This is a genomic window from Sphingomonas trueperi (genome assembly GCF_011927635.1).
GTDB classification, from domain to species: Bacteria; Pseudomonadota; Alphaproteobacteria; order Sphingomonadales; family Sphingomonadaceae; genus Sphingomonas; species Sphingomonas trueperi.
In genome coordinates this window covers 1-56,556 of the sequence record NZ_JAATJB010000004.1, presented here as the reverse complement: position 1 = coordinate 56,556, position 56,556 = coordinate 1, and the positions used below count along the sequence as shown (strand labels likewise).

Below are 56,556 nucleotides of genomic sequence, written 5' to 3'. Positions count from 1 at the left end.
AGTACCGCCAGCGCACGATCGGTCTCGCGCGACCAGATCGTGTCGACGATCTCGCTCACCGGCCGGCCGAGCTCGCCCGCGCCCTCGGCATTGGGGCTCAGCATCTCGGCGGCGATGACGCGGGCGATTCGCTCGATCGGCGAGGTGTTGGAAACGCTGGTCATGGCTCAGGCGGCCAGCGGCGGATCGGCGGGGCGGGCGTGGAGCGCGCTGCCGCCGACCGCGCCATGGTGGAGCGGCAGCGCAGTGCCGCAAAAGGCGCATTCGGCCGTCGTCCGACCGACCATCCAGTGCGACTGGCCGCAGCCGGGGCAGGGATTGGTCTCGTGCGGGCGGTAGGCCATGCGATAGCCGGTCAGCGCGCGGCGGATGCCGAAATCGTACATGCGGAAGGTTCCCTCCAATAGGCCGAAAGAACGTTTCCCAGGTGTCATGGTTCCGCGCGCCTGTGGAGCGTGGGCCGTCCCGTTCCGGGCCAATGGATTAGCTGAACATGACCTAACCAGCGCATTCAGGATGCGAACAGCGTGTTTGTGCGAATCAGGCTTCAGACGGCGGCACAGGCTGCCGCCGCGAGGAGATACGAGATGAAGAAGTTTCTGGTCGGCGCCACCATGGCTGCCACGCTGATGACCGGTTCGATCGCCGCGACCCCGGCGGCCGCTCAGGACTGGGGCTATCGCGACGGCTACAACCATTATGACCGCGACTATCGCGACGGCTACCGCGATGCACGGGACTATCGTGACTACCGCGACTATCGCGACGATCGTCCCCGCTACGCCTATCGCGGCCGCAACTATCGCCGCTGCAGCGACGGCACCGCCGGCACCATCCTCGGCGCGATCGCCGGTGGCCTGCTGGGCGGCGAGATCGGCCGCGGCAGCTCCTATCGCCGCAGCGGCACCGGCATGATCATCGGTGCGGGCGCCGGCGCGCTGGCCGGCCGCGCGGTCGACGGTGGCGACTGCCGCAACGGCCGCTGATCCCGGCCGACAAGAACGAAAGGGCGTCCGCTGCACGGGGCAGCGGGCGCCCTTTGCGTATGTGGAAGATGGAGAAGGGCGCGCCTGGCGCCGGTGGAGGCCCGAGCCGGAATCGAACCGGCATATACGGATTTGCAGTCCGCTGCGTCACCATTCCGCCATCGGGCCATCCGGAGGTGAGGCGCGGCAAATGCCCTCGGGGCGGGGGTGATGTCAACAGAGTTTCAAAATAACGTCGCACTCGCTTGGCGAGCCCCGCACTCCGCGATAGAAGCCTCGGGACAGCAACAAGTGTATTGCACAACTAATACGGTTGTGCGACAAGCGGAGTGATGATGGCCCTTATGGTCGACCCTGCGCCCCTCGAAGCGCCCCGTTTCGAAGCGATGCGCCACGCCATGGTGGCGAGCCAGCTGCGTACCAACGCAGTGAACGATCCTCGCGTGGTGACGGCGATGTCGCAAGTCCCGCGCGAAGTGTTCCTGCCGCCGGAGCAGCGCGCGCTCGCCTATCGCGACACGCTGCTGCCGCTCGGCAATGGCCGCCGCCACGATTCGCCGCTGGCGACGGGCCGGCTGCTGACCGAGGCGGAGCTGCAGTCCAGCGATCATGTCCTGCTGGTCGGCGCCGCCGGTGGCTATGCCGCGGCTCTGCTTTCGCCGCTGGTCGCGTCGGTCGTCGCGCTCGAGGAAGAACCGGCGCTGGTCGCGATCGCACGCGGCGGGCTGGCCGGTGCGGCCAATGTCGAGCTGGTCCAGGGCCCGCTCAACGCCGGCTGGGCCGCGCGCGGGCCGTACGACCTGATCGTGATCGACGGTGCCGTCGAGGAACTGCCGCAGGCGATCGTCGACCAGGTCAAGGTCGGCGGCCGCATCGTGACGGGCGTGATCGACCGCGGCGTGACGCGGCTGGCGCTCGGTCGCCGTACCGAGGGGGGCTTCGGTCTGGCGGATTTCCTGGACATCGAAGTGGCGACACTGCCGGGCTTTGAAAAACCGAGAAAATTTACCTTTTAACCTTAAAAGCGGGGCTCATGCGACTGAACATTTTGCTCATTGGTGTGAGCCTCGTTTCCCTCGGGGCGCCGGCGTTCGCCCAGACCGCGCCCAGCGGCCGCAAGGACGTGCCCGCGCCCGGCGCCAAGACCGCGGCGCCGACGACGACGCTGCAGGACGCGCTGGCCCAGGCCTATGCGACCAACCCGGACATTCAGACCCAGCGCGCCAACCAGCGCGCCAATGACGAGAATGTGCCGATCGCGCGCTCGCAGGGGCTGCCCGGCCTCAACGCCACCGGCAGCGCCAATGACAGCCTGTACAACACCAATGCCACCGCGCTGACGCCGTCGCGCCAGGCGCAGCTGGGCATCAACCTGTCGCAGCCTATCTACAGCGGCGGCAGCATCCGCAATTCGGTGCGCGCTGCCGAGGTGCGGGTGAATGCCGGCCGCGCCAATCTGCGCGGGGCCGAGGCGGACATCTTCACCCAGACGGTGACCGCCTATCTCAACGTCATCCGCGACGAATCGATCGTCCGCCTCAACCAGGAAAACGTCCACGTCCTGGAGGTGAACCTCCAGGCGACCCGCGACCGCTTCCAGGTCGGCGATCTTACCCGCACCGACGTCGCCCAGTCCGAAGCACGTCTGGCGCTCGCCCAAGCCCAGCTGCGCAGCGCCGAGGCACAGCTGATCGGCAGCCGCGAGACCTATATCCAGGTCGTCGGCACGCCGCCGGGCGTGCTCGCGCCGCCGCCGCCGCTGCCCAATCTGCCGGAGGACGTGCAGACCGCCGAGCAGGTGGCGCTCGCCAACAACCCGTTCCTCGAAGCCGCGCAGCTCGCCCGCGATGCGTCGCGCTACGATACCCGCGTGGCAAAGGCGGGGCGGCTGCCGCAGGTGAGCATCGGCGCCGGCGGCACCTATCTCAACTATCTCGGCTCGGTCGGCGATATCGGCCGGCGCGCGGGGCTGACCCCCACCGCCACCACCGCGACCGTCGGCCTGCAGGTCTCCCTTCCGCTGTTCCAGGGCGGCCGTCCGGCGGCACAGGTCCGCCAGGCGCAGGCGCGCGAGGGCGCCGCGATCGAGACGGTGACGCTCACCGAACGCGGCGTGATCGCGCAGGCGCGCTCGGCCTATGCCAGCTATCAGGCGGCGCTCCGCGTGATCGAATCGTCGCGCACCGCGGTGCAGGCAAACCAGCTCAGCCTCGAGGGCGTGCGCGCGGAAAACAGCGTCGGCACGCGTACTATCCTTGACATCCTCAACGCCGAGCAGGAACTACTCAACTCGCAGGTGCAATATGTCACCGCCGAGCGCGACGCCTATGTCGCCGGGTTCAGCCTGCTCGCCGCGATGGGGCGCGCCCAGGCCAAGGACCTGAATTTCGACAGCCGGCTGCTCTACGATCCGGCGGTGAACTACACCCGCGTCCGCAACCGCATCAACGACTGGCGCGACGACAAGGCGCCGCAGCCGGTGGCGACCAGCACGCGCGCCACGCCCGCGCAGGGGGCGGAGGTGATCGGCGTGCCGCTCGACCCCACGCTCCAGCGTTCGGTTGACAGCGACCGGCCAAATCCCTGATTGAGGGGGTTCGTACTCGAACGCCAGGATGGACGCGATGGGGACTGCCAGCAGCGAGCCGTCGATGGAGGAGATCCTCGCATCGATCAAACGGATCATCGCCGATGACGAACCCGGCGCGTTCGCTCGCGGCCGCCCGCTGCGCGCGGTGCCCGAAGCCGCGGTCGAGGACGCGCCCGAGGAAGCCTTGGCCGAGCCCCCGCACGAGGACGTGCTGGAGCTGCACGAGCCGATCGCGGAAGCGCCTGCGCTTGAGCCTCAGCCTGCGGTAGCCCCGGTCGACCCGATCCTCTCCGACCGCGTCGCCGAGGCCAGCCGCGAGAAGCTCGAGGCGCTGTCGCGGCTGATCGTCAAGCCGCAGGTGCCGGGGTCGGACACGCTGGAGGGCTTGGTCCGCGAGATGCTCAAGCCGATGCTCCGCGACTGGCTGGACCAGAACCTGCCCCAGCTCGTCGAGCAGATCGTCGCGCGCGAGATCGCCCGGATCACCGGCACCCGCTGAACCGCAAATCCTGCGATTGTATCGGGCGTTACCTTCCGGCTATCGTCGCCGGCATGAAGCAGTTCCTCGTCGCGAGCGTCGCGCTCGCTGCCATCGCTGCGCCGGCTTCGGCGCGAGACCTCACCATCCAGGACGTTGTCGGCCTCTCCCGTGTGGGGGCGCCTGCGGTGTCGCCCGACGGCCATTGGCTCGTCTGGCAGCAGCGCGAGACCGATCTGGCCGCCAACAAGGGCCGCTATGATCTGTGGCGGCTCGACCTGACCGCCAAGGGTGCCAAGCCCGAGAAGCTGGTCGCCGAGCCGCTGGTCAACGAGACCGCGCCCCAGATTTCCGCCGACGGCAAGACCGTGTGGTTCCAGTCCGACAAGGGCGGCGAGGATGCGGTCTGGTCGGTTGCGATCACGGGCGGCACGCCCACCCAGTTGACCCATATCCAGGGCGGCTTCAGCGGCTTCAAGGTCTCGCCGGACGGCGCGAAGCTGCTCGTCTGGGCCGATCGCAAGCCGGGCGCGCCGACCGTCACCCCGGCGATGGAGAAGAAGGATCCCAATGCCGGCTCGGGACGCGTCTACCAGCAGTTGTTCGTGCGCCACTGGGACAGCTGGGCCGACGGCACCCGCTCGCAGCTGTTCGTCCTGCCCTTCGGCCCCCAGGGGGCGACCGGTGACGGCGTCGCGATCGAGGGCGGGCTGGTCGGCGACGCCCCCTCCAAGCCCTATGGCGGCGGCGAGGAAGTCGCCTGGAGTGCGGACGGCAAGACCGTCTACTTCGCGCTGCGCGAGGCGGGGCGGATCGAGTCGCTCTCGACCAATCTCGACATCTTCGCCGCGCCTGCGGATGGGTCGTCGGCGCCGGTGAACCTCACCAAGGGCAATGGCGGCATGGACAATCTGCCGACGCCGTCGCCCGACGGGAAGTGGCTCGCCTGGTTCGCCATGGCGCGCCCGGGCTATGAGGCCGATCGCCAGGTGCTGATGCTCCGCAACCTCGCCACCGGCGACGTGCGTGCGTTGACCGCCCATTGGGACCGCTCGGTCGCCTCGATCGCCTGGGGATCGGACTCCAAGACGATCTACGTCACCGCGCAGGACGTGCAGGAAGAGCCGGTCTTCGCCGTGTCGCTGGCGGGCAAGGTCGAGCGGCTGACCGAGAAGGGCAGCGTCTCCGCCGTGGTGCCGACCAAAGGCGGGCTCGTCTATGCGATGAACAGCCTCACCGCACCCGACGATTTCTACCGGCTCAAGGGCAAGAAGAGCACGCGGCTCACCGCGGTGAACGCCGAGAAGCTTGCCGGCATCGCGATGCCCGAGGTGACCCGCTACAGCTTCAACGGCGCCAATGGCGACACCGTCTGGGGCTATGTCGCCAAACCGGCGGGGCTGGCGACGGGCGCCAAGGCGCCGATCGCCTTCATCGTCCATGGCGGGCCGCAGGGCAGCATGGGCAATAGCTGGTCCTATCGTTGGAACCCGGCGGTGTTCGCCGGTGCCGGCTATGCGGTGGTCGCGGTCGATTTCCACGGCTCGACCGGCTATGGCCAGGCCTTCACCGATGCGATCCGCAACAATTGGGGCGGCGCGCCGCTCGAGGACCTCAAGAAGGGCCTGCGCGCCGCGACCGATCGCTTCGCCTTCCTCGATAGCGACAGGGCCTGCGCGCTCGGCGCCTCCTATGGCGGCTATATGATGAACTGGATCGAGGGCCAGTGGCCCGATCGCTTCAAGTGCATCGTCCAGCATGACGGCGTGTTCGACGCGCGCGCCATGGCATACGAGACCGAGGAGCTGTGGTTCGACGAGTGGGAACATGGCGGCAAGGCCTATTTCGAGGACCCTGCGGCGTTCGAGCGCTGGAACCCGGTCAACCATGTCAGCGCGTGGAAGACCCCGCAGCTGGTGATCACCAGCGAGAAGGACTTCCGCATCCCCTACACCCAGGGGCTGGCCGCCTTCACCGCGCTCCAGCGCCGCGAGATCCCGTCCAAGCTGCTCGTCTTCCCGGACGAGAACCACTGGGTGCTCAAGCCGAAGAACTCGCTGCAATGGTATGGCGAGGTGCTCGGCTGGATGGACCAGTGGACCGGCAAGGCGGCGAAGTAACGGATGGGGGAGGGGGGCGCCGGCCGCCTCTCCCCGTTCGTCATTCCGGCGAAAGCCGGAATCCATTGGCGCCTCCGTTGCGGCCCTTGCCGAACTCGAGTGGCGTCTGGATCCCGGCTTCCGCCGGGATGACGGCCTGAAATTCTATCCAACTACCCGCACCGGGTCGCCGACGCGGATCAGTCCGGGTCGTGCCGGTGCCGAATACAGCCCGTAACAGGCTGAAAAGCGCTGGGCGACGGTGCGCAGGATCGTCGGGTCCTTGGCGCCGGTATCCGGGTCGATGGTGATCAGCACGCAGCGCTGGATCGGATCGGCGCATTGCACGATTGCGCCGTCCTCGCTCGGGTCCCCGAAGGCGAGGCGAAGGCCCTGCCATTGCTCGGGCAGCAGCTCGCTTTCGATCGTCACGTTGATGCGGAAGCGGCGCGGGTCGATCCGGCCGCCATGTGCGGCCTCCAGCGCGCGGTGGCCGGCGCTGGTCTGGAGCGAGACCGGCATGGAGTCGTAGACGCCGCGCGCCACCTGGATCAGCGACACCGGCTCGCGCGCCGCTTCCGCCAGGTGCGCATGCAGGCCAGCGTCATGGAGGGAGCGGCTGCCGCCGTCGGGCGTGTCGATAGCAATTGCGCAGGTCTTGGGAGCCGACGGATCGGCGAAGCGTGCCCGGTGGAGTACCATGCCCGGCACTTCGCGTGCGGTAAGCCACGGAAATCGCGTGCCATTTTGCGCGCGGACGAAAGCGTACTGGCGGTCGCCCTCGATGCCCTGCCAGTCCAGCTCGGCGATCGGCAGCGCCTCGCCCGCCATGGACTTCACCGGAAAGCGGGCAAGGGCGGAAACATGGCCGACGATCAAGGTCACGGCACCGCAGCTAGCGCGCGTACCGCATGTGCGCAACCTTCGCGAAGTTCACCTCTTGTTCTCACGGAACAAATGCGATACAAGCACTGCAACACGGTTGAACGCAGTGCGTAAACCCTCTAGCGACGGGGCTTCCCAATGGCAGCATCTCTCAAGGTGATCGACGGCAATATGGCCAATCCCACGGACAAGCAGAAGGCGCTCGACGCCGCCCTCGCGCAGATCGACCGCGCCTTCGGCAAGGGCTCGGCCATGCGGCTGGGCTCGAAGGAGACGATGCAGGTCGAGGCGATCTCCACGGGTTCGCTGGGGCTTGACATCGCGCTCGGCGTCGGCGGTCTGCCGCGCGGCCGCGTGATCGAAGTCTATGGTCCGGAAAGCTCGGGCAAGACGACGCTGGCGCTGCACGTGATCGCCGAGGCGCAGAAGAATGGCGGTGTGGCGGCGTTCGTCGACGCCGAGCACGCGCTCGACCCGGTTTATGCCAAGAAGCTGGGCGTCAATATCGACGAGCTGATCGTCTCGCAGCCCGATACCGGCGAGCAGGCGCTGGAAATCACCGACACTTTGGTCCGTTCGAACGCGATCGACGTGCTGGTGGTCGACTCGGTCGCCGCGCTGGTGCCGCGCGCCGAAATCGAGGGCGAGATGGGCGACAGCCATGTCGGCCTCCAGGCACGCCTGATGTCGCAGAGCCTGCGCAAGCTGACCGGCTCGATCAGCCGCTCGCGCTGCATGGTGATCTTCATCAACCAGCTGCGCATGAAGATCGGCGTGATGTACGGCAACCCGGAGACGACGACGGGCGGCAACGCGCTCAAGTTCTACGCCTCGGTCCGCCTCGACATTCGCCGCACCGGCCAGATCAAGGATCGCGACGAAATCATCGGCAACGCCACGCGCGTCAAGGTGGTGAAGAACAAGGTCGCGCCGCCGTTCAAGCAGGTCGAATTCGACATCATGTACGGCGAGGGCATCTCCAAGATCGGCGAGATCCTCGATCTCGGCGTGAAGGCGGGGCTCGTCGAGAAGTCGGGTGCCTGGTTCAGCTATGACAGCATCCGCATCGGCCAGGGACGCGAGAATTCGAAGAACTTCCTGCGCGAGAACCCCGAGGTCTGCAACCGGCTGGAAGCCGCGATCCGCGGCCGTACGGAGCAGGTCGCCGAGGGCCTGATGGCGGGTCCGGAGCCCGACGACGATATCTGATCGGACGACCTCCGCGGTGGCGGGGCCTGACGGGACGTGCGATGCCGCGTCCTCGGCAGATCTCGCCATCAGCCTCGCCGCTGCCCGGGCCTTGCTGCAATCGGCATGGCCCGAGGCGGTGGAGCGGGAAGCGGCACGCGAGCCGGGGCGGACGCTCCTCTACACATCGTCGGGTGGCGGCGCAGCGGTACTGCGGCTGGTCGTCGATCCGCCCAACCTGCTGCTCCATTTCGCCGAAGGCGCCGGGTTGCCCGACCCCGCGGGATTGCTGCGGGGCGAGGGGCGGCGCGGTCGCTTTGTTTGCCTGGGCGCAGTCGCTTCCGGCGACGAACGGGCGCTGCGGGCGCTGATCGCCGTTGCGGCGGCTGGCGCCTCCGCCACGACCGAAATCGACATAGATCACAAACCTGGCGCAACTGCCTGACCCACGGTTCGTTGGACCTTCGCACGCATTGCGAGGACTCCCCATGACCGACCATATCGAACGCAACGCCCCAGCCGGTGGCGAAACCCACCAGGTGACCGATGCCGAGCACCCGGTGCTCACCACCAATCACGGCACGCCGATCAGCGACAACCAGAACCAGCTGAAGGCGGGCGCGCGCGGCCCGGTACTGATCGAGGACGAAGTCTTCCGCGAGAAGATGAACCATTTCGATCACGAGCGCATCCCAGAGCGCATCGTCCACGCCCGCGGTTCGGCCGCCCACGGCTATTTCGAGGTGACCGACAGCCTCTCCGACGTGACGATCGCGGATCTGTTCCAGAAGAAGGGCCAGCGCACCGAGGTGTTCGTCCGCTTCTCCACCGTTGCCGGCGGCGCGGGTTCGATCGATACCCCGCGCGATGTCCGCGGCTTCGCGGTCAAGTTCTACACCCGCGAGGGCAATTGGGATCTGGTTGGTAACAACATCCCGGTCTTCTTCATCCAGGACGCGATCAAGTTCCCCGACCTGATCCACGCCGCCAAGATGGAAGCCGATCGCGGCTATCCTCAGGCGGCGACCGCGCACGACACCTTCTGGGACTTCATCAGCCTGATGCCCGAATCGACGCACATGATCATGTGGGCGATGTCCGACCGCACGCTGCCGCGCAGCTTCGCGACGATGGAGGGTTTCGGGGTTCATACGTTCCGGTTCATCAATGCCGAGGGCAAGAGCACCTTCGTCAAGTTCCACTGGAAGCCCAAGGCGGGCCTCGCCTCGACGATCTGGGACGAGACGGTGAAGATCGCCGGTGCCGATCCCGATTTCCAGCGCCGCGACCTGTTCGAGCGGATCGCGCGCGGCGATTATCCGGAATGGGAACTCGGCGTGCAGCTGTTCGACGAGGACTTCGCCAACGCCCAGCCCTATGACGTGCTCGACGCGACCAAGCTGATCCCCGAGGAAGTCCTGCCGGTGCGCATCGTCGGGCGAATGGTGCTCGATCGCTATCCCGACAATTTCTTCGCCGAGACCGAGCAGGCGGCGTTCGTGCCCAGCCATGTCGTCCCCGGCATCGGCTTCAGCAACGACCCGCTGCTCCAGGGCCGGCTGTTCAGCTATACCGACACCCAGTTGTCGCGGCTCGGTTCGGTCAATTTCCACCAGCTCCCGATCAACGCCGCAAAGGGCCGCGCGGCGGCAGCGGGCTGCCCGTTCCTGAACCAGCAGCGCGACGGGCACATGCAGATGGCGGTGCCCAAGGGCCGCGCCAATTACGAGCCCAACAGCCTTGCCAAGGCGGGCGAGGAAGGTGGCGCGCGCGAGGATCCGGAGAAGGGCTACAAGACCTTCCCGTCCGAGGAGCAGGGCCAGAAGCTCCGTATCCGTCCGGAAAGCTTCGCCGATCACTATAGCCAGGCGCGGCTGTTCTTCCGCTCGATGGACCCGGCCGAGCAGGCGCATATCGCCTCGGCGCTGGTGTTCGAGCTGTCCAAGGTCAGCCTCGAGCATATCCGCGTGCAGGTGATGGCCAATCTGCGCAATGTCGACGAGACGCTGGCCGAGCGCGTCGCCGACGGCCTGGCGATGGACCTGCCCGAGGCCGCGCCCACGGCAGCGCCGGTGCTCGACATGGACCCGTCGCCTGCGCTCCGCATCATCCGCGGGCCCCGCGAACTCCACACGCTGGAAGGCAAGACCGTCGGCATCCTGATCGCCGACGGCACCGATGCGGGCGAGCTCGCGACGCTCAAGGATGCGATCAAGGCAGCCGGCGGCAACGCGATGACGATCGCCCCTAAGGTCGGCGCGGTGCCACTCTCCGACGGGTCGAAGATCGCCGCCGACGCCCAGCTGTTCGGCCAGCCGTCGGTGACGGTCGATGCGTGCGCGGTGATCCTGTCGGATCAAGCAGCCGCCAAGCTCGTCAAGGAAGGTGCCGCCGTCCAGTGGGTGATGGACGCGTTCGGCCACCTCAAGGCGATCGGCGCCAATGCCGCCGCCCAGCCGCTGCTCGACAAGGCGGGCGTCGAACCCGACGAAGGCGTCACCGATCTGGCCGGCTTCGTCGAAGCGGCCAAGCAGCGCTATTGGGATCGCGAACCCAAGGTGCGCACGCTCGCCTGACCGGCGCCACTGCGGCTTGCGCGGCGCTTCGGCGTCGCGCAAGCTGCAGGCCTGTGCAGACAGCGGCGGCGAACGCCGCGCCAACCGGAGGGGCCGACTTGACGATCATCGTCCACCATCTCGAAAATTCCCGCTCGCAGCGCGTGCTGTGGCTGCTGGAGGAGCTCGCGCTTCCCTATCAGGTGAAGCGCTACGAGCGGAACAAGGCGACAATGCTCGCCCCGCCCGAGCTCCGCCAAGTCCACCCGCTCGGCAAGTCGCCGGTGATCGAGGATGGCGGCACGGTGGTCGCCGAAACCGGCGCGATCCTGCAATATCTGGTCGACAAGGCCGACGGGAAGCTCGGCGCGCCCGCGAACCGCGAGGATGCGCTGCGCTATCGCCACTTCCTGCATTATGCGGAGGGCTCGCTGATGCCGCCGCTCCTGGTGATGCTGGTGCTCGCTCGGGTGCCCTTCTTCGGCAAGATGGGCCTCAAGAAGTTCCGCCCGATGGCCGAGGTGCATTTCGATTATGTCGAAGGCGAACTGGCGAAGCGTCCCTGGTTTGCCGGCGATACCTTTACCGCAGCGGACGTGATGATGAGCTTCCCCATCGAGGCAGCGGTCAAGCGCGCAGGCATCCTCGAAGGGCGCCGGCATATCGCGGCGTTCCTGGAGAAGATTCATACCCGCCCGGCCTATCAGCGGGCGCTGAAGGCAGGCGGACCCTATGCCTATGCGTGATGCGACCGGGAGCGCTCAGCTCCCGGCATAGTCCTCGAACCTGTCAGCATCGTGCGGCCCGCCAGTCGGGAGCGGCCGCACCGCTGGCTCGGCCTCGTCCGGCTCGTCCAGCTTGCCTTCCCAGCGCGCAACCACGGCTGCGGCCACGGCATTGCCGACAACGTTGGTCGCGGTGCGGCCCATATCGAGGAAGTGGTCGACCGCGAGGATCAGCAATATGCCCGCCTCGGGAATGTTGAAATGCGCCAGCGTGCCGGTGATCACCACCAGGCTGGCGCGCGGCACCCCGGCGATCCCCTTGCTGGTGACCATCAGGATCAGCAGCATCTGGATCATCGTCGCCCAGTCGAGATGAATGCCGTAGGCCTGGGCGATGAAGATCGACGCGAAGGTCATGTACATCATCGAGCCGTCGAGGTTGAACGAATAGCCGAGCGGCAGCACGAAGCTGGCGATGCGCGGCGGCACGCCGAACCGGTCCAGCGCATCGAGCGTGCGCGGATAGGCCGCTTCCGACGACGCAGTCGAGAAGCCGAGCAGGATCGGATCGCGCAGATAGCGGAACAGCAGGCCGGTGCGCGGCCCGATCACCAGGAAGCAGGCGCCGAGCAGCACTGCCCACAGCGCGGCGAGACCGACATAGAAGCTGCCCATGAAGAAGGCGAGGTCGCCGACCACGCCCAGCCCCTTGGTGGCGAGCGTCCGCGCCACGGCGCAGAACACCGCGACCGGCGCGAACAGCATCACATAGCCGGTGACGGTCAGCATCACCGAGACCAGCGCCTCCAGCCCGCGCAGCAGCGGCTTGGCCTTGTCGCCCACCGCCGCCATGCCGACGCCGAAGAACAGCGAGAAGATCACCAGCTGGAGGATGTCGTTGCTCGCCATCGCCTCGATCGCGCTGGTCGGCACAATATGGGTGAAGAACTTGGCCGCATCGAAGGACGAGCGGTCGACCCCGCTAGAGGCGTTTGCCGGCGGGAGCGGCAGATGCAGGCCGGTGCCCGGCTGGAGCAGGTTGACCAGCAGCAGCCCGAGGGTGAGCGAGACGAGGCTTGCGCAGACGAACCAGAAGAACGCCTTCAGCCCAACGCGCCCGATCGCTCCGCCGCCGCCCATATGCGCGATGCCGACGACCAGCGTGGAGACGACCAGCGGCGCGATGATCATCTTGATGAGATGGAGGAACATCTGGGTGGGGATGTCGAGGCCATAGGCGATCGATTCGAGCGTCGCCTTGCCCGCCGCGGTCCCCCCATAGCCGAGGTTCAGCCCCCAGCCGATCAGCCCGCCCAGCAGCAGCGCCGCCAGGATGAACCAGGTTAGTCGTTTACCCACACATGCTCCCCGTAGAATCGTCGCGGGAGGGAAGGGGATTGTTGCGCCCGGGTCAAGCCCGGGGGCGCAGGACCGGTCTCACCGAGGCACTGTCCGGCGGGGCCGGGGAGGCGCATCGGGCGAGGATTCGGTCGCAAATCGCGGGTCGCACCAGGCGGGGCCGGGCACCACCGGCGGCCGCGGCGCTGCCGCCGGGAGCCCCAGCAGCAGCAAGAGCGGCACGATGGCAGCGATGCGTCTGATACCCATATCCTCGATCCCGGCGCGAAATCCTTGCCGTCCCGACCCGCTTCGTTCTACGCGAGCGACGATACAAGAGCGAGGGCGTGAGATGACGGCTTGGGCAACGACGCGACGGAACCTGATCGGGGGCATGGTAGCGCTGCCGTTGCTCGGGCTGCCGGCAATCGTCCGCGCGGCCGAGCCCGATCTTGCCCAGCTGCAGGACATGACCGGCAATGCCCGCCCGATCGGCCCCGAAGAGCGGCGCGCGCGGCTTGCCAAGGCACAAGCGCTGATGAAGGCGAACGGCATTGGGGCGGTGCTGATCGAGCCCGGTGCAAGCCTGGTCTATTTCACCGGAATCCGCTGGGGCCGCAGCGAGCGGCTCACCGCCGCCATCCTGCCGGCCGAGGGCGAGCCCTGCATCGTCACGCCGTTCTTCGAGGAACCGCGCACCCGCGAGACGCTTGCGATTTCGGCCGAGGTGCGCGTCTGGCCGGAGGACGAGGATCCGCTCAAGATCGTCGCCGGCTTTCTCAAGGATCGCAAGCTGGCGGGACTGCCGGTCGGGATCGAGGAGACGGTGCGCTTCTTCGCGATCGATGGGCTGCAGAAGAACGGACTGCGGGTCACCTCGGCCAACCCGGTCGTGCGTGGCTGCCGGATGATCAAGAGCCCGGCCGAACTGGCGCTGATGCAGCTCGCAACCAATATCACCATTGCCGCCTATCGCTTTGTATATGCGCGGGTCGAGAAGGGCATGCGCCAGCGCGACGTCTCGGCGCTGATGGATGCGGCGACGCGCAAGCTGGGCGGCGATCCCGAGTTCAGCATGGTGCTGGTTGGCGAGGGTGCCGCCTATCCGCACGGCACCAAGACGCCCTCGCCGGTAAGCGACGGCGCGATCGTGCTGATGGACTGCGGCTGCAACGTGATGGGCTACCAGTCCGACGTCTCGCGCACATTCGTCCATGGCAGCGCGAGTGTGGAGCAACGCAAGGTGTGGGACGCGGTGGCGAAGGGCCAGCAAATGGCGTTCGCCGCGGCCAAGCTCGGTGCGCCGGCCGGCAGCGTCGACGACGCGGTGCGGGGCTATTATGCCTCGCTCGGCTATGGGCCGGACTATAAGCTGCCGGGCCTGTCGCACCGCACCGGGCACGGCATCGGGCTCGACGGGCACGAGCCGGTCAACCTCGTCCGCGGCGAGAAGACGCCGCTGGCGCCGGGCATGTGCTTCTCGAACGAGCCGGGCATCTATATCCCCGGCAGCTTCGGCGTGCGGCTGGAGGATTGCTTTCACATGACCGAAGCGGGCCCGAAGTGGTTCTCGACCCCGCCGGTCTCGATCGACCAGCCGATGGGCTGATCCGCACCGGGCGCAGGCCTGGCCGATGCGAATGCGGAACGATCATGCTGATCGACGTGTTTCGCTTGAGCGAAAGCCGCTCCGCCCCTAAGTCGGCCTCATGACGTCGACCAATGATATCCGCCGCTCGTTTCTCGACTATTTCGAGGGCCAGGGCCATGCCCGCGTCCCCAGCGCGCCGCTGGTGCCGCACAACGATCCCACGCTGATGTTCGTGAATGCGGGCATGGTGCCGTTCAAGAACGTGTTCACCGGCCTGGAATCGCGTCCCTACAGCACCGCGACCAGCAGTCAGAAGTGCGTGCGGGCGGGCGGCAAGCATAATGATCTCGACAATGTCGGCTATACCGCCCGGCACCACACTTTCTTCGAGATGCTCGGCAATTTCTCGTTCGGCGACTATTTCAAGGAGCAGGCGATCACCCATGCCTGGACGCTCCTCACCAGGGAATGGGGCATCCCGGCCGAGAAGCTGACCGTGACGGTGTACCACACCGACGACCAGGCGTTCGACCTGTGGAAGAAGATCGCCGGGCTGCCCGACCACAAGATCATCCGCATCCCGACCAAGGACAATTTCTGGGCGATGGGCTCGGATGGACCGTGCGGCCCCTGCTCGGAGATCTTCTACGACCACGGCGAGCATATCTATGGCGGCCCCCCGGGCTCGCCCGAGGAAGATGGCGACCGCTTCGTCGAGATCTGGAACCTCGTCTTCATGCAGTTCGTGCAGGAAAATGACGCGATCGTCGGCGACCTGCCGCGGCCGAGCATCGATACCGGCATGGGGCTGGAGCGCATCGCCGCCGTGCTGCAGGGCGTCCATAACAATTACGACATCGACACGTTCAAGGCGCTGATCGACCAGTCGGCGGCGCTGACCGGCACCTCGGCTACGGGCGAGCAGGTCGCCAGCCACCGCGTGATCGCCGATCACCTGCGCTCGTCGGGCTTCCTCGTCGCGGACGGCGTGCTGCCTGCCAATGAAGGCCGCGGATATGTGCTCCGCCGCATCATGCGCCGCGCGATGCGCCATGCCCATCTGCTCGGGGCCAAGGATCCGCTGATGCACCGGCTGGTGCCGTCGCTGGTCGCCGAGATGGGCGCCGCCTATCCGGAGCTGGTCCGCGCGCAGCCGCTGATCGAGGCGACGCTGCTCCAGGAGGAAACCCGCTTCCGCCAGACGCTCGCCAACGGCCTGCGCCTCCTCGACGAGGCGACGCAGGGGCTGAAGGCCGGCGATACGCTGCCGGGTGCGACCGCGTTCAAGCTCTACGACACGTTCGGCTTCCCCTATGACCTGACCGAGGACGCGCTGCGCGTGCAGGAGATCGGCGTCGACCGCGCCGGCTTCGACGCGGCAATGGCCGAGCAGAAGCGCGCCGCCCGCGCCGCCTGGAAGGGCTCGGGCGAGAAGGCGTCGGAAGAGCTGTGGTACGACCTCGCCGACGAGCTCGGCGGTACCGAGTTCACCGGCTATGTCAGCACCGAGGGCGAAGGCCAGGTGGTGGCGCTGGTCAAGGATGGCGCGCGGGTCGAGAAGGCGGCTGCTGGCGACACGGTGACCATCCTCACCAACCAGACGCCCTTCTATGGTGAGAGCGGTGGCCAGATGGGCGATGTCGGCATGATCGGCAACGACAAGCTGCGCGCGCTCGTCGATGACACGTCGAAGCCGCTCGGCCGCCTGCATGCCCACCATGCCAAGATCGAGAGCGGCGAAGTCGCGGTCGGCGACGCGGTCCACCTGTCGGTCGACGTCGAGCATCGCGACCAGGTCCGCGCCAACCACTCGGCGACCCACCTGCTGCACGCGGCGCTGCGCAAACGGCTCGGCACCCATGTCAGCCAGAAGGGCAGCCTGGTGGCGCCCGAGCGACTGCGCTTCGACTTCTCGCACCCCTCCGCGCTGACCCCCGAGCAGATCGCCCAGGTCGAGGCCGATGTGAATGCGCAGATCCGCCACAACGGCACGGTCGAGACGCGGCTGATGACCCCGGACGATGCGATCGCCGCGGGCGCGATGGCGCTGTTCGGCGAGAAATATGGCGACGAGGTTCGCGTGCTGTCGATGGGTCTGGGCGAGGATGCGTCCTACTCGGTCGAACTGTGCGGCGGTACGCACGTCAATGCGACGGGCGACATCGCGATCTTCAAGATCGTCTCGGAAAGCGCCGTCTCCTCGGGCGTGCGTCGTATCGAGGCGCTGACCGGCGAAGGCGCGCGACTTTGGCTGAACGCCCGCGACGAGCGGCTGCGCGAGGCAGCGGCGGCCCTCAAGACCGCACCCGACGACGTGCCGGCGCGCGTCGCCGCGCTGGTCGAGGAACGCCGAAAGCTCGAGCGCGAGCTCGCCGAGGCCAAGAAGGCGCTGGCGCTCGGCGGCGGTGCCGGCGCGGCGCCGGCGGGTCCGGAGCAGGTGAACGGCATCAATTTCGTCGGCCAGGTGCTCGACGGGCTCGAGGCCAAGGCCCTGCGCGGTGCGGTCGACGAGGCCAAGGCGCGGATCGGCAATGGCGTGGTCGCGCTGGTCGCGGTGAACGAGGGCCGTGCATCGGTCGCGGTCGGCGTCACCGACGGCATCGGCGTCAGCGCGGTGGACCTGGTGAAGGTCGCCGTCGCGGTGCTCGGCGGCCAGGGTGGCGGCGGCCGCCCGGACATGGCGCAGGGCGGCGGTCCGGACGGGACCAAGGGCGCCGAGGCGCTTGCGGCCGTGAAGGCGGCGCTGGCAGAGGCTGTCGTCGCCGCCTGATCAAAAGGGTCAGCGCCCGGGGGCGTAGCCGTCCTCGGGCAGCACCCAGATCGCCGTTTGGCTCATCTCCGGACGCAGCAGGCCGTCGATGGTGACATTGACGGTCAGTTCGCCGGCGCCGGCATCACGATAGCAGCGCTCATGCCCGGCGAGCGGTTGGAGCGCTTCCATCAGCTTGAGGCGGGTGTTGGCCTCCAGCGCAGGGCTCAGCGCGGTGCCGTTGCTGGTGAGCTTGCCGCTGTTGAAGTCCGCGGGGCGGATGCGGCTGCACACCATGCCGTCGCGCACCTGGCCGAACGTGGCATATTCGAGCACGATCAGCGGGTCGCGGTTGACCACGCCGGTAACCAGCGCGTCGAACGCGCCGTCGCCGCGCAGCGTGTAGTGGACGATAGTGCCGCAGGTACGCGCGCTGCGGTCGGGATCGATGCAGCGGATACGCCCGGCCTTGGCCGGGGCTAGCGGATCGGGAACGGCTTCGGCCTGCAGGGGGGTGAGCAGGGCGAGGGCGAGGGGAAGCAGCATCTTGGTTAGACCTTGTCGGGTTCGGCGGTGGCGTTCAGCCGCGAGCGCGTCAGCCGCGGGTCGCGTTGCAGACCGGCGGCCTCCTTGATCGAGCGGCGCATCTCGTCGCGCTTTTCGTGGATCGATGCAATCACCGGCCCGACGCCGAGGCCGAGATCGACCAGCAGCGCCTCCGAAAGTTGCAGCGAACTCTCCAGCGTCTCCGGCACCGCATCGGTGGCGCCGGCGCGATAAAGCTCGGCGGCATGGCCGGCATCGCGGGCGCGAGCGATGATCGGCAGCGTCGGCACCCAGCCGCGCACGCGCTTGGTGAGCCGCACGGTGAGCACCGGATCGTCCATGGTCAGCACCAGCGCACGCGCGCGGCCGAGCTGGAGTTGGTCGACCAGCTCGCTGCGGGTGACGTCGCCGAACAGCACATGGAAGCCGGCACGGCGCGCGCGGACCACCGTGTCGATATCGGCATCGACCGCGACATAGGGCTTGTCATGTCGGCGCAGCATCTCGGCGACGGTGCGGCCGACGCGGCCGAAGCCGATCACCACGGTGCCGCCCTCGATTTGGGCAAGATCCTCGTCGGCAATCTGCGCGCCATTCTTGCCCTCGATCTTGCGCGCGATGCTGCGCCCCGCCTTGGCGAGCAGCGGCGTGGCGGTGAGGCCGATCGCGGTCACCGCGCTCCAGAACGCGGCGGTGCCCGGCGCGATCAGTCCGGCGGCACCGGCGACGCCGAGCACGATCAGCGTGGTCTCCGATGGGCTCGCCATCAGCACGCCGGTCTCGGCGGCCGTACCCATGCGCGCACCGGACCAGCGCAGCAGCACGGTCGTCACCGCGACTTTGACCACCATCACCAGCACGCTCGCCCCGAACAGCGCGACCCAGTTGGCGGCGACGAAGCCGAGATCGAGCTGCATGCCGACGGTGAGCAGGAACACGCCGAGCGCGAGGCCCTTGAACGGCGCAGTGATCGCTTCGACTTCGCCGTGATATTCGGTCTCGGCGATCAGCAGGCCCGCGATCAGCGCGCCGACGATCGGCGAGAGGCCCGCGGCCGTGGTAGCGAGGCTGGCAACGATCACCACCAGCAGGCTGGCGGCGAGGAACAGCTCGGGGCTCTTGGTCCGCGCGGCCTGGGCGAACATGCGGGGCAGCACGATGCGCCCGCCGACGAACAGCGCGGCGACGGTCGCCGCGCCGATGCCCAGTGTCATCAGCAATTTGGTGACGCCGGCACCATCGGGGTTGGGTGCCATTGCGCCGAGACCGAAAATGATCGGCACCAGCGCCAGATCCTCGAACAGCAGCATCGCAAAGGCGGCGCGGCCGACCGGGCTGGTCGTGCCCGCAATAGGGATCACCAGCGCGGTGGAGGAGAGGGCGAGTGCGAGGCCGAGCCCGATCGCGCCACCGGTACTCAGGCCGGTCAGGTACAGCAGTGCCGCGAGGATCAGCCCCGACCCGAACAGCTCGGCCGCACCGGTGCCGAACACGAGCGCGCGCATCGCCCAGAGCCGCTTGAACGAGAGTTCCAGCCCGATCGAGAACAGCAGCAGGATGATGCCGAACTCGGCGAAGGGCTCGATCGAGTGCGCGTCGGAGATGGTCAGGTAATAGAGCCAGGGCGCCCGGCCGACCAGGCTGCCGAGCCCGAACGGCCCGACCAGCAGGCCAGCGAGGATGAACCCGATCACTGGGCTGATGCGAAAGCGCGCAAAGGCGGGAATGACGAGGCCCGCAGCGCCGAGGATTACCAGCGTATCGCTGAAGCCGTGGTTGGACAGGCTCAGCATGCGATGTCCCGGTGGCGAGGTGCAGGCGCGGGGCGGGGAAGGGAGGAACAGAAAGGCCGATGGCCGGTGGCGGATTTTGCTCGCTCGGTCATGCCCCTTAGAGACGATGCGAGGCCCGGCATTGCAAGTAGAAAAGCCCGCCAGTGGCGGGCTTTTCCGTAGCTTTACGTAGAGGGAGGCGGCTTACTGCCAACTGCCCATCGCAGTCTCGAGGTTGACGCGGATCGCCTCGAAGAACTGCTCGGTGGTCATCCAGGCCTGGTCCGGGCCGATCAGCAGCGCGAGGTCCTTGGTCATCTTGCCGCTCTCGACGGTCTCGATGCAGACCTTCTCCAGCGTCTCGGCGAAGCGGGTCACCTCCGGGGTGCCGTCGAACTTGCCGCGATACTTGAGGCCGCCGGTCCAGGCGAAGATCGATGCGATCGGGTTGGTCGAGGTCGACTTGCCCTGCTGGTGCTGGCGATAGTGGCGGGTGACGGTACCGTGCGCCGCTTCCGCCTCGATCGTCTTGCCATCTGGGGTCATCAGCACCGACGTCATCAGGCCCAGCGAGCCGAAGCCCTGCGCGACCTGGTCCGACTGGACGTCGCCGTCATAGTTCTTGCAGGCCCAGACGAATTCACCGTGCCACTTGAGCGCCGAGGCGACCATGTCGTCGATCAGGCGGTGCTCGTAGACGATACCGGCGCTCTGGAACTGGTCCTTGAACTCGGTCTCGAACACCTCGGCGAAGATGTCCTTGAAGCGGCCGTCATAGGCCTTGAGGATCGTGTTCTTGGTCGACAGGTACAGCGGCCAGTTGCGGCCGAGCGCATAGTTCATCGAGGCGCGCGCGAAATCGCGGATCGACTCGTCGAGATTGTACATGCCCATGGCGACGCCGGCCTGCGGGAAATCGAACACCTCGTGCTCGATCGTCTCGCCATTCTCGCCTTCCCACTTCATGGTCAGCTTGCCCTTGCCGGGCACCTTGAAGTCGGTCGCCTTGTACTGGTCGCCGAAGGCATGACGGCCGACGACGATCGGCTTGGTCCAGCCTGGGATCAGGCGCGGGACGTTCGAGATCACGATCGGCTCGCGGAAGATCACGCCGCCCAGGATGTTGCGGATCGTGCCGTTGGGCGACTTCCACATCTTCTTGAGGCTGAATTCCTCGACGCGCTGCTCGTCCGGGGTGATCGTCGCGCACTTCACGCCGACGCCGTACTGCTTGATCGCATTGGCCGAATCGATGGTGATCTGGTCGTTGGTCTCGTCGCGCTTCTGCACCGAGAGATCGTAATACTTCAGATCGATGTCGAGGTACGGAAGGATCAGGCGCTCGCGGATCCATTCCCAGATGATCCGCGTCATTTCGTCGCCGTCGATCTCCACGACGGGCGTTGCTACCTTGATCTTCGCCATAAGCTCGCTTTCCTGAGACAGGTTGGTTCCCGGCAGCGTCTAGGGGCAAGGGCAGGGGGGATCAAGCGCCTCGAACAGCGCCCGATCCCGCCCATGGCGTCAAAGCGGCGCCTCAGCCGCTGGTGGTGCCGATCACATTGTCGTCGGAGTTGCGATCGATCCGCACATTGTACGGATCCGCACCTGCAAACGCCGGCTTCGCCTTGGTATGCAGCGTGATGGTCTGCACGCCGGTGCGGATCGGCAGGCGCTGGAGCAACAGCACGTCCTTGGCGGCGAAGCTGCCGCGGCCGGGCATCGCCAGGAACGCGCCGAACTCGGCGTGCTCGGCCATCGGCGCCTCGGTCTCCTTGCCCCTGCCGTCGGCGTAGAGCTTGTGCGCCTCGATCGTCAGCGTGGTGCGCCAGCGGCCGTCGGGCATCTTCTTCACCACCGCCGAGCGGGTCTTGATGTCGTACAGCGTGATGCGCTCGAACAGATCGGTGATCAGCGCATTCTCGGCCGGCGTCGCGCCGACGCGGAATTCGGCGATCAGGTCGAGGCTGCGCGGATAGGGCGGGCCCTGGAAGCGCCACCTGGCGTCATAGCGCTTGAGCGCCGCGTTGACCCGCGCCTCGCCCAGCTCGTCCTTGAGCCGGTACATGGCGAGACTGCCCTTGCGATAATGGATATAGGGCTGGTTCTCGACGCGCGCGAGCGGCAGTTCCTCGATCACCTCGCCGCCGCGGCTGCGTAGATAGCGGTCGAGCTCGTACTTGAGGAAGCGGCGGATCTGGTCGCGGCCGTAGAGGTGCTCCATCATCATCAGCGACGAATATTGCGCCAGCGTCTCGACGCCCATGGTCGCGCCCTGGTTGTCCGAGGTGACGACCTGGTGCGCCCACCATTGGTGGCCGAGCTCGTGGGCCGCGACATAGGTGACGTAATCGATCTTCTCGGGGTCCGACAGGTCGGCGATGAAGCCGATGCCTTCCGAATAGGGCATGGTGCCGGCGAACGCCTGGGCGAACTGGGCATAGTCCGGGAACTCGATGATCCGCGCCTGGCGGAACTGATAGGGCCCGAATGCCGGCTGGTAATAGTCCAGCCCGTGGCGGAAGGCGGCGAGCATCCGGTCGACATTGGCGCCGTGCTGGGCGTCGTAATAGACCGCCAGATCGATGCCGTTGTGCTGGAGATGCTTTTCCCGGTAGCGGGCCGACTGCACCGAATAGAAGTTGAGGATCGGCACCGTGGTGACGAACCGCGCGGTGCGGCGGCCACCCTGGGTGCGATCGGCCACCTTGTCGCCCGGCGCGATCGGCGTCTGGTCGGCATCGGTCGAAACGGTGATGTCGGTCTTGATCCAGTCGGTGTGGAAGGCGCTGAACCGGGTGCCGGCCAGGTCCTCGAGCTTGGGCGGGCGGAGTTCGGAGGGAAGGCTGTATTTGCGGCGCTTGGCGCGGTCCTGCAGCATGCCGGAGCGATCGATGCCCAGCACCGGCACGAATTCCGCATTGTTGACGAAGGTGCCGTTGGTGACGACGCGGGTGTCGTTGCCGCCATTGGCGAAGCCACGCTGGCGCCGCTCGGTGCGGAAGTCGAGCGTGGTCGTCCCGCCCGGCGCCAGCGGCGTAGCGAGACGGTAGATGCGGTACTGGAAGCGGGGAAAGTCCTTGGCGACGGTGCCGCCCGGGATCGTCACCGATATCAGCCTGGTCATCCGATCGCCCATGCGGACATGGATGGCATCGAGCGGCTTGCCGGTGCGATTGACCAACGTCAGCCGGCCGGCGGCGGTCAGGCCCGGTTGCTGCGGACGAATATCCACCGCGACGCGTACCGCCGCGATCGAAGGCTGGGGCACGCGCTCGAACGGCAGCAGCGTCTTTTCATATTCGGCGAGTTCGCGCTCGTCGCTGACCGGCGTCCGGTAGATGTTCCAGACATGGGTGTTGATATAGACCCACACGCCCGTCGCCACGAACACCGCCAGCGCCGCGCCGCCAAGCAGGCCTGCGCCACTCGCGAGCTTGCGCGGCAGGCGGCGGAGGCGCGGCAGCAGCCGCGTCTCGGTACCGCGCCGCCACACACCGTGGGCGAGCACCAGCAGCAGCACCGCGAAGGCCGACCAGTAGAGCCGCAGCCACCAGGCGCCGATCCAGAAGGTCCCCTGGCCGTTCATGTCGGACAGCGGCACGCGTGGGCCCTGGGCGTAGTTGTACAGCACGTCGCCGAAGCCGAGATTGCCCAGCGTCATCCGGCCGATGATGTAGACCACCATCAGTCCCCAGCCGACGAACTTGTGCGGGCTGAGCGCCTGGAGGAACACCGCCAGCACCGCGAGCAGGGCATAGTCGACCGTCTCGGGCAGCACGTACCAGAGCAGATATTTGCCCAGCTCGAAATGGCTGTAGCTATGCACCAGTTGCATGATCATGCCGCCGAGCACGCTGACGACCAGCGTCGAGAACAGCACCAGCGTCACCGCCAGCGCCTTGGGTAGCACGAACGCCCAGTCGGGGATCGCGCTCGCGTCGACGATCTCGTGCATCTTCCGGTCGCGCTCGCGCCAGACGAGTTCGCCGGCATAATAGATGGCGATGATCAGCGGGATCAGCCCGAAGGCGCCCTTGAGCAGATCGATCACGACGCGCGTCGCCGGCACCACCGGCGTGCCCACGATCTCGCCGAGATCTGTCAGCGACGCCATCGCATTGAACAGCCCGAGCGCGAGCAGCACGAAATAGGCCGGGCTCTTGAACACCTGCGCCATTTCCAGCCGGGTCCGCACGGCGAGCTGGGCCCAGGCAGTGGCGCGGTCGTGGCGCGGCATCGGCAGCGGGCCTACGGGGCGGGGGGCGTCCATGGTCTCGGATACGGCTGCCGCGGCCTTGGCCGCCTTGCGCGCCTGCTTGGACGGGCGGGTCGAGAAGCCGAACCGGGCATAGGCGAGCGCCAGTGCGGCCGCAGCGACGCCGAGGACGATCAGCCGGTTCCACAGGACCAGCCCGGCGAGCGGGATGGTGAGCGTGTTGCGATCGGCTGCGGTCCAGTATTTGGTCAGGTAGCTGGTCGCGCCGACGCCGAACGGCTCGCCATAGGCGCCGGCCAGTTCATAGGCGGGGTTGCGATCGAGCACGAGGCTGGCGACGAAGAACAGGATCAGGAAGGCGACCACGCCGACATAGGTGGCCATCATCGATCGGGTGATCGTCGCCAGCGCGAAGAACATCGCCGAGGTCAGCAGGATGTTGGGCAGCGCCAGCACCACATAGGCGGAGAGATAATAGCCGAGCTGGTTCGGCCCGAGCGTTTCGGGGTCCACCCAGGGCATGTGGCTGCCGATCCACACCGCAAACGGCACCGCGAGGAAGCCGAGCGCCGCCGCCAGGAAAGCGCCGGCGAAGCGGCCGAACAGATAGGCGCTCTTGGTGACGCGGGTGGCGCGGACGATCGGACCGAAGCCGGTTTCGTCGTCGCGGACCACCACGTTCGCGACGAATGCGGTTGCCACGAACATGTAGAACAGCGTCAGGATCTGCATCATCTGCGCGATCGCGAACGGCGCGTTCTTGTGGACGTTGCCGCCCGAGCCGATCCGGATCTGGTCCACCGTGGTCGCGCCGAAGGCGAGCAGGAAGAAGATCACGATCGCGACCCAGAAGACCGGGTTGCGGCGCTGGTAGCGCCACTCGAAGCCGAGGATGCCGGCGAACATGGCCACCTCCCTCAGGCAGCGCGACGCGAGGCGTCGAGCGTCGAGAAATACACGTCTTCCAGCCCGCCCTGCACCGGCGTGAAGCCGTCGCCCGGCACGCCGTCGGCGACGACATGGATGATCGTGCGGCCGGCGAACAGCCGGGTGGAGATCACCCGGTAGCGCTCGCGGTGAGCCTCCAGTTCGTCGCGCGCGATCGTCTTCTGCCACACCCGGCCGCGCGTCTCGTCGATCAGCGCGAGCGGCGCGCCTTCGAGCAGCACCCGCCCGCCGGCGAGCACCGCCATGCGCGGGCAGAGGTCGGCCACGTCCTCGACGATATGGGTGGAGAGGATCACCACGACAGTGTCGCCGATCTCGGCGAGCAGGTTGAGGAAGCGGTTGCGCTCCTCGGGGTCGAGCCCCGCGGTCGGCTCGTCGACGATGATCAGCTGGGGGTTGCCGATCAGCGCCTGCGCGATGCCGAAGCGCTGGCGCATGCCGCCGGAGAAGCCGGCCAGCGCCTTCTTGCGCACCGCCCAGAGGTTGACCTGGTGGAGCAGCGCCTCGACCGTCTCCTTGCGCTCGCCGCGCCTCGCAATGCCTTTCAGCACCGCCATATGGTCGAGCATGTCATAGGCCGAAACGCGCGGGTAGACGCCGAAATCCTGGGGGAGATAGCCGAGCGTCCGGCGGAGCAGCTCGGGGGTGGCGATCACGTCGAGGTCGCCGAACCGGATGCTGCCCGAGGTCGGGGTCTGCAACGTGGCGATGGTCCGCATCAGCGTCGACTTGCCGGCGCCGTTGGGGCCGAGCAGCCCGAACATGCCCGGCGGAATCGCCAGCGTCACCCCGTCCAGCGCCCGGGTGCCGTTGCCGTAGACATGCGTGAGATTGTCGATCTGCAGCATAGGATACTCCCCCGTCGGAATCACGCAGAAAAGCTAGCAGCTGTATTGCCGATGTAAAGCAGTCCTGCGCGGCATGGTTCGCCGTGCTTGGCCCTGCGGAGCCTTCGCCGCATCGCCTCGTTGAGAGCGACGCACCGGCCGCGATTTCCGCTGTCGCCGGCGCTTACCGGGAGCGAAGGAGGAACGATGGCAGACATCGCCGGCTGGCTGGCCCTTGCCGCCACGTGCATCGCCGCCCTGATGACGGCTTCCAATCTCGGCGCGCGCGTCACCGGCTGGGGCTTCGTCGTGTTCACCGTGGGCGCCGGCGCGTGGATCGTCGTCGGCATCGCCACGCACCAGACGCAGTTGCTGTGGAGCAACATCTTCCTCGGATTGGTCGACCTGTTCGGCATCTGGCGTTGGCTGGGCCGCCGCGCCCGCTTCGGCGACGCCGCCGAGGTCGAGCAGGAACGCAGCCGGGAGCGCCCCGGTGAAAACCTCTTCGCCGCCTCCGGCCTCGACGGCATGCCGGTGAAGGGCCGCGACGGCGAGGTACTTGCCTATGCGGTGGATGCCATGCTGGCGTGCGCCGGCGGCGGCCTGTCCCACCTCGTCATCCGCGAGGGGGGCGTGGGCGGCGTCGGCGAAACCCTGCGGCGACTGCCCTGGGCCGAGGTGCGCGTAAAGGACAATGCGCTGGTGAGTACGCTCGACGCCGCCGCGCTGGCGCGGCTGCCCGTGGTCGAATCGCCGTAGAGGAGTGTCCGGTGGCGAAGGGGGTGGCCGTCGACTGCATCGTCTATTATCCTGTTATACCGTTTATGTTCTGAGAGCCTTTCAGTCCGTGCCCCCGCGAATGCCCCCATTTCGCGCGCCCGATTTGAGAGCCGGCTAGGTGCCTGCCTTAGGCGTGCACGCCCGCTTCCAGGCTTCGATGTCGCTCTCCCACCATCCGACGCGCCCAAGGCCGATTCGCACCTGTTTGGGAAGGTGCCGGCCTGCATCTGGCGGTAGATGGTGGCCGGGTGCAGCGAGGTTTCGCGACGGACCTCGGTCATCTTCAGCAGGCGGCCGCTATGGGTCGTGGGTGCGGTGAAGGGCATCAGTTCCGACATGGTTCAGCTCTTTCGGATTGGGGGCGAGCAGCGGTCGCCCATGGTTGGAAATGGCGTGCAACGTGGGTGCGGCTGGCGCCCGCGCGCCTCGCGCCGATCAGCGCCGCGCCGCCTGGGCGCGGGTGAGCAGCAGGACCAGGTGGAGCGGCACGCTGCACAGCGCGGCGCAGACGAGCAGCGTGACGAGCAGCACGCGGGCGGCCCTGGCGATCAGGCGCATGTCCGGCCTCCCCGGCTGCAGGCGGAGCAGCGATCCTGCTCGACCCAGCGGCAGGCGCCGCCTTCGCCGTCCCCGCAGCGATCATGCGCCGAGCAGCCGCAGCCCCGGCAGATGCGCGGGTGGCGGTGAGGCGGCTCCTCGGCGAGCTGCCAATAGACGTCGGGATCGAACGGGAAGGCCCGCAGCAGATGCGCGATCGTGGAGCGATAGAGCGCAGTGCGGCCCGGCGTCTCCAGCCGGCGGAGAAACGCCACGGCGCGCCGGTGATCGGCGCGGCTGTCGACCAGCCGATCGGCGGCTTCCGCGATCGAGAGGCGCGCGGCAACCCGCCGGAGGCGCAGATAGTCCGAAGGGGTGAGGCGCGGTGCCTCCACCAGTTCCGGCCACAGGCTGGGTTGCAGCACCAAGGCGGCGGACACGCGGCGGCGCAACGGCGCGGGGCCGGGCAGGGGCGCGATCATTGCAGCGCCTCCCACAGCAGAACCGCCGCCCAGCCCGCGCCGATGCCGGCGAGCAGGCGCAGGCAGGCGCGATCGAGCGGGCGGAGGATCCAGCGCGTCCGCCGGCACGCCGGGCAGGCGCAGGCGCCCATCCGCAGCGGGCGGGGCGAGGGGGGAGCATAGGCTTGCATCGCGATGGCTTCCTTTCAGGCAAGCGGGGGCGTTGCCCGGCGCGCGGTTGCGCCGGGGGCGGGCATTCAGGCTGGGGTGGGGCGGCGGCCGATCAGGTGCCGACGGTGTCGGCTACCTCCGGCGGCGCTTCGTCATCATTGGCCGGCGGGCGCGGTGCATCGTCGTTGGCAGGCTCGCGCCATCGGCCGACGGGCAGGTGCACCGCCGGGTTCGGCTTCATGCCCCGCACCACCAAGCGCACGGCGACGATCTGGACGACGAAGGCACAGCCGCAATCGTCACTGTCGCACAGCAGCCGCGCCTCGCGGACGGTGGGCGTCACCTGCTCGCTCGTGCGGCACGTCACGCCCGCGCCGCATTCCGGGCAGCGGAAAAATCGACGTCGACTGGTCATAGGCTCCCCCGCATGGATGATCGCAGCTCCGCACCGCGGCGGAAGATCGAGCTGAGGCGGCGCGAGAGCGACCTGACGGCCTGGATCGACTCGTGCGTCTCGTGCATCGCGCGGAGCATGGCGGCGCGGCTGGCGTCCGACTGGCTCGCGACGAGGCTGAACGAAACGGCCTCGCCCGCTTCCCTGGCCACGTCCGCGATCTCGATCACCAGCGCGTGCGGGCAGGCGGCAAGTTCGACGGTCGCCGGATCGACCATGCGGGCATAGCATTCGAGCAGCGGCATCGAAGCGCCGCCCGCGGCGACATAGGCGCGGTCGAGCGCGGCGGCCTGCGCCAGGGTAGGCGTGGTCGCCATATCGGATCAGACCATTTGTAGATCGTCCGATCGCCCACGCCGGCGGCGCGCGCGGCATGGCGAACGCCCAGATGCTCGGCGATCTGCGTAACGGCGGCAGACCAGGTGCCGGGGATGCGCTGCTTCGTCATGCGCGCACCTGCGCCGACAAGGAGGAGATGGGGCTCCGGTCGGCCAGAGCCGCCGGAGCCTCCGCCGCAGTGCGACCCGCGGGGTTATCGGAGAAGTGGTAGGCGTTCGATGCCAGACTTGGATCGCACGCGACGCGAAGCAAGGGGCGGGGTACATCAAGGCCTTCCGGATATATGTCCGGTCGCAGCAAGGTGCGGGAAACTCCTGTCAGTTCCTCGACTCGAAGGACGTGTTCCGCGGGAAGGGGTCGATTGTACTTGAGCCAGTGGTTCACAGTTGATTGCCGTCGACCAATCATGCGCCCGAAGGACGACTGCGAACCCGCCACTCGAACTGCTCTGGCCAGCGGTGTGTCCAAGGAAAGCTCCATGCTCATGTCGCTCGCCTAACGGAGCTCCGGTAGTTGAGGCAACCGTAGGTCTGTTGTGGCGCGCTAACGGCAAGCCGTTAGGAATTGCCCAATGAATATAGGCGAGCGCATCGATAACCGGCTAAAGGCCATTGGCATTTCGCAGGCTGAGCTAGCGCGACGTGTGGGCGTGCGGCAAAGCACGATCAACGGCCTCATCCGGGGGGAGTCGCGCGGGTCGAAGCATCTTCACGTAATCGCGAGGATCCTACGCACGTCCCCGGCCTACCTGACTGGTGAGACGGAAGACCCCGCGCCCGATGCTCCTATCCTGGAGCCGGAGCGGCCGGTGCAGTTCGTCACCCTGCAGGTCGCCCTGCCTAGTGAGGAAGCGCTGGCAACCATGTTCCGGGCCATGCTTCGAATCGTGCCTGAGGACGCAACGGAGGACGAGCGCGCTCAAATTCTCGCTCGGCGTTTGCCAGCTGCGCTTTCGCAGCTTCGAGATCTCGCGCCTTAACCCGGTGCGGGTGCAATGCCCGCTCGCGGTGCAGCTGCTCCAGTTCCCGCCACAAATCGTCCCGCAGCGCCGCGAAGACCGCGCAGGTTGCCTCGCATTCCTCGCACCCATGCTCGCACCCCGGCGTCAGCCGCAGCACCGGCTTACACATCACCGTCGACCCTTCGTGAAACGTTCTTGTTCCGTTCCGATATCCGGCGCGCGGATGTGTAGGAAACCCCAAAAATATGCATCGTGACGAAGGGGTTGCGGTAACGCTTTCAGATCCTGGCCCGGTCCCCGCTGGGACAGCGCCGCGATCCGGTTTAGCCGGCGCTCATGGTCGTGCTTATGCTTCTCCGCAGCCTCTCTGTGCATCGCCAATGTGCATGACGGCGACACCATCCGAAGTTGCGACGGCGAGCGCATCCGAATCGCGAACATCGACGCGCCGGAAATGCGCGGCAGCCCCAAGTGCCGCGATCGCCGGCGCCGTGGCTGGTGCGACTATGCCCTGGCCACGCGGAGCCGCGACGCACTGGCGAGATTCCTAGAGGAAGGACGCGTGACGCTACGGCGCCAGGGCGAGGACCGTTATGGCCGCACGCTTGCGACGCTCGCGGTCAATGGGCGCGATGCGGGGCAGTACCTGGTTGACCGACGCCTTGCCCGCCCGTGGCGCTGACGCGCGGCGGGGCGGGATGTGGGACTTTGCTGCCATTCAAGGGGATGTTTGGGAACGACGGGTTTCGGAAGAAGCAATCTTTCCTCCGTCTCACCAGTCTGTATCTGCACAGCGCGGCGGACCAAAAACCATACGTGGCTCATTTTTGAGAAAGCCGTATAGGTGGGCAGCGCATCTGACCGGGCGCGGCCTGCAGGGTGATTTGCAGTGTCGCATTAGGAGGTGCTGGTGCTGAGCTCTCGGGCGATAAATACCGTACTTTGAATCTTTCCTACTGATCCTGTTCCTCCGCATCAATGTCCGCGGTCGAGCAGTTCCCGCACCTTGGCGGCCAGCGTGGCATAGGTGAAAGGCTTGGAGAGAAGATCGACATCGGGGTCGAGCCGGTCGTCCCGCATGATGGCATCGCGCGTATAGCCCGACGTGAACAGCACGCGCAGCTCCGGATGCAGCGCCCTCGCACGGCTGGCCAGTTCGGGACCGGACATGCGCGGCATCACCACGTCGGTCAGCAGCAGCGTCGCGCCGACGTCGTGGCCGCCGAGCAACCGCAGCGCGCCATCGCCGTCCTGCGCCTCGACCACCTGATAGCCCAGTTCGCGCAGGATGCCGACCGTGTAGGCGCGGACGTCGTCGTCATCCTCGACCACTAGGATGGTCTCGTCGGCGTTGCCCATCCGCGCTGAGGGGCGTCGCTCCTCGGCCTCCAGGAGGACGTCCTGCTGCTTGCGGGCCAGATAGAGCCGTACGGCCGTGCCGTGACCCTCGGTGGAGTCGATGGTGATGTGGCCGCCGGACTGCTTCACGAAGCCATAGACCATCGACAGACCCAGCCCGGTACCCTTGCCGACTTCCTTGGTGGTGAAGAACGGGTCGAAGACCTTGGCGACCGTCTCTGGCGACATGCCCGTGCCGCTGTCGATCACCGAGACGACGACATAGGCGCCCGGCAGGCATCCGCCGGGAAGTGCATCTCGCACCTCGACGTTGCGGGCCTCGATGGTCAGGCCGCCACCACTGGGCATCGCATCGCGCGCGTTCACCGCCAGATTGAGGACCGCGTTTTCCAATTGATGCGGATCGACCTCGACCTTCCAAAGCTCCGCGTCGGTGTCGATCCGGATCGCGATCGTCTCGGTGATCGAGCGGGTGAGCAGGTCCGACATGCCGGTCAGCACGCGCGCGATGTCGATCGTCTTGGGCTCGAGGGGTTGGCGACGCGAAAACGCAAGCAGTCGCTGGGTGAGCGAAGCCGCGCGCTCCGCCCCCTTCAGCGCATTTTCCAGCGAACGCCGCATCCTTGGATCGTGGTCCATGTCCATCCGGCGGACGACCGTGTCGATATTGCCGATGATGACGGTCAGCAGGTTGTTGAAGTCGTGCGCGATGCCGCCGGTCAGCTGGCCGACGGCCTCCATCTTCTGGGCCTGGCGCAGCGCTTCCTCGGCCTCCCGCCGCTCGGCGACTTCCTGCTGGACGCGCATCTCCAGCGTATCCGCCAGCTCGCGCAGCTTGGCTTCCTGCTCCTTGGCCGCGGTGACGTCATAGATCACGCCGATCAGGCGATAGCCGGATCCTTCGCGGACGACCTCGCCGCGGCGCGCGATCCAGCGATGGCTGCCATCGTCATTGCGGACGATGCGGAACACCGCCTCCAGCGTATCCCCGATCGCATCGCTGCCGGGTTGCGGCAGCAGCAGCGGCTCGCCATCGCACAGCACACTGTTGATCGTCCGCACCGGCAGCACCGCGGCGGGATGCAGGCCGAGCAGCTGGCAGAACTCGCTGGATACGGTGGCGGTGGCGAAGCCGTCACTGTATTCGAACGTGCCGACGCCGCCCGCCGACTGGGCGATGCGCAACCGCTCCTCGGTCCGCTTGCGTTCAGTGACGTCGATGAGCAAGCCAGTGAAGCGCACCGGCGCGTCATTCTCGTCCAGATGCGCCTGGCCGCGCCCGTGCATCCACAGGGTCGAGCCGTCCGGCGCAAGTACGCGGAATTCCTTGGAGAAACGCTCGGCCCCGGCGAGCATGCCGGCCACGGCGATGCGAATCCGCGGTCGATCCGCCGGATGGATCGCGGCGAAGAAGGTCGCCGTCGGCAGGTCCCTCGTGGCGGCTTCGGGTTCCAGCCCGTACAGCTCCGCAAAGCGCGAATCGATGCGCAGGGCGTCGGCCGCAATGTTCCAGTCCCAGCTGCCGCTCGCACCGGCGGCGGCGAGGATCGACCGAACCTGCTCGGCGCCTGCCTCAGCCATCGTCCCCAACCACCCGGGCGATGAACTCGTCGAGCAGTTCCTTCAGCTTTTCGAGCGAGGGGATGTCCATGATCATCGCGATATAGCCGCGGATGTCGCGCTTGCGCACGGCGAAGTCGATATAGAGGAACAGCACCAGCCCGTCCTCGTCACCGGCATCGTCGATCTCGAACAGCGCCGCACTGTTGCCGTGCAGTACCTCGGGAATGGTCATCGCCAGCGAGCGCTTGAGCATGTTGGCGATCGTGGCGAGGCAGGAATTGAGGATGACGTTGCCGGTTTCGGTCAGCGCCTCGCGCTCCATCTCGGCCAGGTCTTCGGCGGACAGGCTTTCGCCGGTTACGGCTCGGACCAGCTCCAGGCTGTTGCTCTCGGGGAAAATAAGCAGCGCACGGCCGGCAAAGGCACCGTCGAAATCTTGCCGCACGGCGACCAGTTCGGCCGCCTCGCGTTCGCTGATCAGCCGGGCCGCGCGGCGCTGGCTGACGATGTCGATCGCGGGCACCGACAGCGTCACCTGGTCGCCGATCATCTTGCGCAGGCTGGAGGCGGCGCGCCCTACGCCGATATTGACGATCTCGGTCAGCGCATCGCGCTCGAGTTCGCCGAGCGTCACGCTGTCGCGGATCACGCCTTCGCCGATCGCAGGCGGAGCGCGGCGCCCGAGAGAAACGCTTCCAGGCTGTCCGCGCTGACCGGCTTGGGAACGAAGGCGGCCCCGATCGCACGGGCGCGGGCGATGATCTCGTCCTGAATGTTGGCGGTGATGATGGCGATGGGCATGTCCGGGCGCAAAGCGCGGAGCTCGCCGGCAAGTTCCAGCCCGTCCTTTTCGGCCATGTTGAAATCGATCAGGCAGACGTCCACCGGCTGGGCGGCGACCACCTCATGTGCCTGCGCTGCGCTGCCCGCCTCGGCCTTTTGCCACTCCGGCTGTAGCTCGGCGAGCGCCTTGCCGGCGACGATGCGCGCAAGCTTGCTGTCATCGACGATAAGGACGGTAACCGGCATTCGGGACTCCAGATCAAGGCCTTTGCAGCGCGAAGTGGTTCGGCTCCGCAACGGTCCTAGCGGCGAATCGTCCCGATGTCATTGCAACAGATTAAGCAGGTATCGTGCCAGAAAGTCACTGCTTGGCACACCGCACACCGGCGGCCGCGCGGCAAGCAGCACCTGCGCCACCGCAAGATGCAGCCGCTGCGCCGCGCCAAGATCGACCGTCCGGTCGGGCGCTTCCTGCAACGCCACCAGCAACGTGTCCGCATCCTCGGCAGGGCATCGGCCCACCAGATAGATGGCATCGGCGTCGACCCGGACCGTCATGCGACCAGCGCCGGCAGATCGAGAACGAGCAGCACCCCGCCATCCCCGAGCAGAGTTGCGCCGCCGATGCCCGACACGCCCGCGAGCAGTCCGCTCGGCGGCCGCACCACCGCATCGATGCGATCCGCGAAATCGTCGACCCGCAGCGCGACCCGTTCGCCCTCGGCGCTGGTGACGAGCAGCTTGGCATGGGCGCCGGGCAGCTCGGTGCCTCCCAACAGGCGGGCGAGGCTGAGCACCGGCACGGTGCGGCCGCGCAGGACGCAGGCGGTCCCCTCGCCGACCGGCAGCAGCGCCGATTGCTCGACGCGGACCGTCTCCACCACGTGCTCGAGCGCCACCCCGTAGCGATCCCCGGCCGCCTCTACGACGAGCAGCCGGGTGGTGAGGGCGTTGGCCGGGAAACGCAGCAGGAAGCGCGTTCCGCGACCAGGCGTGCTGTCGATCGCGATCGTGCCGCGCAATTTCTCCACCGCCGCCTGGACCGCATCCATGCCTACCCCGCGCCCGGAGACGCCGGTGACTGTCTCCGCCGTTGAAAAGCCGGGCGCGAAGATCAGGCGGAGCGCGGCGGCGTCGGTCAGCTGGTCGGCGGCTTCGACGTCCAGCAGACCTCGCGCCTGGGCGGTAGCGCGGATCCGCGCCGGGTCGATCCCGCCGCCGTCATCGGCCAGGGTGATCGCCACCGCATCGCCCTCCCGGCTCGCGGTGAGCGTGACCCGCCCCTCGACAGGCTTGCCGGCGGCGGCGCGCGTTGCCGCATCCTCGATGCCGTGGTCGATGGCGTTGCGCAGCAAGTGCAGCAGCGGCTCGGACAGCCCTTCCGCGATCTGCTTGTCGACCTCCAGCCCGTCGCCCACCATGGCGAAGGCGATCGGCTTGCCGAGGGTCGCGGCGATCTCGCGGGCGAGGCGCGGCAGGCGGCGGAGCGTCGGCGCGAGCGGCACCAGCCGTACCGCCGCGACGCTACGCTGCAGGTTGGCTGCGCTGCGTTCGATGCCCGCCTGCGCGGTGCGAACGGCAGCGGCCAGCGTACGGTCCTGGGCCTCGATGCGGGCGGCGAGCGGCGCAAGGGCATTGACCGCCACCAGCAGCTCGCCGAGGCCGTCGGCCAGCGCATCGATGCGCGCGGCGTCGATGCGCAGCGTGGTCGCGGGGCCTGCTTCGGCGGGCGCGTCGGGGGTGGGCGCCGGGGCGGCCGCCTCGAAGCGATGCAGCGCGATCTGGTCCGGCATCATCCGGAAGGCGGCGCGCACCACCTCCGGCGAGGCTGTGCTCAGCCCTTCGAGGATCGAGATGCAGCGGAACGGCTCGATCGCGTCGAGCGCGGGCCAGCGACCTTCGGCCGGACGGATATCGAGCCGGAGCAGGTCTGGGATCGTGGCGACGATCGCCAGCGGATCTTCGCCGCGGAAGAAGCAATCGGGATCGGGCGTGTAGCGGAACGCCACCACGGGGCCCTCGGCGCCGTCGGCCAGCTGCCGGGCCCAGTCGGGGGTGGCAGCGGAGGACGATACGGGTGCAGCGGCCTCCCGCCCAGGCAGGCCCGTGATCAACGCCGCCGCGACACCGTCTGCATCCTCGCCGAGCGCGCCCCGCAGCTCCACATCGTCTATCCAGCGGTCGACGCCGTCCAGGCACGCGACCAGCGCGCCCGTCGCCGCGCCGTCGAGCGCCATGCCACCCTTGCGGGCGCGTTCGAGCACGTCCTCGGCGGCGTGGAGCGTGCGTTCCGCCGCCGCCATCGGGAAGATCGCGACCGAGCCCTTCAGCGTATGGATCGCGCGGAAGGCGTCGTCGATCGCGGCAGCGTTGCCGGGATCGCGCGCCAGCACATCGAACGCCGCCGCCGCCTGGGCGACCAGGTCTCGCCCCTCGACCAGAAATTGCGCCAGCAGCTCGTCCATCACGGCTTACGATAGACGATTGCGTCTTCAAGGCGAGCCATTGTGAACCGGTCCGTGATCCGCGCCATGGATTCGCTGTGCCCGAGGCAGACGAAGCCGCCGCTGTTGAGGCTCTCGAACAGGTTGGAGGCGGCGAGCTGCCGCGAGTCATCGTCGAAATAGATCAGCAGGTTGCGGCACAGGATCACGTCGAACCGGCCGAGCCCGGTGAGCGTCGCGCGATCGACGATGTTGGCGGGGGTGAAGCGCACCGATTCGCGCAGATCGTCGATGATCTTGCGGCGATGGCCGCGCTCGGGCTCGAAGTAGCGCTCGACCACGTCCGCCGGCAGCCTGGCCAGCGCGCGCGCCGCGTAGCGCCCCGCCTGCGCCTGGGCGAGCGCGGCGGTATCGAGGTCCGATCCGACGATCTCGATATGATAGGCATCGACCAGCGGCCAGTTTTCGAGCAGCCAGATCGCGATCGAATAGGCTTCCTCGCCCGTCGAGCAGGGCATCGACCAGATCCGGATCAGGTCGCCGGGGCGCCGCGTGCGGATCAGCTCGGGCAGGATCTGTCGGGCGAGCGCGGCGAACTGGTGTTCCTCGCGGTAGAAATAGGTCTCGTTGATCGTGAAGGCGTTGATCAGCGCCTCGCGCTCGGCCGGGTTGGTGCCGACGAAATCGAGATAGCGCGCCGCCTCGGCCATGCCGCTCCGCGCCATCCGCGCGCCGATCCGTCGCTCGATATAATAGCGCTTATTGGCGCCGAAGATCATGCCGGTCCAGCGATAGAGCAGCGCCCCCACCCGCGCGACCTCGTCGTCGGAAAGCGCCGCCGGGGGTGCGCTGGCAATGGTGCTCTCCCGCGTCACCGTGCGAAGCAGGCGAGCAGTTCGGCCGCGAGCCGATCGAGCGGTGCCACGATCGTGGCACCACCGGCGGCGACCAGCGCCCCCGGCATGCCCCAGATCACCGCGCTATCGGCAGATTCGGCAAGCGTCATGCCGCCCAGCGCCTTCAATTCCGTCATGGCGCCGGCTCCGTCATTACCCATACCGGTCATCAACACGCCAACCAGCCGCTCGGGTGCGACGCTCTTCATCGCGCTCGCCACAAGGCGATCGACGCTGGGATGCCAGAAATGCTCGCCGCTGCTCGGCGTGGCGGCAGCGGCGAGCGCGCCCGCGCGGCGGGTGACGACCAGATCGGCATCGCCGCGACCGATATAGACGTTGCCGGGCGCAAGCACCGTCGTGCCCGTCACCTCCTGGACGCTCAGCGCACACAGCTTGTCGAGCCGCCGCGCGAGCGGGCCGGTGAAGCTCGCCGGCATGTGCTGCGCGACGAGGATCGGCCAGGGGAAATCCTCGGGCAGATTGCCGAGCAGTGCATCGAGCGCCGGCGGCCCCCCGGTCGAGCAGCCGACCAGCACCAGCCCCTCGGGCGGCAGCGGCGCGGCGAGCGGCGCGGTGCGACGCGACGCGGCGGGCTTGGGTTCGGCGGCACCCGCTGCCCGTGCCCGAACGCGCTCGCGCAGCCGCGTCGTCCGCGAGATCCGCGCGCCCGCTGCGCTACGGACCTTTTCGACCAGCGCCGGGACGACGGAATCGATCTCCAGCGACAGCGCGCCTCGCGGCTTGGCGATGAAGTCCACCGCACCGAGTTCGATCGCCTCCAGCGTCTCGTCCGCCCCTTCCGCGGTGAGCGCCGAGACCATCACCACCGGGCACGGCCGCGTCACCATGATTTGGTCGAGGCAGGCCAGGCCGTCCATGCCGGGCATGTGAATGTCGAGCGTGATCACGTCGGGCGCGACCTCGTCGAGCAGGTCGAGCGCCTCGGCGCCGCTCCGCGCGACCGCCACCTCGAACCCGCCGGCCTCGGTGAAGATGTCGACCAGCAGGCGCCGCATCAGCGGGGAATCGTCGACGACGAGCAGCTTGATCACGATGCGGCGGCCATGCCCCGCAGCAGATCCTGTTCGGCGCGGTCGAGCAGCTCGCGCGGCGAGACGATCAGCACGATCCGGTCTTGATCGGGCAGATTGGCGACCCGTTCGAACACGCGCGTCTCCGCGCCGCCCAGGTCGGGCGCCGGGCCCACCGCCTCGGCGGCGATGCGCAGGACCTCGGAGGCGGAATCGACCACGAAGCCCGCCTGCAACTCGCCGATGCGGACCACCACCACGCGCCGCTTGCCGCCCGCGGCCATGGCCGCACCGAAGCGCTCGGCCTGGTCGATTACCGGCACCACCGCGCCGCGCAAGTTCATCACCCCCTGCACGAAGGCGGGCGCCTTGGGCAGGCGGGTGAGCTTGCGCGGCAGCGGAGCGACTTCCTCCACCGCAGCAATCGGCAGCGCGAAGTCGCTGTCGCCGATCCGGAACAGGAGGAACTGCTCGCTCGTCGCGTCCATGGCGCTTTCCTCGATCTCGTTCGCGGTGCTCGCTTGGGCAAGCCGCGCGGTGATGTCCTCGCGCAGCAGATGCTCGGCGGCGAGCAGCGACACCAACCGCCGCCCCGCGTCCAGCCGGCAGATCGCCTGGATCCGCGCCTCGGCGCTCCCCCGGGTGAGCACCTGCGGAATCGCGTCGATCGCGGTTTCTGGCACGCGCTCCACCCCGCGGATCACATCGACTACCAGGCCCACGCGGTGCTGCCCGATCCGCGCGATCACGACGCGGGTGCGCGCGGTCGCTGCCGCCGCCGGCATGGCGAGCAGCGCGCGGAGGGAGAGCAGCGGCAGCAGCGCGCCGCGCACGGTGGCGCTGCCGACGACCACCGCGTCGGCGTGCGGCATTGCCGCGATCGTTTCGGGCAGCCGTAGCACGCTCTCGACGGCGCCCAGCGGCAGCGCGAATTCCTGACTGCCGAGCGCGAAGACGACGAGCGGCAGCACCGCATGGTCCGCGGCGTCGGCCACCGTTTCCTCCGCTACGACGCGGCCGACGGCCCGGCGGTTGCCATCCGTGGCCAGGCTCGCCGCGATCAGCGCGGGCAGGTCGAGCATGCGGGCGCCGCTATCGCCGTCCTCTGCCAGCGTATCGACGGCGTCCACCGCGAGCCCGAACAGCGCGCCGTCGTCGACGATCACGACCCGCCGCTCGATGCCGACCGTGCGATCGACCAGATCGGCCAGCGACAACACCGGCACCACCGCCCCGCGGATATTGGCCAGCCCGAGCAGCGCCCTGGGCGCATGCGGCACCCGCGTCAGCCGCGGGATGCGGGCGACCTCGCGGACGATCGGCGCGGGCACGGCAAGCCGCTCGCCGCCGGCTTGCAGCTTCAGCACCCGCAGCCCCGCCGCGCCCTCGCTGCCCATCGCGTTCAGGCCGCCTGCGCGGCGATTGCGGTCGCGATCTGAGCGATTTCCTCGATCGCGGCGGCCAGCAACTCGGCCCCCTGCGCCTGCTGGCGCGCGGCGGCGCCGGCCTCGCGCGCGGCACCGTTCGCCAGATCCGCCGCTTCGGCGATCTGGGTGGTGCCGCTGCGGATCTCGCGCACGGAGCGCAGGATGTCCTGCGTTCCCGCGAGGATCGCATCGTTCGCGCCGCGCGCCGCCTGCAGGTCCTCGATCATCGAGCGGAAGCGCTCGACGAACGCACGGTTGCGCCCGATTTCCACTTCGGCCGCGCCGATCACCTGTTCGAGGTCGCGGCGCACCGTCGCGATCTGCTCCTGCATCGTGCGCACGATGTCCGCCGCGCGATCGGCGCGCGTCGCCGAATCCTGCGCGAGCTTGCGGATGTCGCCCGCCACCAGGGTGAAGCCGCGCCCGGCCTCGCCCGCGCGCGTCGCCTCCACCGAGCCGCTCACCGCGAGCATGTTGGTCTGCACCGAGATCAGCGCGAGCTTGCCGATGATCTTGTCGATGCCGCGCGCCGTATCCGCCAGCGCGGCCAGTAGATCGAGCACGGCGCGAAGCTCCGCCAGACCATGCTCGACGCCGCCCGCCACCCGTTCGATCGCCGCGCCGCTTATCACGACGCCCTCGACGATGGCGCCGATCCGCTCGGCGGCCGCGGAGGCGCGCGCCTGCAGCACCTCGGCCAACCCCTCGATCTGGCCCATCGCCGTATCGGCCTGCATGGTCGCGGACGCCTGGACCTGGGTGCCGCGCGCGATCTGTTCGAGCGCGACCAGGATCTCGCCCGAGGCACCCGAAAGCTCCTGCACCGTTGCCGACAGTTCCTCGGCCGCAGCGGCGATCTGCTCGACCGCGCCCTGGTTCGCGCCGTCGCCCTCCAGCGCCTGGATCAGATCGCCCAGCATCTCGGCGGTGCGCTGGCTTTCCTCCAGCGACGTGCCCTGCTGCTCGACCGCCTGCTGCGCCTGCGCGATGGCCGCCGATTGCTCCTCGGCGGCGCTTGCGACCTGCTCGGCGCCTTGCTCGGCTTCCGCGGCGGCGGCCTCGGCCTCCGCCGAGGCTTGGACGATCGCCGCCGTGCCCGCACCCAGCGCCGCCAGCTCCTCGCGCGCCTCTTTGAGCTGCACGACGACAGCGCGGCCCGACTGCGCCTCCCGCGTGGCCAGTTCGGAAGCCGCGCGCACCTGCTGCACCACCCGGTTCACCTCGCCGACGACGCTCGCCGCCAGCTGCTGGATCTCGCCCGCGCCGGCTTCGGAGCTTTCGGACAGTGCGCGAATCTCGTCCGCCACCACCGCGAAGCCGCTGCCGGCATCGCCGGCCCGCGCTGCCTCGATCGTCGCGTTGAGCGCAAGGAGGCTGGTCTCGTCGGCGACATCGGCGACGCTGACGCCGACCGTGCCGATCTCCCCGGCTACCTGCTCCAGCGCGTCGATCACGGCGACGGTCGCAAGCTGGCGCTGGGCGTTGAGCTCGATCGCGACGACCGACATCTCGATCTGCACGCCGACCTCGGCAAAGGCGTTCTGGACGATCTCGATCTGGCGGCGCGCATCCTCGGCCCGCGTGCTCGCGTCCCTGAAATTGGCGTTGAGCGAGGCGATGAGGCCCTGCGATTCCTGCGCTGCGCCGGCGGCTTCTTCGGCGCCGCTCGCGATATGGTCCATCGCCCGCTGCAACTCGCTCGCTGCGGCGGAGGCCTCGGCGATGCCGCTGGCCAGTTCCTGAACGGATTGGTCGATCCCCTCGATGGCATTGGCGGGGCGGCGCGTCCGGCGGGTGACCCGCGCCTGCGGCAGGGGCGCCGATGCCACCTTGGCCTCTGCCGCCGTGGATTCTTCCCTGTCGCGTTTTGCGCGAGCACCAAGGGTCGATTTCTTCACCAGCGCCATCAGAACTCCAGGGATATTGGGCTTTCAGCCTGCTTAGAGCACAGCGGACGACGGCGCCAGCATCCGCATAGCGGCGGGCACCTGCCGTTAAGCGATGCGGGGACCGACTGCGTTTGTGGCAGCGTGCTACCGCCAGTTCGAGGACTTTGGCGGAGAATCATCAAGCGTTTCTGACGATCCCGTCCGGACCAAACTAGGCCATCCCTTTGACGGGTGAGGGGCGTTCTTACCAGCGCCATCGGCTGCTTTCGGCAGTATCGGACGTTCAATCGTTCGAAAGGCTGACCGATTGTGGTCGACTGCGGACTGCAGCTCGCCCGCCACCTGCTGAAGATTTTGAATTCCCCCCAGCGTGCTCACACGCGCAGCGTGCCGACGAACCGATCTATCCGAACTCGGTCTAGACGCTTCTTACACAATCCATTTCCCAGACGATCAAGGCGCTCTGCGATAGGTTCGCCCCAGCTGTGATTCGAGAGTACCCCTTTGGCCTTCTCGATCACCGTGCAGAAGTTTCCAACGGCTAGACTCACTGCAGCCACTCCCGTCGGAGTATCGGATCCGGTGGCTACGGTCGCAACCGCCGCAGCCATGCCTGCGGCCGCCAAGACCGTTGCTGGAATCTGACAACCATCTTTTGCGCCGATAGCGACCATGTCGCGAAAAAGAGCGATTTCCTCCTCTACATCGAGTGGGCGCGGGGCGCGGCGGCGGCGCTTGGCGATGCGTTCGACCACTTGGTTCATTTCGTCTAAGACTTCGCCTCGGTTCGCCAATATCGCGACTCGATTATGGTCGACGCGATTGAGGAACTGGCCAAATTCATCGTCGTCGGGGTAGCGCGAAACAGGTGCCTTGCCGACATGCTGAGGCGTTTGTCCTGGTCTTGGGTCCATGCCGGCTTGCTGCCGGAACATCCATGTGGCCAGTCCTACGCGTCCTCCCTCGGCCGCGGCACCGAGCGCATGGGTGAAAACGTTTTTATCGATCAGCGTCTTGGATGCATGGTCTACCTCACGCGCGAGCATGGCATAGTCGCCGCCCAGGGCACCTGTGAGTGGTGCGCTCAGGAGATGATGGTGCAGGTAGAGCCGCGACATCCGGTCCTTCAACTGCCCGCCGACCTTCATAACCTCTAGCACGCCATCGCCGCCGCCCTGGAGCCAGTCGTCTAGGATAGGATCATCAAGCAGAGGGCCACCGTGCCTTGCGGCCAAGTCGCGAACGGCGAGGTAATAGGCTATCCTGCCCTCGAATTGGTTCGGCACCGGCCATTGGGCGTCGCGGGTGACCTCGTATCCTGCCTCCGATCTTTCCGCGAGCAACGCGGAGTGCAGCTTGCGATACCCCTGGCCGGCCCAAGCTGCCCGCGCTGACAGTTCCGACCAATTCACTCCCATCAGGCGGAAGGCGGCCGCTCGTACGTGCTGCAGCCGGTAGAAGCGCTCCGGATGATGCTCTACCTCCGCCAGCACGCAGCCGACGAGCTGAGAGACGCCGCCGGTGACATAGCGCGATAGATCGTCGGCGCGCAGGTTGACGAGCACCGGGCCTGGTCGGTCATGACCCCTGTGACGAATAAGTCGGGCGAACTGCTGGGGTGAACAGCCATATTTGCGTTGGAACGCGTGGAGGTCAGCCGTGCGATCATCCAAGTCGACAATCACCGTGGGCGATGTGCTCAACCAGAGGTGCGGTGGGTTATCCTCGATCCAGGAAACCCATTGTCGCTGCCTGTCGCGCAGGTATCCAATTTCGCCGGTAGCGAGAGCGGCGAAGATGCGTTCGCGGTGGTCGGGTTTCGCCAAAACCCGGCTGCGAAGATCGTCGTCTTCGTTGAGCCTGCTCTCGACGCGATCCGCCCTCGCGCGTGAGTGGTCGTCTACGCGCGCGACCCATCGCTCCAATTCCGCTCTCGAGTAGTACATTTCGCCCCCCTGCGAAATCATATCATGCCCAGCGAGTCGCTCGCCGTTGGACGTTGTTCCAGTATCGAAACGAAGCAACTACGATGAGAGGTACAGGTCAATAGATTGTGTTTCTCGCGCTACCGCGTTTCAGGACTGTCGGCGATTGTTCCCACCGCATCATACAAACGGCGTTCCTCCTGAAAGCTCCAGCTTCACCGCGGTGGTAAAGCCGCCGCTATCGTCTAACCGGTGGTTCACCCCGATATAAGCCAGCGCTGCGCATCGATATCGGCCTTGAACCCTTGGGCGGTGGCGGGCTGCTCGGGAGCGAGATCCGCGCGGCCGAAGGCGAGGGTGAGATCCAGGCTGCGCGGCGCGCGGCCCGCGCGCCTGGCCTCGGCCGCGGCGGCGCGCTTCGCTTCCGCTTCGCTGGCATAGACGCGGGATAGCTTGCGCTCGGCGCCGTCGCTGCTGCCGGCCGTCACCTGCTGCTTCTTCGCGCCTTTGCGATCGTGCCACTCGGCCACCACCTTGCCGGCGGCCTCACGCTTCTCGACGCGGTAGCTGTGCCGATCGCCGTCGCGGCGGCGGATGGTGACGCCGGGCAGGGGCTTGCCGGTGGCGGTGATGCCGGCGCCGATGGGCGCGAAGATCAGGCACCCGGCCTTGATCGTGGCCACCGCGTCATGCTCGCGGCCGAGGCGGCGCAGCAACGCGATGTCGCTTTCGCGCTCCTGCGCCTTGGCATGGACGGCGATTGAGGCGAGCGCGGGCGCGCAGCGGGGCTGGAGCCGGTGCCGGCCGGCGATCGCCTGGACGATCGCGCCGAGCGTGGTGTCGTGCCAGCTCTGCTCGCGGCGGGTGGTGAGGCTGCCGGCAAAGTCCGCGGCGCTGGCGCGGATGCTGACGGTGTCGGGCGGCCCGCTATGCTCCACCGTATCCACCGTGAAGCGGCCCTTGTCGACCAGGCCGATCGCGACGCCGTCGCCGGCCTTCCAGCCGAGCGCGACGGTGAGCACCGCACCCTCGGGCGGCAGGGCCAGGCGGCCGTCGCTGTCGTCGAGCACCAGGTCGAGCTGGTCGGCATCGCCCCCGCGCTTCTCGGTGAGGCGCAGGCTGATCAGGCGCGGGCGGATCCTGGGCGACAGATCCTTGCCGTCCAGCGTGATGCGGAAATCGGCGGTGGGCGTCATGCGGCGGCATCCGGCGCTTCGAGCAGGTCGATGCCGAAATCGATCTGGCGCGGCCGGCCATCGGGGAGGAAGTGGCGGTGTCGTTCGTCGATCGCGGTGATGACGAAGTGGCCGAGGACATTGCCGCGACCGTCGACCAAAGGCCACTCCTCGCCCTCGGCCGCCATGTCGATCAGCTGGTCGAGCGAGACGCGGCCGTCCGCCAGTTCGACATGGGTGCTGCCCGAGAGCGTCACCGTCTCCAGATCGGCGCCGGTGAACTGGATCGCATCCTTGGCGCCGACGCGCCCGTTCGTCGCGAAGCGCCAGGCGCGTTTGCGCTGCAGCTCGTCATAGGCGAGCGTGTCGATCGCGAAGACGAACATGCCCAGGCTCAAGAGCTTCACAGGTCATCTCCATCGGGGCGGTCGGCCATCGACGTGCGGCGGCCGGCGCCGACGCGGGTGAGCCTCTCGAGCTCGGCGCGAACGGCGCGGGCGAGATCGCGCTCCGACTGGCCGGGAAGCTGCTGGATCACGATCGTCACCGGGCCAAGCGCGGCGGGGGCAGCGCTCGGCCGCGCTGCTGCCGGTGCTGCGCTGCCGGCGCCGATCGCCAGCGCCGCAGTGCCGGTGGCGACCGCGTTGGCGAGGCGGCTGGTGAGGCCGTCGATCCGGTCGACGGGGCGGTCCTGATCGCGTGCGAGTCCCTGATCGAGCCCCTGCATCATGAAGCCGCCGAACGACGCGAACACGCGCGAGGGCGAGTGAATACCGAGCTTGCTCTTGAACCAGCTCGCCGCCGCCGATGCCGCCCCAACGATCGTATCCTTGAGCCGTCCCAGCATGCCGGTGATGCCGGTGATGATGCCGCGCACGATATCGCCGCCCGCTGCAATCATGCGCTGCCCCAGCGGCCCGCGCATCCAGGCGAGCAGTGCCATGAAGCCCTGGATCATCAGCCCCACGGGGGAGAAGCTCAGCAGTACGCGGCCGACGAACTGGATCGCGGACCAAGTCGCCGACTTGATGCTCTCCCACAGCCCGGCGAACCAGGTGCTGATCGCTCCCCAATTGGCGTAGATCGCATAGACCGCGGCGACGAGCGCCACGCCGCCGACGATCCCGATCAGCGGCAGCATGCCGACGCCGATCAGGGACGCCGTAGCGGCAAGTGCCGCAAAGGGCGCGGCCAGGCCGGCGATCAGGATCGCGCCGCCGCCGAGCACAAGGAACAGGGCAGCGAAGGCGGCGGCCCCCACGGCCAGCGACCGCGCCAGGCCCGGGTTGGCGGCGGTCCACTTCGTGACGCGGTCGGTGAAGGCGTTCGCGCGCTCGAGCACGGCGTTGACGGTGGGGAGCAGCTTGGCGCCGAGCGTGACCGCAAGCGCGGTGCCGCTCACCTGCAGGCGCCTGGTCTGCTCGGCCGAGTCCTTCATGCGCTCGGCGAAGTCGCGATCGGTAGTGCCGCCGGCCGCCAGCGCCGCCGCGCGGATGCGGCGATATTCCTCCATATTGGCGATCAGCGGGCGCAGGCCCTGCTGCACCTGGGCATCCTCGAACAGGTTGCCCAGCTTCGACATGTCGCCCTTGAGGGTCTTGTTGGTCAGCTCGGCGAGGGCGGCGAGCGCCTGGCGGAGGGCAGGGTCCCGCGGCTCGCGGGGGCCGCGGTTCGTGATCGCATTCGGCACCTTGCCCAGGCGGCGGAGCTTAACCACCAGGAGCTGGCAGTAGCGCTGGAAAACCCGCCCGGTCATCTTGGCGCGATGCTCGAAATAGTAGGCGTTACTGGTCTGTTCGCGCTGCGGGGCAAACTCGCCTTCGTTGGCGGTTTTGACCGTGCGCCGCACCCAAGCAATGAAGCCGTGGTCGCGTAGGCGCTGGAGCGCCGCGATCACGCTGTTCCGGTGGCAACCGGCGCGCGCGGCGATCGTCTCAATCGCGGGGAACAGGCGGCCGGTGGCGAAGTCGATCGTCTGGAGCAGCGCCTCAAGCACGGTGATGTCGATGCGCCGCAGCCGCCCGTCTGCGGCCAGCAGGTAGCTGCTGACTTTGCCGAGCTCCTGGCGAAGAAGGGCGGGGCGCCCCGGCGCGGCCTCGGCGCCGGCTACGTACTGGTCGAGCTCGGCCGAAAGCGCGGCGTGCCGCTGGCGTGCTTGGCGAATCTCGGCGAGGGGGTACTCGCGCCAGAGATGCTGGAACAGCTCCTTCGCGGTCTGGATCAGCGCCTCGCGGTGCGCGATGCCCTGGCCGACGCTGCCGTCGCCGATCGGCCGCCAGGGCTTCGCCCGCGCGTCGTCGACGTCGTAGCTGTCGCGATGCGGTGTACGGCGCTTGCCCTCGGGATCGTGATCCGGGCCGCGCGTCTTGCCCTGCAGGCTGGCGCTCACGCCCTTGAGGATCTGGCGTACGGAACGGGCCGTCATGCGCGGCCCCCGCGGGCGAGCGTCAGCGGCGCGGAAGGTCCAGCAGCGTATCGGGCGCAGGCAAGCCGTCGGTCAGCATGTCTGCCCACAGCTGCGCAATCTCCCGCCGCCGCGGCATATACGCCGCCCGGTTGTAGGCGAACTCCACACCTTTCGGCTTGTGGGCCAGCATGAGATCTATGACGGCCTGGTCGCCTGGCCTGTTCTCGCGCTCGGCCAGCTCGTTCATTGCCGTCGAGAAGGTCGAGCGCCATCCGTGCGGAACGTGCCGCCCGCGAAATTCGGAAAGGCGATTGTACATCGTGCCGATCGCCGCGTCGCTCATCGGTCGGTGCGCGTGGCGCAGATTCGGGAACAAGTACGGTCCAGGTTTGGTGAGCCGAATCGCCAACTTGAACAGCTCGACGGCTTGTCGCGAGAGCGGCACCACGAACTCGAAGGCGGCATCGTTCTTCCGTTCGAGCGACAATTTCATCTTCTCGGCAGGAATGCGTCAGATCGGGGCCGTGCCGTCCAGGTCCTCGAGCTCGTCCGGCTGTGCGAGGCGAATCACCCCAGGTCGTACCGCAGTGAGCGCCAGCAAGCGCGACGCGATCTTGACTAGAGGCTGTCCCGGCTGCTTTTCGCTCTCCAGCAATAGCTGCTGGGCTTCCTGCAGGTTGCGGAGCGCCGGCTGCCGCCCACGCTTCACCGGCTTGAGCGCAGCATGCACCTCCGCGGCGGGATTGCCACTCGACTGGCCGGATGCAATCCCGAAGGCAAAGACCACTTCGAGGCGCTGGCAAACCCGATGCGCCGTCTCGATCGCCGGCCGCGACTCGATCGCGCGGAGCAGACGAAGCACGTCGGGGGGCGTGATCTCCGTGATCAGCGCTTCCCCCAAAACCGGAAACACGTCCCGCTCCAGGCTGCGCAGCACGTCCCGCGCGTGACGGGGTACCCAGGTCGCTTTCTGTACCCCAATCCAGTCTTCCGCCAACTGCTTGAGCGTGGGGGTGCCAGTGGGGGCACCGCGCTTCTTCACTAACGACGGGTCCTGCCCATCGCGAAGCATGGGAGCTGCGGCGTCCCGCGCGTCCCGCGCTCTGCTCAGTGGCATGTCCGGGTAGGCGCCGAGCACGAGGGCTCGTTCCTTGCCGCGCAAGCGATATTTGCAGCGCCACGAACGATAGCCCGTGGCCGTGACAAATAGATATAGGCCGCGCGAATCCGAGAGCTTGTATGCCTTGCCCGTCGGCTTCGCCGCGCGGCACTTCGCATCGGTTAACACGTGATACCCCCAGCTGCCGGGGGTCGTACCCGCAAAATGCCCCCAGAACATTTGCGAAACGCCGATGTGAATTGCAATCGGCTGCGACAGCGTTTGCAGCGAAAAAGCTGGGGAAAAGGGTTGTCCCGCAATGAGCTGCGGCAAGGCGCAAATGGTGGTTGGCGGAGGGGGTGGGATTCGAACCCACGGTGAGCTTGCACCCACGGCGGTTTTCAAGACCGCTGCCTTAAACCACTCGGCCACCCCTCCGTACGACGCCAGCGCCTAGTCCGAGTTGGCGGCCGGATCAATCCATCCCAGTGCGGCGCGGTGTTCACGGACCTGTCACATTCGAGTCGCGAGCGGCCAAGCGACAAACATCGTAAACGCACGCCCTTCCGCTGTTCCGGACCGGGACGGGGTCCCCGTTCGGGACCAACGGCTTGTTGAAGCCGGCGCGCCGGCGGCTAGTTCGGAAGGGGCTTCCAGCAATCGTTTCGGCTCCAGCGAAAACAGAGGGTTTATGATCAACAAGCTTCTTCCGGCACTCGGCGCCATCGCCGCCGTCGTCTCCTTCTCGGGCGCGGCGCAGGCCACCACGGTCGTCACCACCAACTACACCGGCGCGAACATGAACATCGCTCCGGGTACCGACGGCACCTACTCGGCCGATTTCGGCAAGTCGGGCATCGAGGCCGGCGACTTCGAGCACATCTACACCTTCACCCTGCCGGCCTATCTGACGGGCAGCGCCTCGATCAACACTAGCGCGGTGAAGCTCAAGGCTGCCAATGATCTCGACCTGTTCTCGGTCGTGTTCAACGGCGTTGCGCTGACCGGCACCTATGGCGGCCTGAACGAGGCGGTCTTCGCCAACGACGTGCCGATCATCGCTGGCAAGGAAAACACCATCGTGATCAAGGGCATGTCGCGCGGCAACGGCTCGTACGGCGCCCAGGCGACCTTCGCCCCGGTTCCCGAGCCCGCCAGCTGGGCGATGATGATCGGCGGCTTCGCGTTCGTCGGCGGTGCGCTGCGCCGTCGCAACACCGCACGCGTCGCGTTCGCCTGAACCACGCCTGCCGCACCCCTCCCGGGTGCGCTGGATCGAAGGACACCGGTCGTGCCCCGCGCGGCCGGTGTTTTTCCTTTGGTCGCCACCGGACGCGGTTTTCGTCGTATCGGACGGGCGCGCGGGCTTTCTGTGGGCGCGCGGCTGTGCAACAGCCGGGCCATGTCGCGTATTCGCTCGTATCTCGCCGGGATTGCCGGCCTCGCCATTGCCCTTGCCGTGCCGACAACCCCTGCGCTGGCGCAGGACGAGGCGGGCTTTCAAAGCTACCTCCAGACCCTCGCAGCCCAGGCCGCCGCCGCTGGGGTGAGCCGCCGCGCGATCGATGCGGTGATCCCGACGCTCACCTACAATGCCCGCGTGGTCGAGCTCGATCGCCAGCAGCCGGAGAGCAGCCCGAATGCCCCGGTCCCCGCCTTCGCGCCCTATCGCGCCCGCCATGTCGATGCCGATCGCATCACTCGCGGCCGCGCCGCCTATCTGCGTGCCCGCGGGCGGCTCTCGGCGATCGAGCGCGAGACCGGTGTCCCCGAATCGATCATGGTGGCGATCTGGGGGCACGAGACCAGTTACGGCCGGGTGATGGGCGGGTTCGATCTGCCGCGGGCGCTGGCCAGCCTTGCCTATGAGGGCCGCCGCCGCGCGCTGTTCGCCGACGAGTTCATCGCCACGCTCAAGATGATCGACCGCGGCGTGCCGCGCGAGAAGCTGGTCGGCAGCTGGGCGGGCGCGTTCGGCGGGCCGCAATTCCTCCCCAGCGTCTATCTGCGCCTGGCCCGCGACGGTGACGGCGACGGGGTGGCGGACATCTGGAACAGCGATGCCGACACGCTCGCCTCGATCGGCAACTATTTCGTCAATGCCGGCTGGCGCGCAGGCGTGCCCTGGGGCTTCGCCGTGTCCGTGCCCGCGTCGCTCGACCGCCGCCTGATCTCGAACCGCACCACGAGCCCGCGCTGCCCGCGCGTCCATGGCCGCCAGAGCCAGTGGAAGACGATGGCGGAGTGGCGGGCGCTGGGCGTCGTCCCGCAGGGCCGCGCCTGGCCGGGGGACAACTTGCTGGCGACGCTGCTGGAGCCCGACGGGCAGGGCGCAACTGCCTATCTCCTCACCGGCAATTACCGCGTGATCCTCGACTATAATTGCTCGAATTTTTACGCTTTGTCGGTAGGCCTGCTCGCCGATGCAGTGGAACGCTAGACCGATCGCGCTTGCCCTGGCGCTGCTTGCAGCGACGAGCGCCCGAGCACAGGACGCAGACCCGACGCCCGGCGCAAGCGGGCGCCGGGGCACGTCCGAGCGCCAGCCGGGCGACGGACGCTATGATGCGGTGGGCTATGCCGCGGTCCAGCCGTTCGGCGCCGCCGCCCTGGCGGTCAGCCCCAACCTGCCGGCCGAAAGCTATGCCGAGGTGACCGCGCTCGACAGCGGCCGCACGATTCTCGTTCGCATCGCGGAGACCTCCGAGGTTCCCGGTGCGGTCGCCGCACTCTCCGAAGGTGCCGCGAGCCAGCTCGGCGTTCCCGCCGATCGGCTGGCGGCGGTGCGCATCCGTGCGGTGCGACCCTCTGCCGAGGACCAGGCTGCGCTCCGCAGCGCCGGTGCCGCGCAGCCGCGCATCGATTCGCCGCCCGCACTGCTGCGTGCCCTGCGACTACAGCTCCCGCCGCAGCCCGATATCGGTGAGCCCCTTCTGCCACCTCCCGCGCAGCCGGACCCGATCGTCGACGTCATCCCGCACCCCGTCGAGAGCGTTGCGCCCCCGGCGAAACCCCGCTCGACCCCGAAGGTCGCGCCCCCCAAGCCGGGCCAGGGCCGCTATCTGGTGCAAGTGGCCGCACTTTCTTCGCCCGAACGCGCACAGGCGCTTGCCCAAAAGCTGCGCGGCTTCGTAAAGGCAGGGGGCGGGCTCTACCGCGTCCAGCTCGGCCCCTTCGCGACGGAGGCGGTGGCGGAGCGGGCGCGGGCAGAGGCCGTTCGGGCCGGGTTCGGAGATGCGCGCCGCACCACGGTCCGATAGGGGTAATTACTCGCGTTCTGGACCGATCATCATGAAGAAGCTCGCCGCCGCCTCGTTCCTGGCGCTCGCCATCGCCGCTCCGCTGCAGGCCGCCGGCCCGGATTTCCCGACGCCCGCGCCGATCGCCTACATGGAAGACATGTCCTCGGGCGCGGTGCTGTTCGCCAAGGATGCCGATCGCCGCATGCCGCCGGCCTCGATGGCGAAGATGATGACGGTCTATGTCGCGTTCGACCTGATCAAGAAGGGCGAGCTCAAGCTCGACCAGAGGATCGAGGTGCGGCCCGAGACCTGGAAGAAGTGGCACTCGCAGGGTTCGACCATGTTCCTGGGCGTCGGCGAGCAGCCGACCGTGGCGGACCTGCTCAAGGGCATCGTGACCCTTTCGGGTAACGATGCGTGCGTCGTCTTGGCCGAAGGCATCGCCGGCACGGAGGAGGGCTTCGTCAACCTGATGAACGATCGGGCCAAGAAGATCGGCCTCACCAACAGCCATTTCGGCACCTCGAACGGCTGGCCGGACGAGGGCCGCACCTATGTCACCGCGCGCGACCTGGCGCATCTCGCCGCCGCGACGATCCGCGACTTCCCCGATCTCTACAAGGCCTTCTACTCGCTGCCGAGCTTCACCTGGGGCAAGACCCTGGGCGCGGGCGCCGCGATCGAGCAGGGCAATCGTGATCCGCTCCTCGGCAAGGTGCCCGGCGCCGACGGGCTCAAGACCGGTCACACCGAGGAGGCCGGCTATGGCTTCACCGGCTCGGCCGAGCAGAACGGCCGCCGCTTGGTGATGGTGCTGGCAGGGCTCGACACCTATAGCGGCCGGGCCGACGAATCGGTGCGCTTCATGCGCTGGGGCTTTGCCGCCTGGAGCACCAAGCCGGTGGTGAAGAAGGATCGCACCGTCGGCACGGTCGACGTGCAGGGCGGCACCGCCAATCAGGTTGCCGTCGTCGCACCGCGCGACCTCAACATCACGCTGCCCTCGGGGCTTAGCCCGAAACTGGCCGGCAAGATCGTCTACCAGGGCCCGGTCAAGGCCGGCTTCAAGAAGGGCGACCATATCGCCGACCTGATCGTCGAGGGCGAAGGCATGCCGCAGCAGATGCTGCCGCTGGTCGCCGCCGAGGATGTCGGCCAGGCAGGCTTTTTCGGCCGCGCCTGGGCAGGGCTCATGTCGCTGCTCCACCTGGCCTGATCGCCTTGGCCGACGCCCTGATCGGCAACAACCAGGCCCGCGACGCGCTCGCCGCCGCGATGGCGAGCGGCGCGTTGCACCATGCCTGGCTGATCGCCGGGCCGGAGGGCGTGGGGAAGGGGGCCTTTGCCCGCATCGCCGCCGCGCGCATGCTGGCCGAGGCCGCCGAACCCGATCGTCTGCTGCCGGGCTGGGACGTGCCGGAGAGCACCCGCACCGCCAGCCTGATCGCCGCGGGCAGCCACCCGGACCTCAAGATCCTTGCCCGGCTGCCCAAGGATGCCGACAAGCCGGACGAGGCACTCGCTCGCTCGATCAGCATCGCGCAGGTGCGCAGCCTCCAGCCGCTGTTCGCGACCAAGCCGTCGCTCAGCCCGCGCCGGGTGGTGATCATCGACGCGATCGACGACCTCGAGCGTGGCGGCGCCAATGCGCTGCTCAAGAACCTCGAGGAGCCCCCGGCGGGGACGATCTTCCTGCTGGTGAGCCATGCGCCCGGCCGGCTGCTGCCGACCATCCGCTCGCGCTGCCGGCTGCTGCGCTTCGAGCCGCTGTCCGACGCCGAGACGACCACGGTGCTGCGCCGCCAGATCTCCGAGGCGAGCGAGATCGAGATTGCTGCGCTGGTCGAGGCTGCCGAGGGGTCGCCGGGCCGTGCGCTGCGCTTTGCCGGGCTCGACCTGTCGGCGCTGGAGGCAGACATGGCGCTGCTCGCCGAGCGCGGTGACCCGGACAATTCCGTGCGGACGCGCCTCGGCCGCCAACTCGGGTCAAAGGCTGCCCAGCCGCGCTACGAGGCATTCCTAGAGCGTTCGCCCAGCTTCATCGCCGCCCGCGCCAAGCGGCTGGAGGGCGAGGCGATGCGGACGGCGCTGGATGCTTATGTCGCTGCGCGCGAGCTGGCGGGAGCGGCGCTCGGCCTGTCGCTCGACGCCACCGCTACGGTGTTCGAGATGAGCGGCATCCTGGCCCGGCTCGCGCGTCGCTGAGCGTACAGGTTGCCCGTTGCTGCGCCGCATCCTAAAGCGGCGGGCATGGCTGACCCCTTCTACATCACCACCGCGATCCACTACCCCAACGGCAAGCCGCACATCGGCCATGCCTATGAGATGATTGCCGCCGACGCGATCGCGCGCTTCCAGCGCCAGCAGGGTCGCGACGTGTTCTTCCAGACCGGCACCGACGAGCATGGCCTCAAGATGGTGCAGACGGCACGCGCCCGCGACATGACCGCGCGCGAACTCGCCGATGAAATGTCGAGCTATTTCCGCGTGATGGCCGAGAAACTCGATATTTCGTGCGATCGTTTCATCCGCACCTCCGAGGCCGATCACTACCGCGCCAGCCAGGCAATCTGGGAGAAGATGGCGGCCAAGGGCGACCTGTATCTTGATCGCTACGAGGGCTGGTATTCGGTCCGGGACGAGGCCTTCTACGAGGAGAAGGAACTGGTCGAAGGGGAAGGGGGCCAGAAGCTCTCGCCCCAGGGCACGCCGGTGGAATGGACCAAGGAGGAGACCTGGTTCTTCCGCCTCTCCAAATACCAGCAGCCCTTGCTCGATTTCTACGCCGCCAACCCCGACTTCATCCGGCCGGAATCGCGCCGCAACGAGGTGCTGCGCTTCGTCGAGGGCGGTCTGGTCGACCTCTCCGTCAGCCGCACCAGCTTCGACTGGGGCGTGCCGGTGCCGGGCTCGCCGGGCCATGTGATGTATGTCTGGGTCGACGCGCTGACCAACTATCTGACCGGCGCGGGATTCCCCGACGATGCCGAGCGGCTGGCGCGCTACTGGCCTGCCGATCTGCACCTGATCGGCAAGGACATCGTCCGCTTCCACACCGTCTACTGGCCGGCCTTCCTGATGTCCGCCGACATTGCCCTGCCGAAACAGGTGTTCGGCCACGGCTTCCTGCTCAACCGCGGCGAGAAGATGTCCAAGTCGGTCGGCAACGTCGTCGATCCGATGGAACTGGCGGAGACCTACGGTGTCGACGCGCTGCGCTATTTCCTGCTGCGCGACGTCAGCTTCGGCCAGGACGGCACGTTCAGCGACGAGGCGATCGTCACCCGCGCCAATGCCGATCTCTCGAACAGCTTCGGCAATCTTGCCCAGCGCACGCTGAGCTTCATCGCCAAGAACTGCGAAGGCGCGGTGCAGGCCGGTCGCGCCGATGAGGCCGACGCAGTGCTTCTGACCGAGGTCGACACCGCCTGCGCCGCCTTCACCCGCGCCTTCCAGGATCTGGCGCTGAGCCAGGGCGTCGAGGCCTGGATGACGGGCGTGTTCGCCTGCAACCAGTATATCGACGCGCAGGCGCCCTGGACGCTGCGCAAAACCGATCCCGAGCGGATGCACGCGGTGCTCGGTACGCTGCTCAAGGCGATCCGTCGCCTCGGCGTGACGATCGAACCGGTGGTGCCGACCTCTGCGGCCAAGCTGCTCGCGCAACTGGGTCCAGAAGGCGACGCGGACTTCAAGATTGCGCCGCCGACCCCCATCTTCCCGCGACTTGAACTCCAGGCTTCCGAGGACGCATGAAGCTCGCCGACAGCCATTGCCACCTGATCTACAAGGGTCTCGGCGAGCAGCAGCCCGAGGTGCTGGCCCGCGCCCGCGACGCCGGCGTGGTGGCGATGCTCAACATCTCGACGCGCGAGAATGAATGGGACCAGGTGATCGCCGTCGCCGAGCGCGAGGCGGATGTCTGGGCCAGCGTCGGCATCCACCCGCACGAGGCGGACACCCACCCGCATGTCGACACTGCCAAGTTGGTCGAGCGCGCCCGGCACCCGCGCGTGGTCGGCATCGGCGAGAGCGGGCTCGATTACTATTACGACCATAGCGACCGCGACCGGCAGCGCGCGAGCTTCCGCGCGCATTTGGCAGCCGCGCGTGAGACCCAGCTTCCGATCATCGTCCACACGCGCGACGCCGAGGAAGACACCGCCGAGATTCTGCGCGAAGAAATGGGGAAGGGGGCCTTCCCCGGCGTGATCCATTGTTTCACCGCCAGCCGCGCCTTTGGCGAGATTGCGTTGGAACTCGGCTTCTACATATCGATTTCCGGTATCGTGACGTTCAAGAACGCCAAGGACCTGCAGGAGACCGCCGCCGCGCTGCCGCTGGAGCGGCTGCTGATCGAGACCGACGCGCCCTTCCTTGCGCCGGTGCCGCATCGCGGCAAGACCGGCGAGCCGGCCTTTGTGGTCGACACCTGCACGTTCCTGGCGCAACTCCGCGGCGAGGATCCAGAGATGCTGGCCGAGGCCACCCGCGCCAACTTCCACACGCTCTTCGCCAAGACGCTGGCGTGACCGGGCAGGGGACCTGCCCTTGACGCTAAGCATCCGCATTCTCGGCGCGGGCACGTCCTCGGGCGTGCCGCGCATCGGTCCCGACTGGGGCGCCTGCGATCCGAACGAGTCGCGCAACCGCCGGACGCGCTCCTCGGTGCTGGTGCGCAGCGCGACGACGACGCTGCTGGTCGACACGAGCCCGGACATGCGCGAGCAGCTGATCGCTGCGCAGGTCTCCGATGTCGACGCGGTGCTGTGGACCCATGATCACGCCGATCACTGCCACGGCATGGACGATCTCCGCCAGATCATGCATGCCCGTAGCGGCACGCCCGTGCGCGGGTTGGCCCGGCCCTTCACCTTTGAACAATTTTTCAGCCGTTTCCCCTATATCTTTGAAGGCCGAGGAAAATACTACCCGCCGGTAGTCGCGCTTGAAACCATGCCTGACAGTTTCACGATCGGCGACATCGCGGTCCGTGTCGTCGACCAGCCGCATGGCGGGATAACCTCGGCCGGCATGCGCTTCGAAAGCGGTGGCAAGGTCATCGGCCATGCCACGGATTTCCATGCAATGACCGCCGAGATGCGGCAGCTCTACACCGGTCTCGACGTGTGGGTCGTCGATGCGCTGCGCCGCGCACCGCACCCGACGCATCCGCATCTGGGCCAAGTGCTGGGCTGGATCGAGGAACTGCGCCCGGCGCGTTCAGCGCTGGTCCACATGGACCATAGCATGGACTATGCCACGCTCGCCGCCGAACTGCCCGCCGGTGTCGAGCCGGGCTATGACGGGCTGGAGTTGCACGCGTGAACGGTGTCGACGGCGTCAACATGGTCTGGCTGATCGGCGCGCTGGTGCTGGTGGTCAGCGCGCTCTCCGTGCGGCGGATCGGCTTCGGGCTGTTCCTGCGGACGCTGCTCGGCTGGGCGGCGATTGTGCTGCTGGTGCTGTTCGCGGTCGGGCACCGCTATGAGCTGGCGGCGGCCTGGTCTTCGCTGAGCGCCAAGCTGGGTCTCGAGGACCAACGCGTCGAGGGCGACACGGTGCGGATCCGGATGAGCCCTGACGGCCATTTCTGGGCGCGCGTCACGCTCAACGGCGCCGAGCGCCGCATGTTGATCGACAGTGGTGCGACGATCACGGCGATCTCCGAGCAAACCGCCAAGCAGGCCGACATCCAGACGTCCGAAGGCCTGCCGGCGATCATCGAGACCGCCAATGGCAGCGTGGCGGCGCGCCGTGCGCGGATCGCGGAAGTGTCGCTCGGGCCGCTCAAGATGCAAGATCTGGGCGTGGTGGTGTCGCAGAATTTCGGCGATCTGGATGTGCTCGGCATGAACTTTCTGTCGCGGCTGCATAGCTGGCGGGTAGAAGGAAATGTGCTGGTGCTGGAGCCGAAGGCGCCGGAGGGCACCGAGTAGCGCAGGCAGGTCTCCTCCTCCGCTGTCGATACTAAAAACTTTACATAATATTGATTATCGTTCCTTGCTCGGGGGTGGGCTGTAAGCGCAACGTACAAATGTCACTCTTCCGCCAGATAGAGATGTCACAATCTCTGGTCGGCGCCTTCCGAGTGGCATGCCACCCGAGCAATTG

General features: G+C 67.7%; 53 protein-coding genes and 2 tRNA genes (1 of these 55 only partly in view). 23 read left to right on the top strand and 32 right to left on the bottom strand.

Annotation, left to right across the window (positions count from 1 at the left end):
- Positions 1-164: the 5' portion of a hypothetical protein gene (locus GGR89_RS08060; protein WP_125973607.1), read on the bottom strand. The gene continues 127 nt to the left of window position 1, outside the view; 164 of the gene's 291 nt are visible here — the first part of the coding sequence; it begins with the start codon at positions 162-164; its stop codon lies off the left edge, out of view.
- 3 nt (positions 165-167) lie between these two features.
- On the bottom strand, positions 168-386 hold the full coding sequence (locus GGR89_RS08055; RefSeq protein ID WP_125973609.1) for a hypothetical protein: 219 nt from the start codon (positions 384-386) through the stop codon (positions 168-170).
- Positions 387-587: 201 nt separating this feature from the next.
- Here GGR89_RS08055 and GGR89_RS08050 point away from each other — a divergent pair, with 201 nt between their 5' ends.
- Positions 588-986, top strand: a complete 399-nt coding sequence (locus tag GGR89_RS08050; RefSeq protein WP_125973611.1) for a glycine zipper 2TM domain-containing protein — start codon at positions 588-590, stop codon at positions 984-986.
- Between the two features lie 94 nt (positions 987-1,080).
- On the opposite strand, the gene GGR89_RS08045 is transcribed toward GGR89_RS08050, so the two are convergent.
- Positions 1,081-1,154, bottom strand: a tRNA-Cys gene (locus tag GGR89_RS08045).
- A gap of 164 nt (positions 1,155-1,318) precedes the next feature.
- On the opposite strand from GGR89_RS08045, the gene GGR89_RS08040 reads away from it, so the two are divergent.
- The 4 genes from GGR89_RS08040 to GGR89_RS08025 are packed head-to-tail and all read left to right on the top strand — an operon-like array spanning position 1,319 to position 6,174.
- Complete coding sequence (locus GGR89_RS08040; RefSeq protein ID WP_241213546.1) at positions 1,319-2,002, top strand: protein-L-isoaspartate O-methyltransferase family protein; 684 nt, start codon at positions 1,319-1,321, stop codon at positions 2,000-2,002.
- Between the two features lie 17 nt (positions 2,003-2,019).
- Entirely contained in the window at positions 2,020-3,573 is a 1,554-nt protein-coding gene (locus GGR89_RS08035) for a TolC family outer membrane protein (RefSeq protein ID WP_126002260.1), read from the top strand.
- A gap of 37 nt (positions 3,574-3,610) precedes the next feature.
- On the top strand, positions 3,611-4,075 hold the full coding sequence (locus tag GGR89_RS08030) for a DUF2497 domain-containing protein (RefSeq protein WP_206431222.1): 465 nt from the start codon (positions 3,611-3,613) through the stop codon (positions 4,073-4,075).
- A 53-nt stretch (positions 4,076-4,128) separates the two neighbouring features.
- Positions 4,129-6,174 carry an alpha/beta hydrolase family protein gene (locus tag GGR89_RS08025; RefSeq protein WP_125973616.1) on the top strand — a complete coding sequence of 682 codons (2,046 nt, stop codon included), beginning with the start codon at positions 4,129-4,131 and terminating at the stop codon, positions 6,172-6,174.
- 144 nt (positions 6,175-6,318) lie between these two features.
- Here GGR89_RS08025 and GGR89_RS08020 read toward each other — a convergent pair whose 3' ends face one another.
- Positions 6,319-7,038 carry an MOSC domain-containing protein gene (locus tag GGR89_RS08020; protein ID WP_125973618.1) on the bottom strand — a complete coding sequence of 240 codons (720 nt, stop codon included), beginning with the start codon at positions 7,036-7,038 and terminating at the stop codon, positions 6,319-6,321.
- Between the two features lie 138 nt (positions 7,039-7,176).
- Between GGR89_RS08020 and recA the strand changes: the two genes are divergently transcribed.
- The 4 genes from recA (at position 7,177) to GGR89_RS08000 (ending at position 11,527) form a co-directional block, all read left to right on the top strand.
- Positions 7,177-8,247, top strand: a complete 1,071-nt coding sequence (gene recA, locus GGR89_RS08015) for a recombinase RecA (RefSeq protein WP_064312673.1) — start codon at positions 7,177-7,179, stop codon at positions 8,245-8,247.
- Between the two features lie 91 nt (positions 8,248-8,338).
- Positions 8,339-8,671, top strand: coding sequence for a hypothetical protein (locus GGR89_RS08010; RefSeq protein WP_209092184.1), 333 nt, complete (start codon positions 8,339-8,341; stop codon positions 8,669-8,671).
- Positions 8,672-8,714: 43 nt separating this feature from the next.
- A complete protein-coding gene (locus GGR89_RS08005) occupies positions 8,715-10,802 on the top strand; it encodes a catalase (RefSeq protein WP_125973622.1) in 2,088 nt (695 codons plus the stop codon).
- 98 nt (positions 10,803-10,900) lie between these two features.
- Complete coding sequence (locus tag GGR89_RS08000; protein WP_125973624.1) at positions 10,901-11,527, top strand: glutathione S-transferase family protein; 627 nt, start codon at positions 10,901-10,903, stop codon at positions 11,525-11,527.
- Between the two features lie 15 nt (positions 11,528-11,542).
- On the opposite strand, the gene GGR89_RS07995 is transcribed toward GGR89_RS08000, so the two are convergent.
- Entirely contained in the window at positions 11,543-12,865 is a 1,323-nt protein-coding gene (locus tag GGR89_RS07995) for a dicarboxylate/amino acid:cation symporter (protein ID WP_125973626.1), read from the bottom strand.
- A gap of 331 nt (positions 12,866-13,196) precedes the next feature.
- Here GGR89_RS07995 and GGR89_RS07990 point away from each other — a divergent pair, with 331 nt between their 5' ends.
- Complete coding sequence (locus GGR89_RS07990; protein ID WP_425338750.1) at positions 13,197-14,453, top strand: M24 family metallopeptidase; 1,257 nt, start codon at positions 13,197-13,199, stop codon at positions 14,451-14,453.
- Positions 14,454-14,553: 100 nt separating this feature from the next.
- Complete coding sequence (gene alaS, locus GGR89_RS07985) at positions 14,554-17,205, top strand: alanine--tRNA ligase (RefSeq protein WP_125973628.1); 2,652 nt, start codon at positions 14,554-14,556, stop codon at positions 17,203-17,205.
- 9 nt (positions 17,206-17,214) lie between these two features.
- Here alaS and GGR89_RS07980 read toward each other — a convergent pair whose 3' ends face one another.
- The 5 genes from GGR89_RS07980 to GGR89_RS07960 form a co-directional block, all read right to left on the bottom strand.
- On the bottom strand, positions 17,215-17,730 hold the full coding sequence (locus GGR89_RS07980; RefSeq protein WP_125973630.1) for a hypothetical protein: 516 nt from the start codon (positions 17,728-17,730) through the stop codon (positions 17,215-17,217).
- A 5-nt stretch (positions 17,731-17,735) separates the two neighbouring features.
- The gene (locus tag GGR89_RS07975; protein WP_125973632.1) at positions 17,736-19,523 is read right to left on the bottom strand and encodes a cation:proton antiporter domain-containing protein; all 1,788 of its coding nucleotides are present in this window, start codon (positions 19,521-19,523) and stop codon (positions 17,736-17,738) included.
- A 183-nt stretch (positions 19,524-19,706) separates the two neighbouring features.
- On the bottom strand, positions 19,707-20,927 hold the full coding sequence (locus tag GGR89_RS07970; protein ID WP_125973634.1) for an NADP-dependent isocitrate dehydrogenase: 1,221 nt from the start codon (positions 20,925-20,927) through the stop codon (positions 19,707-19,709).
- Positions 20,928-21,039: 112 nt separating this feature from the next.
- On the bottom strand, positions 21,040-24,627 hold the full coding sequence (locus GGR89_RS07965) for an ABC transporter permease/M1 family aminopeptidase (RefSeq protein WP_125973636.1): 3,588 nt from the start codon (positions 24,625-24,627) through the stop codon (positions 21,040-21,042).
- Positions 24,628-24,638: 11 nt separating this feature from the next.
- Positions 24,639-25,517 (bottom strand): ABC transporter ATP-binding protein, encoded by an 879-nt coding sequence (locus tag GGR89_RS07960; protein WP_125973638.1) that lies wholly within the window; start codon positions 25,515-25,517, stop codon positions 24,639-24,641.
- Positions 25,518-25,703: 186 nt separating this feature from the next.
- Here GGR89_RS07960 and GGR89_RS07955 point away from each other — a divergent pair, with 186 nt between their 5' ends.
- On the top strand, positions 25,704-26,255 hold the full coding sequence (locus tag GGR89_RS07955; protein WP_125973640.1) for a PRC-barrel domain-containing protein: 552 nt from the start codon (positions 25,704-25,706) through the stop codon (positions 26,253-26,255).
- A gap of 456 nt (positions 26,256-26,711) precedes the next feature.
- Here GGR89_RS07955 and GGR89_RS22635 read toward each other — a convergent pair whose 3' ends face one another.
- The 6 genes from GGR89_RS22635 to GGR89_RS07925 all read right to left on the bottom strand — a co-directional run bounded on the left by GGR89_RS22635 (position 26,712) and on the right by GGR89_RS07925 (position 28,718).
- The gene (locus GGR89_RS22635) at positions 26,712-26,834 is read right to left on the bottom strand and encodes a hypothetical protein (protein WP_277600090.1); all 123 of its coding nucleotides are present in this window, start codon (positions 26,832-26,834) and stop codon (positions 26,712-26,714) included.
- Positions 26,825-27,295 carry a hypothetical protein gene (locus GGR89_RS07945; protein ID WP_125973642.1) on the bottom strand — a complete coding sequence of 157 codons (471 nt, stop codon included), beginning with the start codon at positions 27,293-27,295 and terminating at the stop codon, positions 26,825-26,827. The genes GGR89_RS22635 and GGR89_RS07945 overlap by 10 nt, the downstream gene beginning before the upstream one ends.
- The gene (locus tag GGR89_RS07940; protein ID WP_164521851.1) at positions 27,292-27,465 is read right to left on the bottom strand and encodes a hypothetical protein; all 174 of its coding nucleotides are present in this window, start codon (positions 27,463-27,465) and stop codon (positions 27,292-27,294) included. Before GGR89_RS07940 ends, GGR89_RS07945 begins: the two co-directional genes overlap by 4 nt.
- A 92-nt stretch (positions 27,466-27,557) precedes the next feature.
- Positions 27,558-27,860 (bottom strand): ogr/Delta-like zinc finger family protein, encoded by a 303-nt coding sequence (locus GGR89_RS07935; protein ID WP_125973644.1) that lies wholly within the window; start codon positions 27,858-27,860, stop codon positions 27,558-27,560.
- On the bottom strand, positions 27,857-28,216 hold the full coding sequence (locus GGR89_RS07930) for a hypothetical protein (RefSeq protein ID WP_125973646.1): 360 nt from the start codon (positions 28,214-28,216) through the stop codon (positions 27,857-27,859). Before GGR89_RS07930 ends, GGR89_RS07935 begins: the two co-directional genes overlap by 4 nt.
- Before the next feature lie 127 nt (positions 28,217-28,343).
- Positions 28,344-28,718, bottom strand: coding sequence for a transcriptional regulator (locus GGR89_RS07925; protein ID WP_277600093.1), 375 nt, complete (start codon positions 28,716-28,718; stop codon positions 28,344-28,346).
- A gap of 91 nt (positions 28,719-28,809) precedes the next feature.
- Here GGR89_RS07925 and GGR89_RS07920 point away from each other — a divergent pair, with 91 nt between their 5' ends.
- Both GGR89_RS07920 and GGR89_RS07915 read left to right on the top strand, forming a co-directional pair.
- A complete protein-coding gene (locus tag GGR89_RS07920) occupies positions 28,810-29,217 on the top strand; it encodes a helix-turn-helix domain-containing protein (RefSeq protein WP_125973650.1) in 408 nt (135 codons plus the stop codon).
- Between the two features lie 364 nt (positions 29,218-29,581).
- Complete coding sequence (locus GGR89_RS07915) at positions 29,582-29,881, top strand: thermonuclease family protein (RefSeq protein WP_241213623.1); 300 nt, start codon at positions 29,582-29,584, stop codon at positions 29,879-29,881.
- Between the two features lie 293 nt (positions 29,882-30,174).
- On the opposite strand, the gene GGR89_RS07910 is transcribed toward GGR89_RS07915, so the two are convergent.
- The 16 genes from GGR89_RS07910 to GGR89_RS07840 all read right to left on the bottom strand — a co-directional run bounded on the left by GGR89_RS07910 (position 30,175) and on the right by GGR89_RS07840 (position 47,638).
- Entirely contained in the window at positions 30,175-32,139 is a 1,965-nt protein-coding gene (locus GGR89_RS07910; RefSeq protein ID WP_125973654.1) for a hybrid sensor histidine kinase/response regulator, read from the bottom strand.
- On the bottom strand, positions 32,132-32,770 hold the full coding sequence (locus GGR89_RS07905; protein ID WP_125973656.1) for a chemotaxis protein CheX: 639 nt from the start codon (positions 32,768-32,770) through the stop codon (positions 32,132-32,134). Before GGR89_RS07905 ends, GGR89_RS07910 begins: the two co-directional genes overlap by 8 nt.
- Complete coding sequence (locus GGR89_RS07900) at positions 32,767-33,150, bottom strand: response regulator (RefSeq protein ID WP_125973659.1); 384 nt, start codon at positions 33,148-33,150, stop codon at positions 32,767-32,769. The genes GGR89_RS07905 and GGR89_RS07900 overlap by 4 nt, the downstream gene beginning before the upstream one ends.
- Before the next feature lie 78 nt (positions 33,151-33,228).
- Positions 33,229-33,462, bottom strand: coding sequence for a hypothetical protein (locus GGR89_RS07895; RefSeq protein ID WP_125973661.1), 234 nt, complete (start codon positions 33,460-33,462; stop codon positions 33,229-33,231).
- Complete coding sequence (locus GGR89_RS07890) at positions 33,459-35,369, bottom strand: chemotaxis protein CheA (RefSeq protein ID WP_126002714.1); 1,911 nt, start codon at positions 35,367-35,369, stop codon at positions 33,459-33,461. Before GGR89_RS07890 ends, GGR89_RS07895 begins: the two co-directional genes overlap by 4 nt.
- Entirely contained in the window at positions 35,369-36,223 is an 855-nt protein-coding gene (locus tag GGR89_RS07885; RefSeq protein WP_125973665.1) for a CheR family methyltransferase, read from the bottom strand. The genes GGR89_RS07890 and GGR89_RS07885 overlap by 1 nt, the downstream gene beginning before the upstream one ends.
- Positions 36,220-37,299 (bottom strand): chemotaxis-specific protein-glutamate methyltransferase CheB, encoded by a 1,080-nt coding sequence (gene cheB / locus GGR89_RS07880; RefSeq protein WP_125973667.1) that lies wholly within the window; start codon positions 37,297-37,299, stop codon positions 36,220-36,222. Before cheB ends, GGR89_RS07885 begins: the two co-directional genes overlap by 4 nt.
- Positions 37,296-38,675 (bottom strand): chemotaxis protein CheW, encoded by a 1,380-nt coding sequence (locus GGR89_RS07875; RefSeq protein ID WP_125973669.1) that lies wholly within the window; start codon positions 38,673-38,675, stop codon positions 37,296-37,298. Before GGR89_RS07875 ends, cheB begins: the two co-directional genes overlap by 4 nt.
- A gap of 5 nt (positions 38,676-38,680) precedes the next feature.
- On the bottom strand, positions 38,681-40,534 hold the full coding sequence (locus tag GGR89_RS07870) for a methyl-accepting chemotaxis protein (RefSeq protein WP_241217837.1): 1,854 nt from the start codon (positions 40,532-40,534) through the stop codon (positions 38,681-38,683).
- A gap of 434 nt (positions 40,535-40,968) precedes the next feature.
- Positions 40,969-42,519, bottom strand: coding sequence for a hypothetical protein (locus GGR89_RS07865; protein ID WP_167712864.1), 1,551 nt, complete (start codon positions 42,517-42,519; stop codon positions 40,969-40,971).
- Between the two features lie 257 nt (positions 42,520-42,776).
- On the bottom strand, positions 42,777-43,715 hold the full coding sequence (locus GGR89_RS07860; protein ID WP_241213621.1) for a contractile injection system protein, VgrG/Pvc8 family: 939 nt from the start codon (positions 43,713-43,715) through the stop codon (positions 42,777-42,779).
- Positions 43,712-44,101 carry a phage tail protein gene (locus GGR89_RS07855; protein ID WP_125973675.1) on the bottom strand — a complete coding sequence of 130 codons (390 nt, stop codon included), beginning with the start codon at positions 44,099-44,101 and terminating at the stop codon, positions 43,712-43,714. The genes GGR89_RS07860 and GGR89_RS07855 overlap by 4 nt, the downstream gene beginning before the upstream one ends.
- Positions 44,098-46,119 (bottom strand): phage tail tape measure protein, encoded by a 2,022-nt coding sequence (locus tag GGR89_RS07850; protein ID WP_125973677.1) that lies wholly within the window; start codon positions 46,117-46,119, stop codon positions 44,098-44,100. The genes GGR89_RS07855 and GGR89_RS07850 overlap by 4 nt, the downstream gene beginning before the upstream one ends.
- Positions 46,120-46,141: 22 nt before the next feature.
- Positions 46,142-46,594, bottom strand: a complete 453-nt coding sequence (locus tag GGR89_RS22630; protein ID WP_277600091.1) for a site-specific integrase — start codon at positions 46,592-46,594, stop codon at positions 46,142-46,144.
- Positions 46,595-46,612: 18 nt separating this feature from the next.
- Positions 46,613-47,533 (bottom strand): tyrosine-type recombinase/integrase, encoded by a 921-nt coding sequence (locus GGR89_RS22625; RefSeq protein ID WP_277600092.1) that lies wholly within the window; start codon positions 47,531-47,533, stop codon positions 46,613-46,615.
- Between the two features lie 15 nt (positions 47,534-47,548).
- Positions 47,549-47,638 (bottom strand) — tRNA-Ser (locus GGR89_RS07840).
- A gap of 253 nt (positions 47,639-47,891) precedes the next feature.
- On the opposite strand from GGR89_RS07840, the gene GGR89_RS07835 reads away from it, so the two are divergent.
- The 9 genes from GGR89_RS07835 (at position 47,892) to GGR89_RS07795 (ending at position 56,381) form a co-directional block, all read left to right on the top strand.
- Entirely contained in the window at positions 47,892-48,440 is a 549-nt protein-coding gene (locus GGR89_RS07835) for an FxDxF family PEP-CTERM protein (RefSeq protein WP_125973679.1), read from the top strand.
- A 162-nt stretch (positions 48,441-48,602) separates the two neighbouring features.
- Positions 48,603-49,640, top strand: coding sequence for a lytic murein transglycosylase (locus GGR89_RS07830; RefSeq protein WP_125973681.1), 1,038 nt, complete (start codon positions 48,603-48,605; stop codon positions 49,638-49,640).
- A complete protein-coding gene (locus GGR89_RS07825) occupies positions 49,624-50,460 on the top strand; it encodes an SPOR domain-containing protein (RefSeq protein ID WP_125973683.1) in 837 nt (278 codons plus the stop codon). The genes GGR89_RS07830 and GGR89_RS07825 overlap by 17 nt, the downstream gene beginning before the upstream one ends.
- A gap of 31 nt (positions 50,461-50,491) precedes the next feature.
- Positions 50,492-51,658: a D-alanyl-D-alanine carboxypeptidase family protein gene (locus tag GGR89_RS07820; RefSeq protein WP_125973685.1), complete on the top strand. Its 1,167-nt coding sequence runs from the start codon at positions 50,492-50,494 to the stop codon at positions 51,656-51,658.
- Between the two features lie 5 nt (positions 51,659-51,663).
- The gene (locus tag GGR89_RS07815) at positions 51,664-52,647 is read left to right on the top strand and encodes an AAA family ATPase (RefSeq protein ID WP_125973687.1); all 984 of its coding nucleotides are present in this window, start codon (positions 51,664-51,666) and stop codon (positions 52,645-52,647) included.
- A 45-nt stretch (positions 52,648-52,692) separates the two neighbouring features.
- Positions 52,693-54,198, top strand: coding sequence for a methionine--tRNA ligase (metG, locus tag GGR89_RS07810; RefSeq protein ID WP_125973689.1), 1,506 nt, complete (start codon positions 52,693-52,695; stop codon positions 54,196-54,198).
- Positions 54,195-54,974 (top strand): TatD family hydrolase, encoded by a 780-nt coding sequence (locus tag GGR89_RS07805; protein WP_125973691.1) that lies wholly within the window; start codon positions 54,195-54,197, stop codon positions 54,972-54,974. Before metG ends, GGR89_RS07805 begins: the two co-directional genes overlap by 4 nt.
- 19 nt (positions 54,975-54,993) lie before the next feature.
- Complete coding sequence (locus GGR89_RS07800) at positions 54,994-55,770, top strand: MBL fold metallo-hydrolase (RefSeq protein WP_125973693.1); 777 nt, start codon at positions 54,994-54,996, stop codon at positions 55,768-55,770.
- The gene (locus tag GGR89_RS07795) at positions 55,767-56,381 is read left to right on the top strand and encodes a retropepsin-like aspartic protease family protein (RefSeq protein ID WP_125973695.1); all 615 of its coding nucleotides are present in this window, start codon (positions 55,767-55,769) and stop codon (positions 56,379-56,381) included. Before GGR89_RS07800 ends, GGR89_RS07795 begins: the two co-directional genes overlap by 4 nt.
- The last annotated feature ends 175 nt before the right edge of the window (positions 56,382-56,556 follow it).

Bases quoted from the DNA above. Each gene is read 5' to 3' on its own strand.
- GGR89_RS07975 (WP_125973632.1), bottom strand. From the start codon at position 19,523: ATGCTGAGCCTGTCCAACCACGGCTTCAGCGATACGCTGGTAATCCTC.
- GGR89_RS07830 (WP_125973681.1), top strand. From the start codon at position 48,603: ATGTCGCGTATTCGCTCGTATCTCGCCGGGATTGCCGGCCTCGCCATT.
- GGR89_RS07955 (WP_125973640.1), top strand. From the start codon at position 25,704: ATGGCAGACATCGCCGGCTGGCTGGCCCTTGCCGCCACGTGCATCGCC.
- GGR89_RS07850 (WP_125973677.1), bottom strand. From the start codon at position 46,119: ATGACGGCCCGTTCCGTACGCCAGATCCTCAAGGGCGTGAGCGCCAGC.
- GGR89_RS07960 (WP_125973638.1), bottom strand. From the start codon at position 25,517: ATGCTGCAGATCGACAATCTCACGCATGTCTACGGCAACGGCACCCGG.
- GGR89_RS08025 (WP_125973616.1), top strand. From the start codon at position 4,129: ATGAAGCAGTTCCTCGTCGCGAGCGTCGCGCTCGCTGCCATCGCTGCG.
- recA (WP_064312673.1), top strand. From the start codon at position 7,177: ATGGCAGCATCTCTCAAGGTGATCGACGGCAATATGGCCAATCCCACG.
- GGR89_RS07930 (WP_125973646.1), bottom strand. From the start codon at position 28,216: ATGGCGACCACGCCTACCCTGGCGCAGGCCGCCGCGCTCGACCGCGCC.
- metG (WP_125973689.1), top strand. From the start codon at position 52,693: ATGGCTGACCCCTTCTACATCACCACCGCGATCCACTACCCCAACGGC.
- GGR89_RS07940 (WP_164521851.1), bottom strand. From the start codon at position 27,465: ATGCAAGCCTATGCTCCCCCCTCGCCCCGCCCGCTGCGGATGGGCGCC.
- GGR89_RS07890 (WP_126002714.1), bottom strand. From the start codon at position 35,369: ATGGACGAGCTGCTGGCGCAATTTCTGGTCGAGGGGCGAGACCTGGTC.
- GGR89_RS22630 (WP_277600091.1), bottom strand. From the start codon at position 46,594: ATGAAATTGTCGCTCGAACGGAAGAACGATGCCGCCTTCGAGTTCGTG.
- GGR89_RS07910 (WP_125973654.1), bottom strand. From the start codon at position 32,139: ATGGCTGAGGCAGGCGCCGAGCAGGTTCGGTCGATCCTCGCCGCCGCC.
- GGR89_RS07835 (WP_125973679.1), top strand. From the start codon at position 47,892: ATGATCAACAAGCTTCTTCCGGCACTCGGCGCCATCGCCGCCGTCGTC.
- GGR89_RS08040 (WP_241213546.1), top strand. From the start codon at position 1,319: ATGATGGCCCTTATGGTCGACCCTGCGCCCCTCGAAGCGCCCCGTTTC.
- GGR89_RS07875 (WP_125973669.1), bottom strand. From the start codon at position 38,675: ATGGGCAGCGAGGGCGCGGCGGGGCTGCGGGTGCTGAAGCTGCAAGCC.
- GGR89_RS22635 (WP_277600090.1), bottom strand. From the start codon at position 26,834: ATGCGCCTGATCGCCAGGGCCGCCCGCGTGCTGCTCGTCACGCTGCTC.
- GGR89_RS08055 (WP_125973609.1), bottom strand. From the start codon at position 386: ATGTACGATTTCGGCATCCGCCGCGCGCTGACCGGCTATCGCATGGCC.
- GGR89_RS07925 (WP_277600093.1), bottom strand. From the start codon at position 28,718: ATGGAGCTTTCCTTGGACACACCGCTGGCCAGAGCAGTTCGAGTGGCG.
- GGR89_RS07895 (WP_125973661.1), bottom strand. From the start codon at position 33,462: ATGACGGTCCGGGTCGACGCCGATGCCATCTATCTGGTGGGCCGATGC.
- GGR89_RS07990 (WP_425338750.1), top strand. From the start codon at position 13,197: ATGACGGCTTGGGCAACGACGCGACGGAACCTGATCGGGGGCATGGTA.
- GGR89_RS07825 (WP_125973683.1), top strand. From the start codon at position 49,624: ATGCAGTGGAACGCTAGACCGATCGCGCTTGCCCTGGCGCTGCTTGCA.
- GGR89_RS07945 (WP_125973642.1), bottom strand. From the start codon at position 27,295: ATGATCGCGCCCCTGCCCGGCCCCGCGCCGTTGCGCCGCCGCGTGTCC.
- GGR89_RS07980 (WP_125973630.1), bottom strand. From the start codon at position 17,730: ATGCTGCTTCCCCTCGCCCTCGCCCTGCTCACCCCCCTGCAGGCCGAA.
- GGR89_RS07805 (WP_125973691.1), top strand. From the start codon at position 54,195: ATGAAGCTCGCCGACAGCCATTGCCACCTGATCTACAAGGGTCTCGGC.
- GGR89_RS07920 (WP_125973650.1), top strand. From the start codon at position 28,810: ATGAATATAGGCGAGCGCATCGATAACCGGCTAAAGGCCATTGGCATT.
- GGR89_RS07970 (WP_125973634.1), bottom strand. From the start codon at position 20,927: ATGGCGAAGATCAAGGTAGCAACGCCCGTCGTGGAGATCGACGGCGAC.
- GGR89_RS07965 (WP_125973636.1), bottom strand. From the start codon at position 24,627: ATGTTCGCCGGCATCCTCGGCTTCGAGTGGCGCTACCAGCGCCGCAAC.
- alaS (WP_125973628.1), top strand. From the start codon at position 14,554: ATGACGTCGACCAATGATATCCGCCGCTCGTTTCTCGACTATTTCGAG.
- GGR89_RS07935 (WP_125973644.1), bottom strand. From the start codon at position 27,860: ATGACCAGTCGACGTCGATTTTTCCGCTGCCCGGAATGCGGCGCGGGC.
- GGR89_RS08035 (WP_126002260.1), top strand. From the start codon at position 2,020: ATGCGACTGAACATTTTGCTCATTGGTGTGAGCCTCGTTTCCCTCGGG.
- GGR89_RS07820 (WP_125973685.1), top strand. From the start codon at position 50,492: ATGAAGAAGCTCGCCGCCGCCTCGTTCCTGGCGCTCGCCATCGCCGCT.
- GGR89_RS08005 (WP_125973622.1), top strand. From the start codon at position 8,715: ATGACCGACCATATCGAACGCAACGCCCCAGCCGGTGGCGAAACCCAC.
- GGR89_RS07860 (WP_241213621.1), bottom strand. From the start codon at position 43,715: ATGACGCCCACCGCCGATTTCCGCATCACGCTGGACGGCAAGGATCTG.
- GGR89_RS07900 (WP_125973659.1), bottom strand. From the start codon at position 33,150: ATGCCGGTTACCGTCCTTATCGTCGATGACAGCAAGCTTGCGCGCATC.
- GGR89_RS08050 (WP_125973611.1), top strand. From the start codon at position 588: ATGAAGAAGTTTCTGGTCGGCGCCACCATGGCTGCCACGCTGATGACC.
- GGR89_RS08030 (WP_206431222.1), top strand. From the start codon at position 3,611: ATGGGGACTGCCAGCAGCGAGCCGTCGATGGAGGAGATCCTCGCATCG.